Genomic DNA, 57,671 nt, shown 5'->3' with positions numbered 1-57,671 from the left:
CCGTGAATCCGAACGGGTCCATCTCGGCGACCAGTTCGGCTTCCGCCGGTGAGAATAGGACCAGCTTTTTTCTGCCGAGAATCTGCGCCAGATATGAATGCGTGTGATCATGATCATTATGCAACTGCGACAGCGACCCCTTTGCCCCGATGAAGGCGAATGTGTGCTTGTTGAAGAACGCCCGCCTTGTCTCCGGCATCAGCCTGTCCAGCAAATTCCGATCTTGCATGAAATAAGGTTGGTGGAAGTGGTCACCGATGCTGCTGATGTTTTCGAGGTCCCAGGAAACCAGATACTGCGGCCCAGCAGGCGCATCGCCTGCCCCATCATTGTCCGGTTGGCATTCCGTCCCGACATAGGAAAAGTTCTTCGGCACACGACCGCGTAAATCACCGTCTTCAGTGATGTAGTCGATGTAGTCCGACAGACGTCCACGCATACGGATATCGGATTCAAAAGACGCTGACGTGATTACGATCGTTTCGCCATAGGTCTTCTTGAACCAGTCGAATGACCATTGCATGCAGGACCAATCGGCCATGGCGTCCGTGACGATGAATGGCGTCCCGCGACCGCCGATTCCCCCGGACAACAATTCGTCCACATCGTCGTCGGTCAATCCGGAGAGCCGGGAAACAGCCTGGCTATGGGGTAGCCACTGTCCGCTTGTCGCAAGAGCTGATGTGTCCACGTGAAGATCTCCCGATTGGCCCGCCTGTGACAAGCAGAGCGAGATCCGTCGTCGCATGGTTCTTGAAATATGCGGGCGCCTTCGGTTTTTTCCGAATATTGGTCAAACAGTCGATCGCGCGAAATCCCCGAGATTGCAGGAAACCGTCGGCAGATCGACCCGACGCGGCACGCGCCCGGTGAGCAATCCGGCGATCGTGCGGGCGATCGGCATGCCGGTGGCGTGTTCAACCCACCCGAATTGCCCGACCGGATTGTCCTCCAGAAACACGTAGCGGCCATCCGGGGTGACGATCACATCGATCGCGCCGTAATTCATTTGCAGCGCATCCATCAATGCGAGCAGCTTCCCTGCGAACTCCGGTGGCAATCGGTAAGGCTTCCAATGCTGGCTCAGCGTTGCAAAGCCGCGACGGAAATCCGTCTCCGCCATCGGTTCGAGGCCGGAGTCGACTGAGGCTGCGAATATTTCGTACCCAACCACCGTTATGCGCAATTCCATGGACTTCTGGATGCGCTCCTGAAACGTCATCGGACATGTCGATAGCGTATCAATCTTACGAAGATGTTCGGAAGTGACGCGGTTCGTCATGACGACTTTATCGTGGCCACTTTCATCGCGAACACTGAAGGACGATAGCATCTTCACGATCACATCGCCGTTGCAGTCGTCGAAGAAGCTCAGCGCATCCTGTGGACTGTTTGTCGTGAGCGTGCGAGGAATGTCGATTCCGAGTTGCCGCGCCAGCACGAGTTGCAAAGGCCTGTTCCTGGCCCGTGCGATGGCCGCGGGCTGATCCAGATGAAAGCAGGGAAGCGCGCCGATGACGCCCTCCAGGGAAGCGGCGCTTTCACGCTGGATTCCTTGCCGGACATCGTCTGGAATGGCGAGCGACGTCACCGTTGCCGCAGTCCTCCAGCGGCGGTGCCACACAGCCGACACCGAGGCAAGATCGACCATTCGCCCGTCTATGAACAGCTGTGCGTTCTCCCCTGTATTGCCGCAATGGGCAACCATTCGGAGCGACAGCGGAAAATGCTCCGTTACGAGGCGTACAGCGTCCGCACCATCCGCCAAAAGGGACTCGTGGACCGCATTCGCGGTCCACGAGTCTTCGTCACTTGCAACAATCAGTATTGTCATAATCTTAGTCCATCCCGCCATAGGCCGGAACAGAACTGGAAGAAGACTTAATCGTCTTTCTTCTTCGAAGTTTGCGCAAGGAAAGGCGCGGGTTGCAAGCCTTCCTGGCGGTTGACGGCAGTGGCGTCGATCTCGTCATGTTCCAGGAACAGGACAAAGAACGGAGTGTTCAGTTCCATGAGATATCCTCTCGATTAAATGAACAGCTCCACTCAACCACTTTGCAGAATTACAGTCAACGAGAAATTCTCGTTTTAGGAGTCATTTACTTTACTCACACACTTATATGTATTTTGCTTTCGCGCTGGAATCCCACTTCGAAAGCTGCGGCGACGGGTGATGGTCCAAATCATTGGTCCAAGTCATGCCAGGGCCGGACGTCATGACTTTCTGCCCCCCGGCATCAGTCCGCCTTGGCGGTGTCGGTGGCACGGTAACGCTCCAGCCAGTGGGCGTAGGGCGCCGGCAGCACCCAGGACGGCTTGTCCTCGCCCAGTTCCTTGGCGGCGCGGTAGGGGTAATGCGGATCGGCCAGATGGGCGCGGCCGACCATCACCAGATCCAGCTGCCCGTCGGCGACGGTGCGGTCGGCGATTTTCGGCGCATCGATGCCCCAGGCCGCCGCCACCGGCAGGTCCGCCTCGCGCCGCACCCGTCCGGCGATCGGCGCCAGGAACGGCGATCCCCAGGGGATATTGGCGGCGGGGGTGGAGAAGCCGACGCTGACGTTGAGCAGATCCAATCCGCCGACGCGGAAGTTGCGCGCCAGCTCGATCGATTCGGCCAGCGTCTCCTCGTCGCGCCCGTCATACTCGATCACGCCGAAGCGCGCGGTCAGCGGCAGGTTTTCCGGCCAGACCGCGCGCACCGCCGCCAACGTTTCGAGCAGGAAGCGGCTTCGCCCGGCAAGGTCGCCGCCATACTGGTCGGTGCGCGTGTTGGCATGGACCGAGAAAAAGCTCTGGCCCAGATAGCCATGGGCGAAATGCAGTTCCAGCCACTTGAAGCCGGCGTCGCGGGCGCGCACGGCCGCGGCCACGAAATCGGCACGGACGCGGGCGATGTCGTCCGGCGTCATCGCCTTCGGCATTTTCGGCAGAGAGGCGCCGAACGGCACGGCCGACGGCGAGAGGGTCTCCCAGCCGCGCGGGTCGCCGTCGGCGATGTGGTCGTCGCCCTCCCACGGGCGGTTGGCGCTGGCCTTGCGGCCGGCATGGCCGATCTGGATGCCGGGGACGGCGCCGGCCGCGGCGATCGACGCGGCGATGCGCGCCATGCCCTCGGCCTGGGTGTCGTTCCACAGGCCGGTGCAGCCCGGCGTGATGCGGCCTTCCGGCGACACCGCCGTCGCCTCGACGATCACCAAGCCGGCGCCGCCGCGGGCGAGGCCGGGGTAATGGACGAGATGCCAGTCGTTGACGATGCCGTCGACGGCGCTGTACTGGCACATCGGCGGCACCGCGATGCGGTTGCGCAGGGTGACGTCCTTCAGCGTGAAGGGCGTGAACAGGGCGGACATGCGAATTCCCGTCTCGATCTTGTCGGTGGCGGCAGGGTCGAAGGGAGAAGGCGGGGCCGTCGGCCCTGCCCTGCTCCCCTGCCCCGCCGCGGATCCGGGAGATTTAGTCAGCCCCTGCCCTCAGCCAACCCGTCCGGCCGCCAATCGCCCCATGATCGCCGCATGGCTGCGGATACCGTTGCGCAGGCATTTCAGCTCGAACTTCTCGTTCGGCGAGTGGATGCGGTCGTCATCCAGCCCGAAGCCGACCAGGATGGTCTCCAGCCCCAGATGCTCGCGGAACCAGCCGACGATGGGGATCGACCCGCCGCCGCCGATCAGCACGCCGTCGCGTTCCGTCGCTTCCTTCAGCCCGCCGCGCACCGCCTGCATCCACGGCGTGTCGGTCGGCACCTCGATCCCGGGCGAGGCGCTGAAGCGGCGGAAGGACACCGTGCAGTCGGCCGGCAGCCGCTCCTCGAAGAAGCGCCGGACCGACGCCTCGATGGCCGCCGGGTCCTGGCCGGGCACCAGCCGGCAGCTCAGCTTGCAGGACGCCTTGGCCGGGATGACGGTCTTCGATCCCTCGCCGGTGTAGCCGCCCCAGATGCCGTTGATGTCGCAGGTCGGCCGGGTCCAGATGCGCTCCAGCAGCGTCCGCCCCGCCTCGCCATGGCTGCGGGTCAGTCCGAGCGCGCCCAGGAACTGCGCCTCGTCCAGCGGCAGGCCGTGGATCTGCGCCCGCAGCTCGTCCGCCAGTTCGCGCACGCCGTCATAGAAGCCGTCGAAGCGCACCCGCCCGTCGGCATCGTGGATCCGGCCCAGGATACCGGTCAGCACATTGAGCGGGTTGGGCACGGCGCCGCCGAACAGGCCGGAATGCAGATCGTGGCTCGGCCCGGTGACGGTGGCTTCCAGATAGAGCAGGCCGCGCAGCCGGGTGGTGATCGCCGGGGTGTCGACGTCCCAGGCATTGGTGTCGGTGACCAGGCAGAAATCGGCTTGCAGCTCCGCCGCATGCTCCTTCAGGAAGCGCGGCAGCGACGGGCTGCCGGTCTCCTCCTCACCCTCCAGCAGCACGGTGGCGCGGATCGGGATGGAGCCGTGTACGGCATGCCAGGCCTCGAACGCCTCCAGGAAGGTCATGGTTTGGCCCTTGTCGTCGGCGGCCCCGCGGGCGACGACGCGGCGCCCCCGCTCGGCCTCGACGATCACCGGTTCGAAGGGCGGGCTGTTCCACAGCTCGACCGGGTCGGCGGGCTGGACGTCGTAATGGCCGTAATACAGCACATGCGGCGTCTCCGCTCCCTCGGGCCCCGGATGATGGGCGACCAGGATGGGATGACCGGGCGTCTCATGGATGGTGACGGTGAAGCCCAGCGCCGTCAGCCTGTCGGAGCACCATCGGGCGGCGCGGCGCACCTCGCCGGCATAGGCGGGATCGGTGCTGACCGAGGGAATGCGCAGCAACTCGCAGAGCCGGCCGACCGACTCCTCGAAGGACGAGTCCACCTTGCGCAGGACGGCATCGACAGGAAGCATGAGAGGCCCTCTCGTTGATCGTGGGATCCACCGGTCCCCCTCTCCTCCCCGCTCACGCGCAAACTTCGTTTGCGCTGACGCGACAGGCGGACCGAAGGTCCGCCGATAGCGGGGAGAGAGGATATTCTATCCCCCAAGCCCAAGCAGCCTGCCGAGGATCGGCGGCCCGGCAAAGGCACCCAGCGCGAAGCCGGCGGCCAGACCGACGACCAGCCCCAGAAGCCCCGCTCCCTTGCCGCCGCCGCCGGACGACGCGCTCCCGCGCTCGGCCTGCCGTCCGCCATTGCTCCCGCCGCCCGGCTCGTCCCCCTCGTCGAGGGAGGACGCGCGCCGCGTGCTGTAGGAGGTGTCGGTCGCCTCGTGCCAGGAGCGGATGCGCTCCAGCGCCGGCTTCAGCTGCACCTCGTCGGGCGTGCTGCCGCGGCCATGGACGATCTCCCAGGCCAGCGCCGCGAACCGGCTGGTGGTCCGGCCCTCCGGCGTGAAGATCGCCGCCGGCATGCGGCGATAGGTCGCCTTCACCACGTCGACGTCATAGGGGAAGGCGGTGCGGAACATCTGCTCCGGGAACTCGTTGCGCAGCTGGGTCAGCGAATCGCGCCCGACCTCGTCGTTGGTGATCGACAGCATCAGGATGCCGGCCAGCGTCAGGCTGGGGTTCAGCCCGTTCTGGATATGCTCCACCACCTGCAGGGTGCGCCGCAGCCCGTCCAGCGCGTAGCGGCCGGGGAAGACCGGAACGATCAGCCGGTCCGACGCCGCCAGCGCGCCGGCCGCCAGATGGCCCAGCGCCGGCGGGCAGTCGATGACCACGTAGTCCGGCGGGTTGCGCGAGAAATGCAGTGCCTTGCGCAAGCCCCGCTGCGAGCCGCCGCGGCTGTCCAGCGCATGTTCCAGCGAATAGAGCTTGCGGGCGCCGACGATCATCGACAGCCCGTCGAAGGCGGTCGGGGTGATGGCGTCCTCGACGAAGGTCTCCTTGCGCAGCAGGTCGTTGATGCCGACCTTCGCCTTGTCGCGCAGCAGGAAGTTGCTGGTGGCGCTGCTCTGCGGGTCGAAATCGATCAGGACGACGCTCTTGCCCAGCGCCGCCAGCGCGAGCGCGAGGTTCACCGAGGTGGTCGTCTTGCCGACGCCGCCCTTCTGATTGTACACCGCCAGGATGGTCGGCTGACGGGTCTCCGGCGTGTCGAAGACGTCTTCGTGGCTGGTCATGTCCATTCCGCTTCGCCGTTTCTGCGGCAATCCCCCGCCCCGGACCGGGAGTTTCCCGGCCATGGACGCGCGGGCGCACTATAAGCGGTGGGGTCGGAACTCTCCACACACCTTTGAGGACAGGTCCAGCCTGCCCTTCAGGCGCTCCAGGCCGTCTCGCGCCAGGACTGCGCGGGTCCCGTCACCTCCGGCAGGCCCGGCAGCGGACAGGACCGTTCCGCCGGCAGCCCCAGCAGGTTCAGCGCGACCACCCCCGGAAAGCCGTTGTGCCCCTGGCCGGCATGGTTGCCCGGATCGAACAGCGGGACGATGTGCCACCACAGCCGATAGGCGAAGCCCTGCACCAGCGCGATCAGCTCCCCCAACCGGTCCTCCCGGTCATTCTCCAGATAGAGCGCCGGACGGCAGCGGACGATCACGCCGGCCGCCTCCCGCACCGCCGCGATCACGTCGCTCCCGACATCGACCTTCAGCAGGTCCAGCCGCTCGACGCCATCCATCCCGACGACCCCCGACCGATGCACGACGACGGCGCCCATCCCGTTGACGGCGAGGTTGTGGACCAGCAGGCCACGCAGATCCTCCCTTGGCTCGACGGCATGGACCTGCCCGCCCGGGCCGACCCGGCGGGCCAGCGGCACGGTGTGGGCACCGACGCCGGCCCCGGCCTCCGCCACCACCCCGCCCGGTTCCAGCAGCGACGCGCAGAGCCGCTGTGCCGCCTCCAGGAACTCCCCGTAGAGCGCCAGCGATCGCCCGGCACAGGAATCGTCGGGGAGAAAGCGCAGCGGCCCATGCCGGGTGACCGCCTCGGTGGGCAGCGAGGCGCCGGGCGTCCTCTCCGCCCGCGCCGCTGCGTCGATCGTCCGCAGTTCCAGCACCTTTGCCCCGATATGCGGCGACACGGGATCGTCCGGTGCCGGCGGAAAGGGCCGCCCCGCCCCCGGATGGGCGCTGTCATGGACCAGCACGCGGTCCCGGATGCGCGGCCAAACCCATTCCGCCAGGAAGCGCTGGTCCTGCCAGCGGTCGGCCTCGCGGTCGGCGACGGCCGCGACGACCGGGGCCATCGGCGGCAGCAGCCCGGCCCGGCCGCCCCACATGCCGGCCAGGATCACGTCGGTGTGCAGCAGGTGGTCGCGCATGACGTGGAACGGCAGGCCCGACGCGATCCACTCCGCGACCGCAGCCTTCTCCCGCAGGGTCGGCCGGGAATCGCAGTCGCGGCAGAGGAAGCGGGCGACGGTCGGGTCGTCGGCGGCGAGGAAGCGCCAGAACAGCCCCTGCGACGGGCCGCTGCCGGCCGGCATCGCCACCGTCTCCGCCCCCAGCCGGCCCAGCTCCGCGATCAGCGCCGGCGGCACCGACTCGTCGTGATAGAAGCGGCAGATCCAGCCGGGGAACAGCGCCGGCACCGCCCGGGCATTGGCGACGGCGCCCTGGGTATAGACCTCGCGCGTGCCCCACAGGCTGAAGGCGACGATGTCGCGGGCCCGCGCCGCCGCTTCCCGGGGAACGGCCGGAAGCGGCGGCACCTCGCTCTCCGCCCTCGCCTGCTTCAGGGCCAGCGTCTCGGCGGACCAGCGCGCCGCCTCCGCCGCGTCGCACGGCTCCAGCGCCAGGGTCAGGGCGTCGCGCACGCCAATATGGCCGGGATCGAGCCGGGCAACCCGGCGGAACACCGCCAGCGCCACGTCCGCTCCACCGCTCTTGGTCAGGGCGATCCCCAGATTGAACAGCGCGGCGCCCTGTGACGGATCGAGCGCCAGCACCCGGCGATAGGCCTCGACCGCCGCAGCGAAGCGCCCGCAATCGAACAGCACGCCGGCGAGCTGGAGGCACGGCTCCGCCTCCTCCGGCGCCAGCGGCACCGCGCGCCGGAAGTCCGCCACCGCCAAGTCCGGCCGGGACCGCCGCAGATGCTCCACCCCGCGCTGCCGGCGCAGCAGGGCCAGCCGCCCCGCCATCTCCGCCCGTTCCGGCGCCAGCGTGAAACCATGCTCAAGCGCCGCGATGGCGGCATCCAGATCGCCGGCATGACGCTCGGCCAGACCCAGCAGGTCGCAGCCCTCGGCGGCGTCGGGCGCCAGCGCCAGGGCCGGGCGCAGGGCCGCGGCGGCAGCCCCCCACTCCCGGACCGCCAACAGCGCCTTGGCTTGGTCGATGCGGTAGGCGGCGGCGGCAGGATCTTCCGCGACCGCGCGGCGCAGCAGCCCAAGCCCCTGGCCCGGCCGGCCGGTCTGGCAGGCCAGCACCCCGGCCAGATGCAGGGTGGCGGCATTGCGCGGATCGGCCTGCAGGATACGGCCATAGAGGATTTCCGCCTCGGCGAGGCGGCCGCCGGCATGGTGGTCGAGCGCGATGCCCAGAGCCTCTTCGATCGTCGCCATCGCCGTTCCCCGCCCCTCGCAATCGGCGGCAGTGTAGCAAAAGGATGCCTGCTTGCCGCATTCCTGCACAACCGATGCGCAAAGTTTCGGGTCGCCCCAAGGGGCCGCTCAGGTCCACATGGTGACAAACAATCCCGAGGGAGGACAATAGGATGACCACCGAACTTCAGCACCTGATCGGCGGCAAGCTGGTTTCCGGCACGTCGGGCCGGCTCGCCGACGTCTTCTCCCCGATGACCGGCGAGGTGCGCGCCCGCGTGCCGCTGGCCAGCGTGGAGGAGATGCGCGCCGCGGTGGAGAACGCCAAGCAGGCGCAGCGCGGCTGGGCCGCCACCAACCCGCAGCGCCGCGCCCGCGTCCTGATGCGCTTCCTCGACCTCGTCCAGCGCGATTACGACGAGCTGGCGCTGCTGCTGTCACTGGAGCATGGCAAGACCATCGTCGACGCCAAGGGCGACATCCAGCGCGGCCTGGAAGTGGTGGAATTCGCCTGCGGCATCCCGCACCTGCTGAAGGGCGAGTTCACCGACGGCGCCGGCCCCGGCATCGACATCTACTCGATGCGCCAGCCGCTCGGCGTCGTCGCCGGCATCACGCCGTTCAACTTCCCCGCCATGATCCCGATGTGGAAGTTCGCCCCGGCCATCGCCTGCGGCAACGCCTTCATCCTCAAGCCGTCGGAGCGCACCCCTGGCGTCCCGGTCAAGCTGGCCGAGCTGATGCTGGAGGCCGGCCTGCCGCCGGGCATCCTCAACGTCGTCCACGGCGACAAGGTGGCGGTGGACGCCATCCTCGACGATCGCGACATCAAGGCGGTGGGCTTCGTCGGCTCCACCCCGATCGCCGAATACATCTACAACCGCGGCTGCGCGGCGGGCAAGCGCGTGCAGTGCTTCGGCGGCGCCAAGAACCACGCGCTGGTGATGCCGGACGCCGACCTCGACCAGGCCACCGACGCGCTGATCGGCGCCGGCTATGGCGCGGCGGGCGAGCGCTGCATGGCGATCTCCGTCGTCGTGCCGGTCGGCAAGAAGACCGCCGACGCCCTGATGGAGCGGCTGATCCCGCGGGTGGAAGGCCTGAAGGTCGGCCCCTCGACCGACAGCAGCGCCGATTTCGGCCCGCTGGTGACCGCCGAGCATCTGGCGCGGGTGAAGTCCTACGTCGACCTCGGCGTCAAGGAAGGCGCCAAGCTGGCGGTCGACGGCCGCGAGTTCAGCATGCAGGGCTACGAGAACGGCTTCTACATGGGCGGCTGCCTGTTCGACGAGGTGAAGCCGGAGATGCGCATCTACAAGGAGGAGATCTTCGGTCCGGTCCTCTCCGTCGTCCGCGCCGACTCCTATGAGGAGGCGCTGGCCCTGCCGAACGACCATGAGTACGGCAACGGCGTCGCCATCTTCACCCGCGACGGCGACGCCGCCCGCGACTTCGCGTCGCGCGTCGACGTCGGCATGGTCGGCATCAACGTGCCGATCCCGGTTCCGCTCGCCTACTACACCTTCGGCGGCTGGAAGCGTTCGGGCTTCGGCGACCTGAACCAGCACGGCCCCGACGCGGTGCGCTTCTACACCAAGACCAAGACCGTCACCTCGCGCTGGCCCTCGGGCGTCAAGGAAGGCGCCAGCTTCGTCATCCCGACCATGGAGTGATTACGCTACGGCACATATCCCCTCTCCCCCCCGGGGAGAGGGTTAGGGTGAGGGGGTCGCACGGCGAGGATTCTCGGAAAATCCAGCATCTGCATCCCCCTCACCCCGACCCTCTCCCCGGGGGGAGAGGGAGATTTGGAGGGAGGTGACGCATGTCCTTTGAACTGACCGAAGACCAGGTCGCCATCCGCGACATGGCGTTGTCCTTCGCCCGCGACGAGCTGGCGCCGAACGCCGTCGAGTGGGACCAGAAGAAGCATTTCTCCGTCGATACCCTGCGCGCCGCCGGCGAGCTCGGCATGGGCGGCATCTACGTGTCGGAGGACCATGGCGGCTCGGCCTTGAGCCGCTTCGACGCCGTGGTGATCTTCGAGGCGCTGAGCCAGGGCTGCCCGACCATCGCCTCCTACATCTCCATCCACAACATGGTGGCGGGGATGGTGGACAATTTCGGCGACGACGAGCAGAAGGCCCATTGGCTGCCGAAGCTCTGCCGCATGGAATGGCTCGCCAGCTATTGCCTGACCGAGGCCAATGCCGGCTCCGACGCCGCCGCCTTGCGCACCAGGGCGGTGCGCGACGGCGACTCTTACGTCCTCAACGGCGCCAAGCAGTTCATCTCCGGCGCCGGCAGCTCCGATCTCTATCTGGTGATGGCCCGCACCGGCGAGGACGGCCCCGCCGGCATCAGCGCCTTCCTGGTGCCCAGGGACACCCCCGGCCTGTCCTTCGGCGCCAACGAGCACAAGATGGGCTGGAACGCCCAGCCGACCCGCGCCGTCATCCTGGAGGACGCCCGTATTCCGGCCTCCGCCCTGCTGGGGCAGGAGGGGATGGGCTTCAAGTTCGCCATGAAGGGGCTGGACGGCGGCCGCATCAACATCGCCGCCTGCTCCATCGGCGGCGCCCAGGCGGCGCTCGACAAGGCGCTCACCTACATGTCCGAGCGCAAGGCCTTCGGCCAGACGCTCGACCGCTTCCAGGCGCTCCAGTTCCGCATCGCCGACATGGCGACGGAGCTTGAGGCCGCCCGCACCTTCGTCCACCGAGCGGCCTCGGCGCTGGATGCGAAGAGCAAGGACGCCACCCGCCTCTGCGCCATGGCGAAGCGCTTCGCCACCGACACCGGTTTCGAGGTGGCGAACAACGCCCTGCAGCTGTTCGGCGGCTACGGCTATCTCGCCGATTACGGCGTGGAGAAGATCGTCCGCGACCTGCGGGTCCACCAGATCCTGGAAGGCACCAACGAGATCATGCGCCTGATCGTCTCGCGCAGCGAGATCGGGCGGATGGGCTGAGCAACACGACAAGCCATCCCCTCTCCCCCCTGGGGAGAGGGTTAGGGTGAGGGGGTCGCGCGGCGAGGATCTTCAAGAATCGCACACCTCCGCACCCTATTGAGTCCACACCATGCCTCCCCCTCACCCCGACCCTCTCCCCGGGGGGGAGAGGGGGAAGCACCATAAAAACCAAACCAACGGGAGACGCGACGATGGCGGTGATCGGTTTCATCGGATTGGGCAACATGGGCGGCCCGATGGCCGCGAACCTCGTGAAAGCGGGGCATCAGGTGGTGGGCTACGACCTCGTGCCCGCCGCCATCGAGGCGGCCGAAGCGGCCGGCGTCACCATCGGCGCCAGCCCCGCTGCCATCGCCGCGGCGGCGGAGGTGGTCGTCACCATGCTGCCGGGCGGCAAACATGTGCTGGGCGTCTATGACGGCGAAACCGGCATCGTCGCGGTGGCACGGCCGGGCACCCTGCTGATCGACTGCTCGACCATCGACGTGGAGTCCGCCCGCAAGGCGCATGCGCTGGCCGCCGCCAAAGGCGCCGTCTCGCTCGACGCGCCGGTGTCGGGCGGCGTCGGCGGCGCTGCCGCCGGCACCCTGACCTTCATGGCCGGCGGCGAAGCGGACGCCTTCGAGCGCGCCCGTCCGATCCTGGAGGCGATGGGCAAGAAGATCGTCCATTGCGGCGGTGCCGGGGCCGGCCAGGCGGCGAAGATCTGCAACAACATGATCCTCGGCATCTCGATGATCGGCGTCTGCGAGGCCTTCGTGCTGGCGGAAAAGCTCGGCCTGTCGCATCAGGCGCTGTTCGACGTGTCGTCGACCTCGTCGGGCCAATGCTGGTCGCTGACCAGCTATTGCCCGGTCCCCGGCCCGGTGCCGGCGAGCCCGGCCAACCGCGACTACCAGCCGGGCTTCGCCGCGGCGCTGATGCTGAAGGACCTGAAGCTGGCCCAGGAAGCGGCGCAGGGCGCCGGCGCGCCCACCCCGCTGGGGGCGGCGGCGGCGCAGCTCTACGCCATGATGAACGCGCAAGGCGAAGGCGGCACCGACTTCTCCGGCATCATCCGCATGCTGCGCGGCGAGGGGTGAATCAGGTTGCGGAGGGGGGCAGGAACAGCGCCTGCTCCCGCCGCACCAGATCGGCGATGTAGTCGGCGGTCATCGAAATCCGTGCCAGCGACCGCAGATCCTCGTGCACGATCAGCCAGAAGGACCGGGTGATCGTCACCTCCTCCGCCAGCACCGGCACCAGCCCCGGCTCGCCCTGGGCGATGAAGGCCGGCAGCATGCACAGGCCGGCGCCGGCCAGCGTCGCCTTCAGCTGGGCGACCAGGCTGCTGCTCTTGATGCGTGGCGCCACCTCCCCCATCGTCTCGACATAGTCCAGCTCGGGGGCGAAGATCAGGTCGTCGATGTAGCCGATGAAGGAATGGCCGCGCAGGTCAGCGCGGCCGTGGATCGCCGGGCGCGCCTCCAGATAGGCGGCGGTGCCGTACAGCCCCAGCCGGTAGTCGGTCAGCTTGCGCGCGTAGAGCCGTCCTTCCTGCGGACGCGACAGGCTGATGGCGATGTCGGCCTCGCGTTTGGACAGGCTGAAGACGCGCGGCATGGCGACCAGCTGCACCTCCAGCTCCGGATGGCGCTCGCACAGGCATCCGATGCGCGGCGCCAGGAAACAGCTGCCGAAGCCGTCCGGTGCCCCGATCCGCACCGCGCCGGCCAGCGCCAGGTCACCATCGGCCACCATCCCCTGGGCCAGCAGGGCGGCGCTCTCCATCACCTCGGCGGTCTGCTTCAGCCGCTCGCCCTGCGGCGTCAGGGTGAAGCCGCTGGGCCGGCGTTCGAACAGGGTGACGCGCAGCGCCTCCTCCAGCGCGGTGATGCGGCGGCTGACCGTGGTGTGATCGGCCCGCAGGCGCTGGGCCGCCGTGGTCAGCGTGCCGGCCCGGGCCACCGCCAGGAAGAAGCGCAGGTCGTTCCAGTTGAAATCGGCCATGTCGCCGGCGCCGCCGTCCGTTCTCGCTGGTGAAACAGGGGCCGAACTGTCCCATCAACCCGCCCGCCTGACAAGAGCGGCTGCCTGCACGGGCGATAAGGTCGCAAGCCGGGGTGTTGCCGGGAGTCATTTCCGGTAAAGCGGCAGGCCATCGAAAGCGCCCACCCCGAAGGAGTACCGCATCTTCCGGACACCGCCCCCCATTTCGCGCGGACGAAGAGCCTCGGCATTGCGTTTATCTGTGGAGAGACGCGAGCGCGATGACTGAGAGGACGGAGGATGCCGGGCGAAAGCCGGACGGGGACCAGGAGCGGAAGGATGATGGCGGCCGCGATCGCGGCCATGCTTGCCGTGGCCGCCGTGCTGCCGGCCGCCGCGGAACCGCTGCTGTCCGCACCGGAGAGCGGCGCCCCCCTGCCCTCCTCCCTCCCCTCTCCGGAACCGGTGGCGGCACCGCCGCCGCTGCCGGTCGCCGTCCAGGCACCGGCAAAGCCGCAAACCGATGCCTTCGACTGCTGGCTCCTGGATTCGGACCGGCTGGAGCAGGCGTCCGGCCACGGCCTGTGCGGCGATGCCTTCGCCCGTGCCCCGGAAACCGCGTCCCTGCCTGAAGCGCCTCCCCCGCCGGCGGTCACGCCGATGCGCAAGCCGAAAATTCCCGAACGGCGCGTCCGCAGTTCCAGTCGCAGTTCGAGCCACAGCGAGGCGCATGCGATGGCTGCCTCCGGCACACGGAGCCCGAGAAGCGGGGGCGGTGGTGACTTCTTCAGCAATTTCCAACGTGACTTCAACGCGCTGACCGACCTGTTGGGCAGCGGATCGTCTCCCGGTCGCAGCGACGGCAGGAACGGAATCGCTTCCCACATGTCGCACAACCATTGAGACGACCGGGCATTAAGACGATCCGGGATTGACGACCGAGCATCGGGGCGAACGGCGGATCACCCAGGACCGCCGCGAACGGAAACCTTGATCCTGCACAAAGAGGCACGTCATTCCCGCGAAGGCGGGAATCCAGCCTGTTCAGCAACGTTCCGTCAAAGTTTCCTGGATCCCCGCCTTCGCGGGGATGACGGAAGTCCTCTCATGGGATTTGGACTTTCAAATGCGATGACCCTGCGGATCAGGACGCGCCGTCCGAAGCCGGCCCGACATCCTCCGCCTCGACGTCGATGGTGACGCCGGTCCGGCCGGAGCGGCCGTGGTCGTGCTCCGGGTCGATGCCGTGGTCGCGCCGCAACTCGTCGCGGACTTCCGCCATGCGAACGCGCAGCCGGGCATATTCGGCCAGGAGCTGGCGGCGCCGGTCGTTCGGCGTCACGTCCTTGGGCGGACGCAGGGACCGCTTGAAATCGATCAGCTGGCGGCGGGTGACGTTGGGACGGACCAGCCCCTGGGCCTTGGCGCGCTCCAGTTCGTCCGGCGTCATGGTGACGATCTGATAGGCGACGCTTTCCGCCCCAGGCAGCACCTCCAGCGACAGCCGGCCGGTGTCCACCGCCTCGGCCACCGCGCGGAAGCGGAAGGCGGTCTCGACCGAAAACGGCATGTCGCTCTCGATCATCGCCTCGAAATCGCCGTGTGGCAGGATTTCCTTGGCACGGTTCAGGTACCGGCCGATCGACAGGAATTCCTTGCGGCTGCGGTTCCAGTGATAGCGGATTTCCTGCGCGAATTCCTGCCGGGTGTGGCAGGGCACGATGGCGTCGCTGATGTCGGACGCCCGGCGGTCCGCCTTCGACGGCGCCACCGCGGCTCCCGTCCGAACCGGTGTAGACGCAACTATGGGCCGCTCTGCCGGCGGTGGAGCAGCCTTGCCCTGCTCCGCCGCCTTCTTCATGAAGGACTTCACGTTGGCCATGCTCAGATCCCCAGCTCGTGCCGGATGAAGTACCAGGCGCCCAGGCATTCGTCGGCACCGTTCACCGCACCGACGTCGACGATGGAACAGCCGATGTCATCGACCCGGTGCATGTCCTCGATATCCGGCACCTCGTGCGGCACCAGCCGGCCGACGCGGCCCAGCTCCAGCTTCGCCTCGCGCAGGCTGACCGACCGCCGCTTGACCCGGTTCAGCAGGAAGGCGGCGGGGCGTCCATAGTCGCGCAGGAACTCCATCCAGGGAATGACGCTCATCTTGTCGAAGCGCCCCACCCCGGTCGGCACCAGCACCAGGTCGGCGCGGCGCAGCAGGATCTTGGTCGCTTCCGGATAGAGCTCCACCGACGGCGGCGTGTCGATGAAGACGACGTCGTAGCGGCCGGGATCGATCTGAGCGAGGGCGGCGTCGATGTCGTCCAGCGTGCCTTCGTAATGGTCGATGGCCGCCACGTCATGCGGACGGCGCAGCTCGTGCCACTGGCCCAGCGTGCGCTGCGGGTCGAAATCCAGCGTCGCCACCCGCATGCCGTCCTTTGCCGCGGCCACGGCGGTGTTCTTGCAACTGGTGGTCTTGCCGGTGCCGCCCTTGGGCGCGCTGTAAACCACCCAGCGCGCGGGCAACGGCGCAGCTTTGTGTACCGCTTCACCATCCCCTCGCGCCGTTTGCTTGCCGCCCGGCTTACCTGTGGATTTGCCCGCAGACTTCCTCGTGGCGACGGCGGTCGGATCGGCCATCTGTTCCCCCTGCATCGCGTGACGGCCTTCTTATTAGCGGATCGCCCGGCAGCCCGAAAGGGCAAAGACGGCACCTGCGCCATGGAAATAGGCCTTCCCTGTACCGCAGAACCCGTTACCGGTAACGCTTGCCTCGCCGCACTCCGCCAAACCCGTTACCGGTAACGCCTCCCCCTCGTGACGTCGCGCGCAGCCTGTATTGCGGACATGAAACAATCCGTCACCACTTTCAGGATTTCCGTACGGAGGCCGGGTCGCTAAAATGTTTCGTATCCATTGGATTGGGACAGCGTATTGCCTTCCCGCATGACTTCGGGGGCGTTTACGAGGATCGGATCGGTGATGCGGGGATCGGGTGTGTTCGGCGGGGCGGCGGTTCGGCACGGGGGGGCACGGCATCGGACGGCGTTGCGGCACAGCACGGCCTTGGCGGGGGCGGCACGGTTGGGGATCCTCTCCGCGGCTCTCGCCCTGCCGCTCGTTTTGCCCACCGCGGCACTTGCCAACCCCGAAGGCGGCGTGGTCACCGACGGCGCCGCCACCATCCGCTCCACCGCCCCCGGCCGGCTCGACATCATCCAGTCGACGCCCAAGGCGGTGATCGACTGGCAGCGCTTCGGCATCCGGGAGGGCGAGCACACCAACTTCCAGCAACCGGACGCCGCCGCCATCACGCTCAACCGCGTCACCGGCTCCGACCCGTCGGCGATCCTGGGACGCCTGACCGCCAATGGCCAGGTCTGGCTGGTCAACCCCAACGGCATCCTGTTCGGACCGAACGCCCGCGTCGATGTCGGCGGACTGGTCGCCACCACCCATGACATCCGCAACGACGACTTCATGGCCGGCCGTTACAAGTTCGAGGGCCGCTCCGGCTCCACCGCGACGGTGGAGAACGAGGGGACCATCACGGTGGCCGAGGCCGGCCTCGCCGCCCTGGTTGCTCCCGGCGTCACCAACCGCGGCACCATCCAGGCCCGCATGGGCGAGGTGACGCTGGCGTCCGGCCGCCGCTTCGTCGTCGATCTTTTCGGCGACCAAAAGATCAACATCGCGGTGGACGCCAAGACCGACGCGCGGCCCGTCGGCGCCGACGGCAAGCCGGTGGACGCGCTGGTCAGCAACAGCGGCAAGATCTTCGCCGACGGCGGCCGGGTGCAGATGACGGCGTCCGCCGCCAAGGGGCTGGTCGACCGCGTCGTCAACATGTCCGGCACCGTGCAGGCCCGCCGGGTTGAACAGCAGGGCGGCGACATCGTCCTCCTGGGCGACGGCGGCGACGTGGAGGTGTCCGGCACCCTGGACGCCGGCGGCGGCACCGGCCAGACCGGCGGCTCCGTCACCGTGTCGGGCAACCGCACGAGGCTGACCGCCACGGCGCGTGTCGATGCCTCCGGCCCCGCCGGGGGCGGGGAGGCGCTGATCGGCGGCGACGTGCAGGGGGGCAGGGCGTCGGCCGCCAAGCTGGCCGGCTATGGCATCCGCCCGGCGCGCAAGCCGGTGCCGCCCTCCACCGACACGGTGGTGGCGCAGGGGGCGACCATCACCGCCGACGCCATTGAATCCGGCAAGGGTGGCAAGGCGGTGGTCTGGGCCGAGGACGCCACCCGCTTCGACGGAGCGATCTCCGTCCGCGGCGGTGCCAACGGTGGTGACGGCGGTTTCGTCGAGACCTCCGGCAAACTGTCGCTGCATGTGCGCGGCAGCGTGGCTGCTGGAGCAGGGCAGGGCACGGGACAGGGAGCGGGGAAAGCCGGTTCCTGGCTGCTCGACCCGACGAACATCACGGTTGCATCCAGCGGCGGCACCGTCGCCGCCGACATCATCCAGGCTTCGCTGAACGTCGGAACCAGCGTCACGCTGGAAACAGCCACGACCGGGGCCGAGGCCGGCGACATCACCATCGACCAGGAGATCGTGAAGACGGCCGGGGCAGATGCCTCGCTGATCCTGAGGGCCTACCGCAACATCATCGTGACCAAGGGCATCGCCTCCACGGCGGGCGCCCTGAACCTCACCCTGAATGCGGCGACGGGGACCGGCAACGGCATCGTACGGGTAACGGGACAATCCGACACCCTGCCGGTCACCATTTCCACCAACGGCGGCACCTTCATCGTCGGCGGCGGATCGGACCCGGCGGCAAAGCCGGCCACCGGCCTGTCCGGCGGCTATACGCCGAAGGAAAGCCGGACCGGCACGGAGTTCATCTACGCCACCGTCGCGACCGGTGCCGGTTCGATCCTGGTCAACGGCGCGGGCGGCGAGAACAACACCACGGCCAACCACGGCATCGCGCTGTCCGGCAGCCATCTGATCACGACGACCGGTTCCATCACGCTGAATGGAACGGGCGGCAGTGGCATGAATTACGGCAACAATGTCGGCGTGGTGATGTCGGACTCCACGCTGCAGACCTCCGGCGGCGCCGTCTCCGTCACCGGCGTCGAGGGGCGCGGCGAGTCCTCCTTCGGCAATGACGCGGTCCGCATCGACGGCACCTCCACAATCGGTACACTGGGCAACGGGGCGATCACCATCCGGGGCGGCGCTTCCTCCAGCGGCGACATCATGCTGAGCGGTACGGCGGTCCGCAGCGATGCCGCCCCCATAACCTTCGAATCGGGCGGCAGCCTTCTGCTCGACACCGGCTCCTACCTCAATTCCAGCGGAGCCGTGACGCTCAAGGCCATGAAGGACGTGTTTGTGTTGAGCAGCGGCATCGTGACCGGCGGTGCGCCGGTGACGCTCAACAGCGACAGAAGTCTCAATGACGGGGGCATCGCCCTGATGTCCAGCCGCATCGCCACCTCGGGCGGCGCCATCACCCTGGGCGGTGGCAGCGATCCTCTTCAGGAGGCGGCCAAGGGCAATCCGGGCACCATGGCCGGCGTGACGATCGACGGCAGCATGCTGGAGTCCGGCGGTGGCACCATTTCCATTCGCGGGGAGGGGGCCGACTTCGACAGCGAGAGCCACGGCGTCTCGATCACCGGGGCGTCGACTCTCGACGCCGGCATCGGGACGATCGCTGTCCACGGCAAGGCCGTTTCCAATTATGGCTGGAACGCCGGCGTGCTGATCGCCTCCGACGTCACCGGGGCGCCGGTGATCCGCTCCGGCTCTTCCGCCGCGGCTTCCGTCCTGATCGACGGCGACGCAACCGCGGTGGATGCCGACGAGGCCTGGGGTGTCAAGCTCCAGGGCACGGCGACGATCGCCTCGTCCGGCGGCATCGCCATCACCGGCAAGGCCGGTGCATCGGCGGTCACTTATGAGGTTGCCGGCATCGGGTTGAATGCCGGCACGGACGACCATATCCGCATCGCGGCGAGCAGCGGCGACGTGACCCTGCGGGGCACCGCCGGCACCGGCACGAAGGCGATGTCTCTGTACAGCACCGGTGACGTGGCGATCAGCAGCCCGCCGCCACCGCCGCCGCCTCCGCCACCACCTCCACCTCCGCCACCATCACCACCTCCTCTGCCTCTGCCTCCTCCGCCACCTCCTCCGCCGCCGCCGGTGTCTCCGCCGCCACCGCCACCTCCTCCACCGCCGGTGTCTCCGCCGCCGCCGGTGACGGAAACCCCCACCACCCCCACCACCCCTACCGCTCCAACGACCGGCACCGGCGGGGGCGATGGTACCGGCACGTCCGGAACCAACGCGTCAGGCAGCGGGACCGGGGCGGCGGATACCGGAACGACGGACACCACGACCACCCCAACCACAACCACCGCGACATCGGGCAGCCAGTCCGCAGTGGCCGGCAGCGGTGCCGTACAGACGGCGTTGCAGACGGTGGCGCAGATCGCCGCGAACCCGGCGCCCTCGGCGGGCACGACCGGCACCAGCCCGGCTTCGGCGACCATCCCCCCGGCCGGTACGGCCACTCCGCAGACCTTCCTGACGACGCTGGAGCAAGGCACGACGACGCGAGGCGCCGCAGCGCAGGAGACGGGGCAGGGCACCCCCGCACCCGGTGGCAGCTCGTCGTCCACAGATGGTCCGACCTCCCCGCCGCCACCACCCGCTCCGGCGACGGTTGCGCTGCCGTCCGGGCGTTCCGTCACCTTCACGGCGGAAGCGACGGCGGCCTACGCTTCCGGCGCCACCCTGTCGCAGCCGGGGCCGCAGCTTCTCGCCGCCCCCCAGGTCCAGGCGGCGGCCGGCAACCTCATCCAGGCGGCCGGCACCGGCGGCATGGTCCAGGCGGTGACGGTCCTTGCGACCGGCACGCTGTCCCTGCCCGAACAGCGCGCGGTGCTGGCCAGCGTCCCCGTTCCCACCCTGATCGGCGGCCTGACCGCCAGCGGCGATCCGGTGGCGGTGCGCGTCGGCGGCATCCTGCAGAACAGCGCGGCCGGCCAGACCGGCGGCTACGCCCAGGTGCGCGCGGCGGTGACCCAGGCCAACCTGCCGCCGCAGGTCGCGCGCACCTATCTCGCCATGGTCCAGCGGGTGGAACGCGAACAGCGGACCCGGGCCTTCGCCGGCGCGCTCCGCCAACTGGTGGCGAACCCGGCGGCGGCGGACATGTTCGGCCGGCAGGCCGCCTCCTCGGCATTGCCAAGCCTGCGGCAGGCGCAGGGCGGCCGTACGCGCGGCGGCACCATGACCCTGCGCGGCATCGTCGCCGACAGCGCCAATCTGGCGGAGGCGCGGGTGAACGGCCGCTGGGTCTTCATCGACGAGCAGGGCCAATTCCGCACCAGCATCCCGCTGGAGCCGGGGGCGACCGAAGCCACCCTGACCATGACGGACGAGGCGGGCAAGACGACCGAGAAGCGCATCAGCATCGACAGCGCGGCAGCCGCTCCCGACCCGGCCGCCCCGCCCAAGCCGCGCAAGATCGCCCTGATGATCGCGGTCGACAGCTACCGCGACACCGCCATCCCGGCACTCGCCACCCCCGACGCCGACGTCAAGGCGGTCGGCCAGGCGTTGAACGACCATCTCGGCTATGAGACGCGGGTCCTGCGCAACCCGACCAAGGCACAGATCGGCGAGGCTCTGCGCAAGCTCGGCCGCGAGGTCGGCGAACAGGACCAGGTGATGGTCTATTACGCCGGCCACGGCTATGAGCTGGCGGAAACCGGCGCCGGCTACTGGCTGCCGGCCGATGCGGAGACGACCAGCGCCCGCAACTGGGTGTCGAACAACGACATCGGCCGCTTCCTCAGCCGGATGCCGGCCAAGCATGTGATGCTGGTGTCCGACAGCTGCTATTCCGGCGCCTTCACCAAGGAACAGAAGGTCGACGCCAGCCGCCTCGCCAGCGAGCAGGAACTCCGGCAGCGCCGCTCCGTCATGGCCCTGTCGTCGGGCGGCGACGAGCCGGTCGCCGACGGCGAGGTGAACTCCCCCTTCGCGGTGGCGCTCAAGACGCGGGTGCAGGCGCTGCCGAAGGACAGCAGCGGCTATGCCCTCTACCAGGAGGTGCGCCGGGATGTGACCAGCGAGGCGCCGCAGACCCCGCAATATGGCGTGATCCGCACCGCCGGCTATGACGAGGGCGGCGACTTCCTGCTGGACCTGCCCAACCGCCCGATGAACTGAGGCGGGGAGTGGTTGCAGTGGTTGCCCCCTCCCTAACCCTCCCCCGCTATCGCGGGAGAGGGAACTGCCGCCGCTTCGACATTTGCGTCACGTCGACAAGCGTCCTGCCCCCTCTCCCGCGAAGCGGGGGAGGGATGGGGAGGGGGCAATCACCACACCCACTCCCTCACTTTTCCTCTGGCGTGTAGTTTCAAAAGAAACTATATGAGCGACAAATGGTCGCGCCCGGCGCTTGGCACCGGCCGCATCCCCCGGGAAAGGGAGCTGCCCGCATGACGTCCCCCGCCTTCACCTACCAGTCCGGCTTCGGTAACGAGTTCGCGACGGAGGCGTTGCCCGGCGCGCTGCCCCTCGGCCGCAACTCGCCGCAGCGCCCGCCCTACGGCCTCTATGCCGAACAGATCAGCGGCACCGCCTTCACCGCTCCCCGCGCGCACAACCGCCGCTCCTGGCTGTACCGCATCCGCCCGGCGGTGGTGCATGAGCCGTTCCAGCCGACGGACGCCGGCCGGCTGACCAGCCGCTTCGACGAGATGCCGGCCCCGCCGACCCAGCTGCGCTGGAACCCGCCGGCGATGCCCGACGCCCCCACCGACTTCGTCGCCGGCCTGGTCACCATGGGCGGCAATGGCGGGCCGCAGGCGCAGACCGGCTGCGGCATCCACCTCTACACCGCCAACCGGTCGATGGAGGGCCGCTTCTTCTACGATGCCGACGGAGAGTTGCTGATCGTGCCGCAGCAGGGCCGCCTGCGCCTGTTCACCGAGCTTGGCGTGCTGGAGGTCGAACCGCAGGAGATCGCGCTGATCCCCCGCGGCCTGCGCTTCCGCGTCGAACTGCCGGACGGTACAGCGCGCGGCTATGTCTGCGAGAATTTCGGTGCGCCTTTCCGGCTGCCGGATCTCGGCCCCATCGGCTCCAACGGGCTGGCCAACCCGCGCGACTTCCTGACGCCCGACGCCTGGTACGAGGATGTCGACGGCGAGTTCGAGCTGATGGCGAAGTTCGACGGCGCCCTGTGGAGCGCCCGCATCGGCCATTCGCCGCTGGACGTGGTGGCGTGGCACGGCAACCACGCGCCGTGCAAATACGACCTGCGCCGCTTCAACGCCATCGGCTCGATCGGCTTCGACCACCCCGACCCGTCGATCTTCCTGGTCCTGCAGTCTCCCAGCGACACGCCGGGCGTCGACAGCATCGATTTCGTCATCTTCCCGCCGCGCTGGCTGGTCCAGGAGGACACCTTCCGGCCGCCCTGGTTCCACCGCAACGTCGCCAGCGAGTTCATGGGCCTGATCCATGGCGTCTACGACGCCAAGGAGGAAGGCTTCCTGCCCGGCGGTGCGTCCTTGCACAACTGCATGAGCGGCCACGGCCCCGATGCCGACACCTTCGCCAAGGCCACATCCGCCGACACCACGCGGCCGCAGCGGGTCGCCGACACCATGGCCTTCATGGTCGAAACGCGCGCCGTCATCCGCCCGACGCGGCACGCCCTGGAAACCGCCGAGCTTCAGCACGATTACTACCGCTGCTGGCAGGGGCTGGCGAAGCGCTTCGACCCGAACCGCCCCTAGGCGGACAAAGTAAGCCCTTCCGCTCCCGATCCTGCGACGTTTTGTCTCGACGGCGCGGGCGCACCCTTTCACACTGTGCCGCATGCCGGTATAGGGCCGATCGTTCGACCGGTCATTGGACCGATCGCTGGACCGATCGTTGCAATCGCAGGGGAGGGGCCGATGGCGGCCGAAACGGGTGCCGGGGCGGAGAGCCGTTCGCTGCTCGACCGGATGATCGACCGGATGACGGTACAGCGCGACGCGCTGGCCTGGGCCGAGCGCATCGTCGCCGGCCACGACGGCTTGGTGCTGGAGGTGGGGTTGGGCAAGGGCCGCACCTTCGACCATCTGCGCCACCTGTTCCCGCCGCGCGACATCCTGGTCTTCGACATGTGGGTCCGCGTGCCGCCGGAACTGACCCCGGACGAGGACCGCCTGTTCGTCGGCGATTTCCAGGAAACCATGCCGGCGGCGGCGGACCGCTTCGGCCGCTGCGCCCGGCTGGCCCACGCCGATTTCGGCAGCACCGACCGCAATCACGACGCCGCCCAGGCGGCGTGGCTGGCGCCCTTGATCGACGCGCTGATGCTGCCGGGCGGCGTCGTGCTGTCCGACCGGCCGCTCGACCACCCCAACTGGACCCGGCTTCCCCTGCCGCCCGACGAGCGCTGGACCTATCATGCCTGGAGGGTGGACGGGAAAGAAGAAGGCTGATCGGAGCGATGCCGATGGAAAACGGCCCGGCCCACGCCAATCTTCCTTCCTCCGTTTTCCCTCGCGAGGTTTTCCCCGTGGATCTCCCCCGTGGATTTTTCCTCGTGACCAACGCGGCCGGCGACGGGCGCGACCCTGAAGGCGATTGATGAACCGCAACATTTTTCAGTTCATTTGGAAGCACAGCGGACGCCAGCAGATCCTGCTCGCCCTGTTGACGGTCGCGTCCTTCCCGGTGCTCTACGCCTCGCTGGAACTGCCGAAGATCATCATCAACCGGGCCTTGTCGGATCCGCAGCCGGAGCGCGAGATCTTCGGTGTCGCCATGGGGCCGGTGACCTACCTGCTGGTGCTGTGCTTCACCTTCCTGGCGCTGGTGCTCGCCAACGGCGCCTTCAAGATGCGGATCAACACCTTCAAGGGCGTGGTCGGCGAACGGCAGGTGCGGCGCCTGCGCTTCATGCTGCTCGACCGCATGCTGCGCTTCCCGCTGCCGCATTTCTCCAAGGTCAGCCAGGGAGAACTGATCTCCACCGTCGCGGCGGAGACCGAGCCGCTGGCCGGCTTCATCGGCGACTCCTTCGCCCAGCCGCTCTACCAGGGCGGCACGATGCTGACCATCCTGCTGTTCCTGTTCATCCAGCAGCCGACCATCGGGCTGGTGTCGGTCGCCCTGATCCCGGTGCAGGCCTACATCATCCCCAAGCTTCAGCTCAAGGTGAAGCTGCTGGGCAAGGAGCGGGTACGCAAGGTCCGCCAGCTTTCCGAACGCATCGGCGAAAGCGTGGAGAACATCCGGGAGGTCCGCGTCAACGGCACCATCCGCTACGTCCTGGCCGAATTCTCGCAGTATCTCGGCAGCATCTACTGGATCAGACTCGAGATCTACAAGCGCAAGTATTTCGTAAAATTCCTCAATAACTTCATCAACCAGATCACTCCGTTCTTCCTGTTCTCCATCGGCGGCTACCTGGTCCTGCACGGGAACATGACCATCGGCGCGCTGGTGGCGGCGCTGTCCGCCTTCAAGGACCTGACCGCCCCCTGGAAGGAACTGCTCGACTATTACCAGAACATGATCGATGCCCAGATCAAGTACGAGCAGATCGCCGAGCAGTTCTCGCCCCCCTTCCTGTTCGAATGGACCCCGCCGACGCCCGCCACCCCCGCCGACCTCAAGGCCCCCCTGCGGCTGGAGGCGGTGACCTGGGCCAACGAGTACGGCGACCGCATGCTGCAACGGCTGTCGCTGGAGGTGCCGCCGGGCGCCCTGGTCGGCATCGCCAGCACCAACGCCCTGGCGCTCCGCCGCCTTGCCGAGGTGCTGGTCCGCCTGTCGCCGCCGACCTCCGGCCGGATCACCATCGGCGACCAGGCGCTGGAAGCGATTCCGCTCGAACTGCTGGGCCGCCGCATGGCCTATGCCAGCCCGGAACCGCGCATGTTCACCGGCAGCATGATGCAGAACATCACCTACGGTCTGCGCCACCGCCCGCCGGCCGACGATCCGGACACCATGCCTCCCGCCCGCCGGCGCGAGATCGTCGAAGCCGAGGCGTCCGGCAACTCCACCGACAGCATGGACGGGATCTGGACCGACTTCGGCATGATCGGCGCCACCGACTGGACCAGCCTGCGTCCCTGGTTCATGCAGTGCCTGGCCGCCACCGGCGGCGAGAGCGCCGTCTACCAGCGCGGCCTGCGCGAGGTGTTCGATCCCGACGACTATCCCTTCGTCGCCCAGCCGCTGCTGCGCGCCCGCCAGTGGCTGCGCGAGGCCATCACCGAACGCGGGCTGGACGCGCTGCTGGCCCGCTTCGAGCGCGACCATTTCAACCCCTATGCCAGCATCGCCGAGAACATGCTGGCCGGCCTGCCGGACGGCAAGCGGCTGACCGTCGCCCGCATGGTCTGCAACCCCACCGTCCGTGGTTTGATGGAGGAGCACGGGCTGTGGGACTCCGCGGTGCGCATCGGCCGCCGCTTCGCCATGCGGGTGGTCGGCGTCTATCGCGACAGCGACGACGGCGACGTCATGATCATGCGCTACCCGCACATCGACGACGCCCTGTTCGAGGAGCTGGTCGAGGCGGTCACCCGGCTGAAGCGCCGGTCCGAACGGCCGCAGCGCCGCCACCAGGAGGCGGACACCCTGCTGTTCGCCACCATGTTCCTGATGATCGTGCCCAAGCGCGACGGCATGGACTTCATCCCGCAGGCGGAGCGCGAGGCGATCATGGCGATCCGCGCCCGCGTGCTCGACGACATGCCGCACGAGCTGCGCGACAAGGTGGCCATCTTCCACCCCGACCTCTACCACCCGCGCCTGAACGTGATGGACAACCTCCTGTTCGGCCGCATCACCACCGAGGATCCGCGCGCCATCACCCAGCTCCGCGCCCTGGTGGACGAGGCGCTGGAACGGACCGATGCGCGGGCCTTCGTGCTGATCCTGGTGGCGCTGGGCGAGGTCGGCATCGGTGGTTCGCTGCTGCCGATCAGCGTGCGCCAGCGGGTGCAGCTGATCCGCGGCCTGATGAAGAAGCCCGACATCTTCGTGATCTACCAGGCGCTCAACAGCTACGATCCCGACGAGCGGCTGCGCATCTTCCAGCGCATGAAGGAGCTGCTGCCGACGATGACGCTGATCGTGCTGGAGGAACGGATCACCGACGATCCGGCCTTCGACGCGCTCTACGACCTGGAGGACGGCCGGCTGGTCCGCCGCGGCCAGAACGGCGCCGACAATGACGAGGACACCGTGCCGGGAGAGGGGGAGGGGACCGACGAACCGGCCCTGCGCCTGCTGTCGCGTTCTCCCGTGTTCTCCGACCTGCCGGAAACGGTCCTGCGCCGCCTGCTGGGCTCGTCGGACTGGCGCACGGTCGCCGCCGGCGACTTCATCTACCGCAGCGGCGAGCAGTCGGAATTCGCCTTCGTCCTGGCGGAAGGGGAGGTCGAGCAGGTGCGGCTGATGCCGGACGGCCAACCGCCGCTGCACATCGCCTACATCAAGCCGCCGGAGGTGATCGGCGAGCTGGAGCTTCTGGCCGGCGTCCGGCGTTTCTCCAGCTTCCGGGCGCGCACCGACCTGCGGCTGCTGCGGCTGGACGGGGCGACCATGCTGCGCCTGCTGTCGTCGGCGCCGGACCTGCCGATGCGGGTGATCCAGCAGATCGGCAAGCGCCTGACCAGCGAAGCCCCGTCGGGATCGGCGCCTGCGGCGGCGGTCCCGGCACCCAGCACTCACGAAACCAGCAACACCAGTGAATCCGCAACCCAAGCATGATGGAATGACCGCAATGGGGCCGAGGCGCCAGGGATCCCCTCTCCCCCCCGGGGAGAGGGTTAGGGTGAGGGGGATGCATGGCGTGGCTATCCCGAGAATCCTCACAGTGCCTCCCCCTCACCCCGCCCCTCTCCCCGGGGGGGAGAGGGGGATACCCTCCTGGTCGCACCGATACGCGACCAGCCTGGAGACCCAAAGATGCTGAAGGTTGAGGGCCTGACGATCCGCTTCCGCAACGCCCCCCGCCCGGTGGTCGACGGCGTCGGCTTCTCCGTCGGGGCCGGGCAGAGCGTGGCGCTGGTCGGCGAATCCGGCTCGGGCAAGACGCTGACCTGCCGCAGCATCCTCGGCATCCTGCCGCGTGGCGCGTCGGTCACCGCCGGCTCGATCCAGTTCGGCCATGGCGACGAGGCGGTCGACCTGCTGCGGCTGTCATCGTCCGGCCTGCGCGACATCCGCGGCAGCCGCATCTCGATGATCTTCCAGGAACCGATGAGCGCGCTGTCGCCGCTGCACACCATCGGCGACCAGACGATGGAGGTGCTGCGGCTGCACGGCGCCTGCAACCGCAGCAGCGCGCGCGCGCGCTGCCTCGCCATGTTCGAGCGGGTCGGCTTCCCCGATCCGGTGCGCGCCTTCCGCTCCTATCCGTTCCAGCTGTCGGGCGGCCTGCGCCAGCGCGCGATGATCGCCATGGCGATGGTCGCCCGCCCGCAGTTGCTGATCGCCGACGAGCCGACCACCGCGCTCGACGTCACCCTCCAGGCCCAGGTGCTGGCGCTGATCAAGGAGCTGCAGGGCGAGACCGGCATGGCGGTCCTGCTGGTCACCCACGATCTCGGCGTCGTCGCCAACATGGCCGACGCCGTGGTGGTGATGCGGGCCGGCCGGGTGATGGAATCGGGGGCTTGCGCCGACGTGCTCGGCCGGCCGCTGCACGGCTACACCCGCAAGCTGATGGCCGCCGCCCCCTCCATCCCCGAGATGACCGGCGCGCAGGCCCCCGGCGCGGTGCGCGACGCCATCCTGGAATTCCACGGCGTCGCCAAGACCTACGAGCGCGGCAATGTCCGCATCCGCGCGCTCGACGGCGTCGACCTGTCGGTCGGCCGCGGCGAGACGCTGGCCATCGTCGGCGAGTCAGGATCGGGCAAGACGACGCTGGCGCGGCTCGCCATGCTGGCGGAGCGGCCGGATCCCGGTGGCCGCCTGCTGTTCCGCGTCGCCGCCGGGGAACCGCCGCTCGACCTTCTCTCCGCCGCCGGGCCGGAGCTGACCGCCTACCGCCGCCGGGCCCAGATGGTGTTCCAGGACCCCTACGCCTCGCTCAGCCCACGGATGAGCGTCGGCGAGATCATCGCCGAGCCGCTGGCGATCCACGGCGTCTGCGGCCGTGGCGAAGGGCGCGAGCGGGTGCGGGCGCTGATGGCGCAGGTCGGCCTCGACCCCGCCTGGGCCAACCGCTATCCGCACGCCTTCTCCGGCGGCCAGCGCCAGCGCATCGGCATCGCCCGCGCCCTGGCGCTCGACCCCCAGCTGCTGATCTGCGACGAGCCGACCTCGGCGCTCGACGTGTCGGTCCAGGCCCAGGTGCTCGACCTGCTGGAATCGATCAAGCAGCGGCTCGGCCTCAGCCTGATGTTCATCTCGCACGATCTGGCGGTGGTGGCGCGGCTGGCCGACCGCGTCGCGGTGATGCGCGCCGGCCGGGTGATGGAGGAGGCGCCGCCCGCCATCCTGTTCTCCGCCCCGCTGCACCCCTACACCCGCGCGTTGATCGCCGCCTCGCCGGAACCGGACGTCAGCCGTCCCATCGACATCGCCACCGTGGCGCTCGGCGCCGGCCGTCCCGATTTGTGGCCCGAACCCTTCCGCCCCACCCCCGACGGCGCGCCCCCTCCGCTGGTGGAGGCCGCGCCCGGCCATTTCGTGAGGCGAGCGGCATGAGCAGGCACTTTCCAATCTCCGGGGCCTCTCACCCTCTCCCCCCCGGGGAGAGGGAAGGGGTCCACCGCTCTGCGGTGGGAAGGGTGAGGGGGACGCGCGGCGGTCCTTTCACAAAGCTCCTGCAACGCATCCCCCTCACCCTGACCCTCTCCCCGGGGGGGAGAGGGAAATGGGCGGTGATCGCGCAAATCCTCCTCCTGACGCTCGCCCCCCCCGCCGCCGCCGCGTCCTTCAGCCCGCAGGATCCGCCGATGCTGGCGGATCAAGTGCGCTACGGCCTCATCCCCCCCGTCCGCCAGCGCATGCCGGACGAGCCGCTGATCGTCGACCTGGAGGCCAAGGGCCGCGACCTCGGCCGCTCCGGCGGCTGGATCCGCAGCTTCATCACCCAGCGGCGCAACAGCCGCATCGCCGTGCTCTACGGCTATGCCCGGATGGTCGGCTACACCGCCAAGCGGGAGATCGTGCCCGACATCCTCAAGGATCTGACGGTGGTGGACGGCCGCGACTTCACCCTGACCCTGCGGGCCGGCCACCGCTGGTCCGACGGCGCCCCCTTCACCAGCGACGACATCCGCTACTGGTGGGAGGACGTCGCCAACAATCCCATGCTGTCGCCGTCCGGCCCGCCGCGCTTCATGCTGGTGGACGGCAAGCCGCCGGAGGTCAGCTTCCCCGACGCGGTCACCGCCCGCTTCCGCTGGCAGGAGCCGAACCCCTATTTCCTGCCGGCGCTCGCCTCCGCCCGGCCGCCCTTCATCGCCCGCCCGGCCCATTACCTGAAGCGCTTCCACGCCCGCTACACCGGCGAGGCCGAGATGGCGCCGCTGCTCGCCAGGTACAAGGTGCGCAACTGGGCGGCCCTGCACAACGCGCTCGACGACATGTTCCGGATGGAGAACCCGGACGAGCCGACGCTCCAGCCCTGGATGGCGATCTCCAAGGGCACCGGCACCCACCTGCTGTTCCAGCGCAACCCCTACTATCACCGCTTCGACAGCCGCGGCATGCAGTTGCCCTATGCCGACGGGCTGGACGTGACGGTGATGGCCGGCGGGCTGATTCCGGCCCAGGTCGCCACCGGCAAGGCCGACCTCCAGGCCGAGGGGCTGACCTTCTCGCAGGTGCCGGTACTGGTCTCGGGCGAGCGGGCGGGCGACTACCGCACCCTGCTGTGGCCGGAGGGCAAGGCGGCGGAGATCGCCCTCTACCCCAACCTGAACTACAACGACCCGGTCTGGCGCAGCCTGCTGCGCGACGTCCGCTTCCGCCGCGCCCTGTCGATGGGCATCGACCGCCGCATCATCAACCGCTCGCTCTTCTTCGGGCTGGCGCAGGAGAGCGGCGTCGACGTGCTGCCGAGCAGCCCGCTGTTCAAGCCGGAACGCAACGGCATCTGGACCGGCTACGACCCCAAGCGGGCGGCGGCCCTGCTCGACGAGATCGGGCTGAAGCGCAAGCGCGGCGAACTGTACCGCGAACTGCCGGACGGCCGTCCGCTGGAGGTGATCGTCGAGACCGCCGGCGAGAAGCCGGAGATTTCCGACGCCTTGCAGATCATCGCCGAGACCTGGCGCGACGTCGGCGTCCGGCTGCTGATGCGCACGGTGGACCGCGACGTGCTGCGCAACCGGGTCTATGCCGGCCAGACGATGATGGCGGTGTGGGGCGGCTGGGACAACGGCATCCCCGACCCCGACAGCATCCCGGAGGAGCTGGCGCCGATGACCCAGGAGAATTTCAGCTGGCCGAAATGGGGGCAGTATTACCAGACCTCCGGCAGCGCCGGCGAACCGATCGACATGCCAATCCCGCAGGAGCTGATGGACATCGCCCGCCGCTGGCGCCACACCACCGACGAGACCGAGCGGCGCGCCCTGTGGTCGGCGCTGCTCGACATCCACGCCGACCAGATCTTCGCCATCGGCGTGGTTTCGAAGACGCCGCAGCCCATCGCCGTCACCAACCGGCTGCACAACGTCCCGGACAAGGGGCTGTGGCTGTGGGATCCCGGCGCCTATCTCGGCGTCTACCGGCCCGACGAGTTCTTTTTCGTTGACGCCCGCCCGGCCGATCCCGAGCCGGCCGGCATCCATCGCCGGGAGGACTGACCGCCCATGCTGCGCTTCATCCTGCACCGGCTGCTGGTGATGGTGCCGACGCTGCTGGTGGTGTCGATGCTGATCTTCATCGTCATCAACCTGCCGCCCGGCGACTATCTGTCCAACCAGATCGCCGAGCTGCGCGCCACCGGCCAGGAGGCCGGCCTGGCGAAGGCCGAGTTCCTGCGCCACGAATATTCGCTCGACCGCCCGCTGCCCGAGCAATACCTGGTCTGGATCGGGGTCTGGCCGGGGCCGAACGGCTTCCATGGCCTGCTCCAGGGCGAGCTCGGCTGGTCCTTCGAGTTCAACAAGCCGGTGGTGGACGTGGTGGGGGAGACGTTGTGGTTCACCGTCATCCTCAACCTCGCCGCCGTGCTGTTCGTCTATCTGGTGTCCTTCCCGCTGGGGTCGCTGGCGGCGATCCGCGCCAACAGCTGGGTCGACTACCTCGCCGCCGCCGTCGGCTATATCGGGCTGGCGACGCCGAACTTCCTGCTGGCGCTGATCCTGCTCTATTACGGGCAGAAATGGCTGGGCCTGCCGATCGGCGGGCTGGTCGACGCGAAATACGAGGACCAGCCGCTGAGCTGGGCCAAGGCCGGCTCTGTGCTGGAGCATCTGATCGTGCCCACCATCGTCATCGGGCTGTCCGGCACCGCCGCCATGGTGCGGCGCCTGCGCGCCAACCTGCTGGATGAGCTGGGCAAGCCCTATGTCGTCACCGCCAAGGCCAAGGGCGTGCCGCCGCTGCGCCGGCTGACGCGCTATCCGCTGCGCATGGCGCTGAACCCCTTCGTCTCCGACATCGGCTCGCTGCTGCCGTCGCTGGTGTCGGGATCGGTGCTGATCTCCGTCGTGCTGAGCCTGCCGACCATCGGCCCGGCCCTGCTGGAGGCGCTGCGGGCACAGGACATCTTCCTGTCCGGCTTCATCCTGATGTTCATCTCGCTGCTGGTGCTGGTCGGCATGCTGGTCTCCGACATCGCGCTCGCCCTGCTCGACCCCCGCATCCGCCTCGGCAAGGCGAGGAAGGCCCAATCATGAAAGAGGGCATGAAAGAGGGGGGCATGAAGGAAGGAGGACCGAAGGATCCGGCCATGAGCGGCGGCATGAGCGGCGGCAGCTGGGACCATTACGTCGACGACCGGCCCTATCCCGATCCGGCGGCGGCGGACGCGCCGGCCACCCGCTTCGACGCGCACGCCTCCACCGGGCGGCTGATGCTGCGCCGCTTCCTGCGCCATCGGCTGGCGGTGCTGGGGGCGCTGTTCCTCGTGCTGTCCTATCTCAGCCTGCCCTTCGTCGATTTCCTGGTGCCCTACGGCGCCAACGAGCGCGACGTCGAGCATCTCTACGCCCCGCCGCAGGGCATCCACCTGTTCCACGAGGGCAGCTTCGTCGGTCCTTTCGTCTACCCGACCACCGGCCATCCCGACCTGAAGGACTATCGCTGGCGCTACGAGACGGACCTGAGTCGGCCGATGCCGCTGCAGTTCCTCTGCCCCGGCGCGCCCTACCGCTTCCTGGGGCTGGTGGAATCGCGGGTCCGGCTGGTCTGCCCGCCGCCGGGCGCCTCGCTGCATCTGCTGGGCACCGACCGGCTGGGTCGCGACATGCTGTCGCGCCTCGCCATCGGGGCGCAGCTGTCGCTGACCGTCGGGCTGCTCGGCATCGCCGTATCCTTCGCCATCGGCATCACGCTGGGCGGCATGGCGGGCTATTTCGGCGGCTGGATCGACGCCGGGGTTCAGCGCCTGTCGGAGATCCTGAAATCCCTGCCGGAACTGCCGCTGTGGCTGGCGCTGTCCGCCGCGGTGCCGGCGCAATGGAGCCCGGTGACGGTGTTCCTGTGCATCTCCGTCATCCTCGGCCTGCTCGACTGGCCGTCGCTGGCCCGCGCCGTGCGCTCGCGCTTCCTGGCGCTCCGCGAGGAGGATTTCGTCATGGCGGCGGAGCTGATGGGCGCCAGCCCGGCGCGCATCATCCGCCGCCACCTGCTGCCCAACTTCACCAGCCACCTGCTCGCCAGCGCCACCCTGTCGATCCCGGCGATGATCCTGGGCGAAACGGCACTGTCCTTCCTGGGGCTCGGCCTACGCCCGCCGGCGACCAGCTGGGGGGTGATGCTGAACGACGCCCAGAACCTCATGGCCGTGGAAACCTATCCGTGGGTGTCATTGCCGATGCTACCGGTGATTCTGGTAGTCTTGTCCTTCAACTTCTTCGGCGACGGGCTGCGCGACGCCCTGGATCCCTATCATGGCGACTGACCCGTCGCCCTTGGCTGGGGGCAATCGCATATGGCCCTCGTATTCCTTGGAAGGGACTTCCGTCATCCCCGCGAAGGCGGGGATGACGGGGTTTCATTGGAAGGAACATGGTCTTCATGTGCATTCGCAAGTCCCCGGCAGGCGGAGAGCCTTGCAGCATCTTGTTGATCATATATCAGAACACATAAGGTGGTTGCCCTCACCCTGCCGGAAGTCATATTGATGCGCGGCAGGATCCATGTGAGGGGTTTCGTCCAGGCTGGAGCCTTGCCGCCGATGCCTGGACGCATCCGCAACCACCGGCGCCGAACCGGTTCCAAAGACAAGTACAGCGATCTGTTCCACAACGGATTGTCGGTTCCGAAGCATTGCTGAAGCGGAGTGTCCGAGCATGCACCAGCCCCAGCCGTCCCTTCGGTCCATCCATCCCGACCGGACGCCGCCGCGTATCCTGCTCTACAGCCACGACACCTTCGGGCTGGGCCATCTGCGGCGGTCGCGGACGATCGCCCAGGCCCTGGTCTCGGCCTTCCCCGACGCCTCGGCGCTGATCCTCACCGGCTCGCCGGTCGCCGGCCGCTTCGACTTCCCCGAGCGGGTCGACCATGTCCGCCTGCCCGGCGTGGTGAAGCTGCCGGACGGCGGCTATACCGCCCGCAACCTCGGCCTGCCGATCGAGGAAACCACCGCGATCCGGGCGGAGATCATCCGCGCCACCGCCCGCGCCTTCCGCCCGACGCTGGCGATCGTCGACAAGGAGCCGACCGGCCTGCACGGCGAGTTCCTGCCGGCGCTGGAGGAGATGCGGGCGGCCGGCAACACCCGCGTGGTGCTCGGCCTGCGCGACGTGCTGGACGCCCCGGAAGCCCTCCAGCCGGAGTGGGAGCGCAAGGAGGCGGTCGCCGCCATCGAGCGCTATTACGACCAGCTCTGGATCTACGGCCTGCCGGAGGTCTACCACCCGCTCGACGGCCTCGACCTGCCGGACGGGATCGCGGCGCGGCTGCGCTACACCGGCTATCTGCGGCGCGAGCCGACGGAGGGCGGCGGTGCCGTCCAGGCCGCGGACTCGCCGATGGCCGCCCCCTATGTGCTGGTGACGCCCGGCGGCGGCGGCGACGGGGCGGCCCTGGTCGACTGGACCATCGCCGCCTATGAATCCGACCCCGGGCTCGCCCCCGGCGCCCTGATCGTCTACGGCCCCTTCCTGGAGGATGCCCGCCGCCAGGAGTTCGCCGCCCGCATCCGCCGGCTGAAGGGCAGGGTGGAGACCATCAACTTCCATTCCCGCATGGAGGATCTCTATGCCGGGGCCATCGGCGTGGTGGCGATGGGCGGCTACAACACCTTCTGCGAGATCCTGTCCTTCGACAAGCCGTCGGTGCTGGCCCCGCGCACCCGCCCCCGGCTGGAACAGCGCATCCGCGCCGAGGCGGCGGAGGCGCTCGGCCTGCTGCGCACCCTGGACTGCGACCGCGACGGCGCCGACCCGCGGACGATGGCCGGCGCCATCCGCGCCCTGTCCAGCCAGCCGCCGCCTTCGGCCAGCCCGCTGCCCGGCCTGCTCGGCGGGCTGGAGCGCATCGTCGAGCTGACCCGTGAGGTTCTGGGAGCCGACCCGGTGGCCGACCATTCCACCCCCGTCACCCCGATCCGCCGGGCGGCGGAACGGCTGTCCCGCGCAATGGCGGGCAAGCGCGCATGACCGACGGGGGAACGGACGGCCGGACACCGTCCCACCGATATCCAGCCGATATGCAGTCGAAAGCCGTGCCGTTGAAGATCGCCCCCCTGAAGATCGCCGTGGTGGTGAAGGGCTATCCCCGCCTGTCGGAGACCTTCATCGCGCAGGAGCTTCTGGCCCTCCAGCAGCGCGGCATCGATCTGGCGATCTGGTCGCTGCGCCATCCGACCGACAGCCGCCGCCACGCCCTGCACGACCGCATCACCGCCCCGGTGCATTACCTGCCGGAATATCTGCGCGACGAGCCGCGCCGCGTCTTGCAGGCGCTCGGCCGCCTGATCCTCCGCCATCCGGCCGGGCTGGCGCGCACGGCGGCGGCGTGGCTGCGCGACCTGATGCGCGACCGCACCGCCAACCGTGGCCGCCGCTTCGGCCAAGCCCTGGTCCTGGCGGCGGAACTGCCGGCCGACATACCCTTCCTCTATGCCCATTTCCTGCACACCCCGGCCTCGGTCGGGCGCTATGCCGCGTCGATCCGCGGCATCGGCTGGGGCTTCTCCGCCCATGCCAAGGACATCTGGACGACGCCGGAATGGGAGAAGCGCGAGAAGCTGGCAGACGCCCGCTTCGGCGCCACCTGCACCGCCGTCGGCGCGGCGCATCTGCGCGGTCTGGCCGCCGATCCGGCGCGCATCGACCTCGTCTATCACGGCCTCGACCTCTCGCGCTTCCCCGACCCGCCGGACCGGGCAACCGTCCCGCCGCGCGACGGCTCCACCTCCGAGCGCGCGGTGGAGATCCTGTCGGTCGGCCGGCTGGTGGAGAAGAAGGGCTACGACCGGCTGCTCGACGCGCTGGCGATGCTGCCGGACGGGCTGCACTGGCGGCTGGTCCATATCGGCTCCGGCGACCTCAAGCAGGCCCTGCGCGCCCAGGCCGAACGGCTGGGATTGTCGGACCGCATCGAATGGCGCGGCGCCCAGGATCAGGCGGCGGTGATCGCGGCGTTGCGCCATGCCGACCTGTTCGTTCTGACCAGCGTGGTGGCTGGCGACGGCGACCGCGACGGCCTGCCCAACGTGCTGATGGAGGCGGCGAGCCAGCGCCTCGCCATCCTGTCCACCGCGGTGTCGGCCATCCCGGAATTCATCACCGACGGCACCCACGGCCTGCTGACCGACGGCACCCCGCCCGCCATCGCCGCCGCCCTGGAACGGCTCGTCACCGACCCGCCCCTGCGCTCGGCGCTGGGCGAGGCCGCCCATGGCCGGCTGCGCGCCGAGTTCGGCATGACCGCCGGCATCGACCGCCTCGTCCGCCGGCTGGAGGAGGCCGCGGCGTGACCGCAAGCCGGATCGACTTTCCCCACATTGCTTTCTACGCTCCGCTGAAACCGGTCGACCACCCGATCCCCTCCGGCGACCGCCAGATGGCTCGGCTGATCCTGCGCGCGCTGGAAGCGACCGGCCCGGGCCCGGTGGAGGTGGCGAGCGGCCTGCGCGCCTATGACGGCGCCGGCGATCCCGCCGCGCAGGCCCGCCTGACCGCCGCCGCCGTCGCCGAACGTGACCGCCTGCTGTCGCTCTACGCCGCCGAGCCGGCCCGCCGCCCGGCGCTGTGGCTCAGCTACCATGTCTATTACAAGGCCCCCGACCTGATCGGGCCCGCCATCGCCGGCAGCCTCGGCATCCCCTATGTCGTGGTGGAAGCGACCCGCGCCCGCAAGCGCCTGACCGGCCCCTGGTCCGCCTTCGCCGCCGCCGCCGAGACCGCCATCGAAGCGGCGGACCTCGTGCTCTGCGTCAGCGCCCGCGACCGTCAGGCGGTGGAGGCCTATGCCCCGCCCGGCCAGCAGGTGGCGATGCTCCCGCCCTTCCTCGACCTGCCGCCGGCCGTCGAGCGCAGCGGCCCGAGCGCGCCGCCGCGCCTGCTGACCGTCGCCATGATGCGGCCGGGCGACAAGCTGGCCTCCTACCGCTTGCTGGCCGAGGCCCTGCATCTTCTCCCCACCCGGCCTTGGACGCTCGACGTCGTCGGCGACGGCCCGGCGGCGGCGGAGGTATCGGCCCTGTTCGCCCCCTTCGGCCCGCGGGTGACCATCCACGGCGCCTGCGCCCCCGCCGACCTCGCCGCCCATTATCGCGCCGCCGACCTGCTGGTCTGGCCCGGCCTGAACGAAGCCTTCGGCATGGTTTATCTGGAGGCGCAGGGTCATGGGCTTCCCGTGCTCGCCGTCGACAATGCCGGCACCGGCACCGTCATCCGCGATGGCGTGGGCGGCCGCCTGACCGGCCCGGCCCGCCAAGATTTCGCTGCCGCGCTGTCCGCCCTGCTGGCCGACCCGCCGGCCTTGCGCAGGCTCGGCCACAGCGCCCGCGCCCATGTCGAGGCCCATCACGGCCTGCCGGCGGCGGCGGAGCGGCTGCGCGGCTTGCTGACCGGCCTGATGCCATGATCCGCTTGGCTTTCCTGCGCCACGGCGTCACCGGCTGGAACCGCGAGGGCCGCATCCAGGGCCGCACCGACATCCCCCTCGACCCAGAGGGTCGCGACCGCCTCGCCAGCCTGACCCTGCCGGAGCCTTGGCGCGACGCCACGCTGCACGCCAGCCCGCTGTCGCGCGCCGTGGAGACCGCAACCCTCCTCGTTCCCGGCCGCCCGGTCCACACCGATCCCCGCCTGATTGAGATGGATTGGGGCGCCTGGGAGGGACTGCGCGGTCTCGACCTGCGCGCCGCCCCCGCCAGCGGCTACCGCGACCTCGAACACTGGGGCTGGGACTTCCGCCCCCCCGGCGGCGAAAGCCCAGCCGATGTGCGAGAGCGGTTGACGGGGTGGTTGGAGAACCTGCTCCCCCTCTCCCCCCAGACCCAATCCCCTCTCCCCCCTGGGGAGAGGGTTAGGGTGAGGGGGTCGCGCGGCAAGGATTCTCGGGATAGCCACGCAACGCATCCCCCTCACCCCGACCCTCTCCCCGGGGGGGAGAGGGAGACCCACCTCGTCGTCACCCACATCGGCGTGATCCGCGTCGCTCTGGCGCTCGCCTGGGGCTGGGACTTCCGCGGCCCGCCGCCGGTGCCGGTCAAGCGCCACCGCCTCTACGCCATGACGCTGACCGCCGACGGCACGCTCCACCCGGCCGGACGCAAGGAGGGGGAGCGCCTGTCATGAAGCTGCTGATCGCCGTCACCCACCTGCTCGGCACCGGCCATCTCAGCCGCGCGCTGGCCCTGGCCGAGGCCTTCGCCGCCCGCGGCTGGAGCGTCGATCTGGTCAGCGGCGGCCGTCCCGCCCCCCATCTCGGAACCGGGAACGCCACCCTGCACCAGCTGCCGCCGCTGGCAAGCGACGGCGCCGACTTCGCCACCCTGCTGGCCGCCGACGGCGGCCCCGCCGATGCCGGCCTGTTCGACGCGCGCCGGGCGATGCTGACCGGCCTGCTCGACACGCTGCGCCCCGACGTGCTGGTCACCGAACTGTTCCCGTTCGGCCGCCGCGCGCTCGCCCCCGAGTTCGACGCCCTGCTGGAGCGCGCCCGCGCCCTGCCACGGCCGCCGCTGACGCTCGCCTCGGTCCGCGACATCCTGGCGCCGCCCTCCAAGCCGAAGCGGGTGGCCGAGACCGAAGACCGCCTCCTGCACTTCTACGACGGCGTGCTGGTCCATTCCGATCCCGCCGTGGTGCCGCTGGAGGACAGCTGGCCGCTGACCCCGGCGATGAAGCCGCTGCTGCTCTATACCGGCTTCGTCGTTCCGCCGCCGCCCGCACCGGACGGCGGTATGGACGGGCAGGGCGAAATCCTGGTCACCGCCGGCGGCGGCCCGGTCGGTCGCCCGGTCTTCGAAACGGCAGCGCTTTGCGCCGCCTCCGCCGCCCTGCCGCAGCGCTGGCGCCTCTTGGTGGCGAAGGGCGACGCCGCGTTGGCCGACCGGCTGCGCGCCATCGCCCCGGCCGATCGGCTGGTGGTGGAGCCGGTGCGCCCCGACTTCCGCGCCCTGCTGACCCGCGCCGCCGCCACGGTCGGCCGCTGCGGCTACAACACCGCGCTCGACTGCCTGACGGCGGGCGTGCCCAGCGTCTTCTGCCCCTTCGAGGACGGCAAGGAGGTCGAACAGACCATCCGCGCCGCCATCCTGGCCCGCCGCCCCGGCATCGCCACCCTGCGCGAGGCCGACCTCACCCCCGACAGCCTCGCCCGAGCCCTAAGGTCGGTGCTCGGCGCCCGCATTCCGCCGCTCAGCCCCCATTCCCTGGCCGGTGCCGCGCGCAGCGTGGAGATCGTCGAGGCCCTGCTGGCGGAGAAGACATCATGACGAGTTGGACCGCCGTACACGAAGAACTGGCGCGCTGGACCGACCTCGGCCGCTGCTGCGCCCTCTGGCTGCGCGACGATGACGCGGTGGCCGCCGGCCCGCAGCTCGACCGCCTGCTCCAGCGTTGCGCCCAGGCGAACATCCCCCTCGGCCTCGCCGTCATCCCGGCCGACGCCGAGCCGTCGCTCGCCCAGGCGCTGGCCGGCCACGCCTTCGTCACCCCCCTGGTCCACGGCTGGTCGCACGCCGACCACGCCGCCCCCGGCCGAAAGAAGTGCGAGTTCGGCCCCGAACGTCCGCCCGAGGTCCGGCAGGCGGAGGCCGAACGCGGCCTGTCCACCCTGCGCCCCCTGTTCGGCCGCCGCCTGCTGCCGCTGTTCGTCCCGCCCTGGAACCGCATGGCCCCTGACATGCCGGCCCGTCTGGCCGCCGCCGGCTACCGCGCCGTCTCCGCCTTCGGCCCGGCCCCGGCGCCCAGGGACGGCATCGCCTGGGTGAACACCCATCTCGACCTGATCGACTGGCGCGGCAGCCGCTCCGCCGTGCCGCTGGACGCGCTGCTCGATCTGCTGTGCCGCGAGTTGCGCGAGCGCCGCGAGGGCCGGCGGCCCCCCGGCGAACCCATCGGCCTGCTGACCCACCACCGCGTGCATGACGCGGCGATCTGGGATCTGCTGGACCGCCTGCTCGACCGGCTGACCGGCCATCCGGCGCTGGAATGGCCGGCGGTCGACGAGTTGGTGTGACGACATGGCGGGGAACGGGCATGCGGGATAGACGAATGAAGCAGACCCTTCAGGGGAAGACAGCATGTCTGGTGGCTTGCTTCGTCATCGGCTTTTCCAACCTTTCCAGTGCCTCGGCATCTGCTCCGGCTCTCATGGCGCAGGATTGCGGAGACTTTCTTGCCCGGATTTCGAAAAAGCCTCCCGACCTCGTCTATGACGGATGCGTCTATCTGCCCGATCGGCAAGGCAAGCCGCTGCAGGCGACATACCATGTGCAGGGCCGTTTCGCCGCGCGTGTGGAATCCTATTTCATGAAGGCCGTCAGGTTGGATGCCTTGAAATGGACATGCTGCCAATGGAGCTCCAGGACAAGGCAGTTCAGAAGCAAGGCGGGCACTGACTTCTCAATCACGATGTATTCGGGCGAAACGATCTTCAACAGCCGGGCGGAATGGCCGAGCATTCCCAGTTTCGAGATCATCGTGGAAGCGTTTTCAGAAGAGATCTGATGCCGCTGCCCGGGGCGGAGCCCTGTCGGCTCGATGACCGGTTTCGCCGCGCAGGATTCTCTCGATCGTGTCGCAAAAGGGAGCAACCACGATGCAGGACAGCGTTTGGTTCCGCGAGACGCTGGAGTTCGCCAAGACGCTCCACCACGGCCAGGTCGACAAGGCCGGCGCTCCCTATTGGCTGCATCTGGAACGGGTCGCCCGCCGCTTGGCCGAGCGGTTCCCCGACGCCACCAAGGCCCAGCTTCAGGCCGCCCTGCTCCACGACGCGATCGAGGATGCCGGCGCCACCGCGGACGATCTCCGCAGGGCAGGCATCGAGGAGGAGGCCATCGCCGCCATCCGGCTCGTCAGCCGCAACCTCGATCCGGACGGGACCTACCTGGAGTGGATCGGCCGGATCGCCGCCAGCGGCAACGTCACGGCGATCCGCGTCAAGCTGGCCGACAATCTGGACAACAGCGATCCCGCCCGCGCCGCCGCGATCGCCGCGGGGCCCCGGATGGTCGCCGAGAAATACGCGCCGGCTCGGGCGATCCTGGAACGGGCACTGTAGCGGGCCTTGCGATGCCGGTCTTCCGGCGATAGGACGGTCCGTACGGGACCACAGGATCGGGAGCCGCCGCATGACCGCCTACATCGCCCTGTTGCGTGCCGTCAATGTCGGCGGGACGGGCAAGCTGCCGATGAGCGACCTGAAGCATCTGTGCGAGAGGGCAGGCTTCACAGCCGTCCGGACCTACATCGCCAGCGGCAACGTCGTCTTCGACAGCGCGGCGCCGGAGGCCGGGGTCAAGGCGGCCCTCGAGGCGGAACTGCGGGCCTATGCCGGCAAGCCGGTCGGCGTGCTGGTGCGGACGGCGGCCGAGATGGCCGGGGTGCTGGCCGGCAACCCGTTTCCGGACGCGGCTCCCAACCGGACGGTTGCCATCTTCCTCGATACGGTTCCTGCCCCCGGCATCCTGGAGAGCGTGACGGGGCGGGCCGGCGAGGAGCTGCAACTCGGAGCGCGGGAGATCTACGTCCATTACGGCGACGGGATGGCCCGCTCCAAGCTGCGCATTCCCGCCGCGGAGGTGGGAACGGCGCGCAACATGAACACGGTCGCCAAGCTCGCGGTGCTGTCGGCGGAGCGCGGCGAAGCCGGTTGAGTCCGGCACCGGCCGCATCCCCCCCCCAATCGGGATAGGGGCCGGTCCACGCTGACCGGTCCCCTCCCACACCACCCGGCATGCGGGTCCGCACCGGGCGGTTCGAGGGGTTGAGGTTTCCCCATGTCCATGTCGGTCCGTCGCGGGCGGTCGGCTTCGTCGCTGTCCAGCTCGGATGAGGCTGCACCTCGTCCTCTGCTGAACCGCCCCGCTGACGCGGGCATCTGACGCAGTGCCTTCCACATCGACGGGGGCTGGGCATTCCCCCTCGTTCGGCCCTTCGGTCCGGCTTGCGCCTCACCTATCTATGGCCTCGGCTGACTTCTCGCTCCGGTTCGGGCCAGTCCCGACCCTGCCCCGTCGCCCTTTCAGGCATAAGGCGAGATCTCCTACGGTCAAGAACGCGCTCCTTCACTGCACGACCGCCGGATTTACGCCACCGATCCTTGGTCACGAGAGCTTCGCGGATCCTTGCCCGCTCGCCCTGATCGGCACCGCCTCATATCCGATTCTTGTCCATCGGCCCGCAGCTGCGATCCACGCTTCCTCCCCACGGTCGGTCACCCTTCCGCAGTTGCGCTTCACTTCGTTCGCTATGACCAGCTTACGGAGGGACTTACACCCTCAAGAACGCGCCCATGCTGGGCGCACAAGAAAACAGGCGCGGCCCCGAGGGACCGCGCCTGCTTTCATCGTCTCACCCGAACGGGGTTACCAGCGTCCGGCGCGGGCCTGCGACGGCCTGCCCTGGCCACCATCGCGCTGCCCGTCGCGCTGCCACGGCCGACCGCGACCGCCGGCAGGGCGGCCCGCCGGCCGGCCGCTGCCGCCGGAGAAGGACCGCTGCGGCTCGATGCCGGCGATCGTGTGGATCGCCAGCGTCGCGCCGGTGAAGCGTTCGATGCGGGACAGCGTGTCGCGGTCGGACCGCGACGCGAAGGACACCGCGATTCCCGATGCGCCGGCCCGGCCGGTGCGGCCGATGCGGTGGACATAGTCCTCCGCCGAGCGCGGCAGGTCGAAGTTGATGACATGGGTGATGTCGCGCACGTCGATGCCGCGGGCGGCGACGTCGGTCGCCACCAGCAGGCGGACCTGTCCGGTGCGCAGCCGCTGGAGCGTGCGGTTGCGCTTGGACTGGTCCATATCGCCGTGCAGGGCGGCGGCGGCGTGGCCGGCGGCGCTCAGCTCATGGGCCAGCGCGTCGGCGTCGCGCTTGGTCGCGGCGAAGATGATCGCCTTGCCGACTTCGTCCTGTCCGGCGATGTGCATCAGCAGCCGGCGCTTGTGGTCCATGTCGTCGGCATGGTGCAGGCGCTGCTCCACGTTGATCGCGGTGGCCTGGCTTTCGACGGCGACGCGCTCCGGATTGCGCAGCAGCTTGCCGGCGAGCTGGCTCATGCGGCGGTCCAGCGTGGCCGTGAACAGCAAGGTCTGGCGGCTGGCCTTGCAGGCATCGGCGATCCGCTCGACATCGTCGAGGAACCCCATGTCCAGCATGCGGTCCGCTTCGTCGAGGATCAGCACCTCGACGGCGCTGAGGTCGATGCGCTGGCGTTCGATGTGGTCGATCAGGCGACCGGGAGTCGCAACCACGACATCCACCGGGCGCGACAGCATGCGCAGCTGCTCGCCATACGGCATGCCGCCGACCACGTCGATGATGTTCATGCGCAGCGGCCGGGCGTATTTGCGCGCCGCCTGGGTGACCTGGCTGGCCAGCTCACGCGTCGGGGCAAGCACGAGGATGCGCGGCGCGGCGATGCCCGGAGCGGGCAAATCGGCCACGCGGGTCAGGGCCGGCAGCATGAAGGCCGCGGTCTTGCCGGTGCCGGTTTCGGCGGTGGCCAGGATGTCGCGGCCGGCCAGCGCCGACGGGATGGCCGCCGCCTGGACCGGCGTCGGCGTGGTGTAGCCATGTTCGCCCAGAGCCTGGGCGATCTTGGAATGAATGCCGAGTTCGGCGAAAGTCTGCTGCTCGGAAGCGATCTGTTCCGAAACGATCTGTTCAGACAAGGAGTGGGACCTTCCACAAGCATGACGGCACAAAGCGGACCACACCCCCGATTGGGGAATGGTCGAGCGCCGGCGATCGCGCCAGGAGGAGGTCGAAAGAGAAAGTTGCGACTTGCTGAGGAGCGCGGCAAGGCGCCACGCCATAAAACCTACCGCGTCTCTCTCAAGAGACGGTTAAGCCTCCAGCGATCAATGGGCACAGAATAGGGAAATGCGCCGCGATATCAAGTTTATTCGGCGCGCGCGAATAAAACCGGATGCTTGTCAGCCATGCGTCCGGTTTACCGCATGTTCTGTGGAGACTTGAAACGGAACGGCGAAATTTCTCCCGGCAGCCGCTTTTCATCTCCCGCCATCCAATTCGGGGCTGCCCGGCACCCAAGCCTGGCAGCCCCCGGGGCATTATCGATTTCTGGCCTTGCGGGCCGCATAGCGGGCGTCGCGGGCAGCCTTCGCCTCCGCCGCCATGGCCACTTGACGCTCGGCCTGCTCGGCCTGCTCCTGGGCGGCCTGCGCCTCGCGGGCAACCTTCTCGGCCTGTTGCGCCTGCAATGCCTCCAGCTCGGCGGCCTTGCGGGCTTCGCGAGCGGCCTGCCGTTCGGCCTCGCGGGCCTCACGGGCGATGCGCACCGCCCGCCGGGCCTCTTCCCGCTCCGCAAAGGCGGGATCGTTCACACCGGGCTGCGCCTTGAACTTCGCGAGCAGGGCCTTCTTTGCGTCCGCAGCCGTGCTCAGGCGCTCCGAAAGCCCTGCGTTCTTAAAACCGTTCATGTCTGTCCATTTCGTGAATTCGGCCGCGCCCCAAGGCAGGCCGTCTGCAAGCCTTGCATCGGGCATCAGGCTCCGGTGGGCCCGGCAGCATTCCCGGATCTCGATACAAGGATTTAGATACGAAAAAGGGCGGCCGGAGCCGCCCTTCCTTTCCGAACCCGCTGCGATTACAGCGCGCGCAGGTTCTCGGCGGCAACCTTGCCACGGCGCGGGTCGCGGATCGCGTCGAAGGAAAGCTTCTGGCCTTCCCCGAGGTTGCTGATCCCGGCGCGCTCGACGGCGGAGATGTGAACGAACACGTCAGCCGTGCCGTCCTCGGGTTGGATGAAGCCGAAGCCCTTGGTGGCGTTGAAAAACTTGACGGTACCGATAGCCATGGGTCAATTCCCTTCCTGGCGTTGCCCTGCACGATATTGGACAGGGCATCAATTCACTTCGGGAAGAGACCCAGATCCTTGTGCAGGATCAGAATAACAAAGCCCAGAGCAACGTCGACAGGCCGAAAATAAGGCATGCCCAGGCTTCTTACAAGGGAAAAATACAGCCGCATGGCAATGCGTGATTTTATTGTCGGATGACGGCCGCAGCATCAGCTCGGCATTGGTGTTTTTCGCCTGGCACCGCAGCCATACGCCGCACAAGACTGCCGAAAACCATTGCCGCCGCATGCCGAAAGACGCTTCAAGTGCGAAGCCCTTCGCATCGGACTGGAGCATGGGCTTCTCTCGGCCGTCATTCCCGCGAAAGCCGGCCGTCCCCTGCCCCCCGACGCCATTCCGGCCCGTCTCAGGCCGTCGGCGGATCGAGCAGCACCCAGAGCCTGGCGATCTTGCCGTCGGCGACGTCGGCCACGTCTGTGCCGGTCACCGCGACCGGGCCGTCGTCCGGGCCGGCTTGCCATCGCAGCGTCCCCAGGCCGTGATGCCCCACGGCGTCGCCTTCGGGCCGGAACCGGAACGCGGGCCCGAACCGCTCCAGAAGCTTGCCGGCGATCTCGGAGATCGCCGCGCGCCCTGTCACGACGGCCGCCGGTTCATACAGGATCGGATCGGCGACGAAGAGATCGGCGATGGCCGCCGCGCGCTTCCCGGCATCGCGTTCGTTGAAGACCCGCTCCAGGTTCGCGCGCAGAAGGCCGTCGTAGTCCGGCTCCCCGGATGGAGAAACCCTTTGGTCGGTCTTGGACATTGGACTCTTCCTTATCGTGGGGGGCTTTGTCGGCGGCCCGGAAGCCGCGACGGCACCGGTCAGAGTTTCACCAGATTGAGGGCGGGCAGCGGACCGCCGGGGAACTGGGTCAGGCGGCTGCCGACGGCGAGCGAACCGAGGTCGATGCCGAAGAAGCCGAGCCGGTCGATCAGGGCGCCCACCTGCGCCTTGGCGTCGGCATCGTCGCCGGAATAGAACAGCACGCGCTTGCCGCCGTCGCCGGACGGATCGCCGGAGAGCAGAGGCGGCTGGAGATGGTTGAACGCCTTCACCAGCCGCGCGCCGGGGACCAGCCCGGCGACCACCTCCGACGAGGACCGGTCGCCGAGCGGCACGGGCTTGAACAGCGGCGCCTCGATGGGATTGTTGGCGTCGACGACGATGCGCCCCGCCCAGTCGGGCAGGCCGGCGAGCGCGCCCGGCAGCTTCGACCAGTTCACCGCCACGAACACGATGTCCCGGGCCGCCGCCTCGGCCGGCGTCCCCGCCTGTATGGACGGGCCGAGTTCGGCGGCGAGCGCCGCCAGGGTCTCCGGGCCGCGGCTGTTGGCGATGACGGCGGCGATGCCCTTGGCGGCGAGCGCCGCCGCGATGGCGCGGCCGATGTTGCCGGCGCCGATGATGCCGATGCTGGTCATGGATCTTGCTCCTGCTTGGAAGGGGAGGGGATCAGGCGATCTGGCCGCCGTCGACGGTGAGGGTCGCGCCGGTGATGTAGCCGGCGTCCGGACCGGCCAGGAACGCGACCGCGGCGGCAATGTCATCGGGCTGGCCGTAGCGGCCGAGCGAGGTCATGGCGCGCAGGGCGTCGGCGTGCCCCGCGGTTTCCGGGTTCATGTCGGTGTTGATCGCGCCCGGCTGGACCAGATTGACGGTGATGCCGCGCGGGCCGAGATCGCGCGACCAGCCGCGGGTATAGGCGGACACCGCCGCCTTGGTCGCGATGTAGTCGGCGACACCAGGAAAGGCGATGCGGTCGGCGCCGGTCGTACCGATGGAAACGATCCGGCCGCCGTCGCCGAGCAACGGTGCCGCGGCCCGCACGGCCGTCGCGACGCCCTTGATGTTGATGTCGATCTGGCGGTCGAACGCGGCGATGTCCGCCGCCGGATCCCCGACCATCCCGGTGACGAAGACGCCGGCCGAATTGACGAGGATATCCAGGCGGCCGAACGTCCCATGGGCCTGCGTCACCAGGCGCTCGACATCGGCGCTCACCGCCTGGTCGGCACGGACCGCCACCGCGCGGCGGCCGAGGCTCTCGACGGACGCCACCACCGCGTCGGCTTGATCCTTGGCGTGCGAGTAGCTGAACACGACGTCCGCGCCATCCCTGGCGAGACGCTTGACGATGGCGGCGCCGATGCCACGCGAACCACCGGTTACCAGGGCGACCTTGCCGGCCAGGGGAGAAAGGCTGTTCATCGGGGAACACTCCGTCGGGTTTCGATGACGGGAGTGTCACCTTTTCGATTGCCCGTGATTAGCGGGGAATGGCTTGGATCATCTTCAAGCATCCGTTTAAGATGCGGGGATGGAAACCCTCGCCAACCTGGAATCCTTCGTCCGCAGCGCCGAGACCGGCAGCTTCTCCGCCGCGGCGCGCCGTTTGGCCCTGACCCCGGCGGCGGTCAGCCGCAACGTCGCGATGCTGGAGCGCAACCTCGGGGTCCGGCTGTTCCACCGCTCGACGCGCAAGCTGACCCTGACCGAGGCCGGGGAGCGTTTCCTCTCGGCCATCGGCGGCACGCTCGACACCCTGCAGGCCGCCATCGCCGATGTCGCGACCGATGCGGAGCAGCCGGCCGGCGTGCTGAAGGTCAGCCTGCCGCCGACCTTCGGCGTCACCCATGTCCTGCCCCTGCTGCCCGGCTTCCTGGCCCGCCATCCGCTGATCCGGCCGGAATGGCATTTCGAGAACCGCCCGGTGGACCTGATCGCCGAAGGCTACGATGCGGCGATCGGCGGCGGCTTCGAGCTGGCGTCCGGCGTGGTGGCGCGCCCGCTGGCGCCGGCCCACATCGTCGCGGTGGCGTCGCCGGCCTACATGGCCGGACGGACGCCGCCGGTCGATCCGACCGGGCTGGCCGCGCTCCAGGGGATCGTCATGCGCTCGGTCCAGACCGGCCGGGTGCGCCAATGGACCATGCGCGACGTGGCGGGCGCCGAGCTGCCGGCGACGCTGCCGGAGAGCATCGTCGTCAACGATCCGGCCGCCATGCGCGAAGCGGCACTGCTCGGGCTGGGCGTCGCCCTGCTGGCGGTGCCCGACGTGCTGCCGCATCTCGAGCGCGGCAACCTGCTGCGCCTCGTGCCGCGCTGGTATGCGGACGCCGGCGCGATCTCGCTCTATTATGCGAGCCGCGCCCAGCTGCCGGCCAAGACCCGCGTCTTCGTCGACGCCCTGCTCGAGCTGTTCCGCCGCGAGCGTCTCGCCGAACGCTTCGCCGGCAGTCTGGGGTAGACGACCACCACCCGACGCGGCACCGGGATCGCGCCGCCGCTCCAAAGGGAAGACCCGTAATGACCGACCGCCACCCGGCCCGCGCCGCCTTCGCCGAGCTCCACAAGGACGGCTGCTTCGTCCTCCCCAACCCGTGGGACGTCGGCAGCGCCCTGATGCTGGCGCATCTCGGCTTCCGCGCGCTGGCCACCACTTCGGCGGGCTTCGCCTTCTCGCGCGGTCTACCCGACACCGATTGGGCGGTGCCCTGCGCCGACATGCTGTCCCACATCGCCGAGATCGTCGGGGCGACCGTCCTGCCGGTGAACGCCGATTTCGAATCCGGCTACGCCCACGACCTCGACGGACTGGCCCGCAACCTGCGGCTCTGCGCCGACACCGGCGTCGCCGGCCTGTCGGTGGAGGACGCCACCGGCGATCCGGCACGGCCGCTGTATGATTTCAATCAAGCCGTCGAGCGTATCGCCGCGGCGGCCGAGGCTCTGCGCGGCACCGGCGTCCTGCTGACCGCCCGCTGCGAGGCCGTGCTGGTCGACCATCCGGCCGCCGTCGAGGAGGTGCTGCGCCGGCTGCCGGCCTATGCCGCGGCGGGTGCCGACGTTCTCTACGCGCCGGGCCTGCGCACGCCGGAAACCATCCGGGCGGCGGTCGAGGCGGTGGCGCCCAAGCCGCTCAACCTGCTGGTCTCGGCGCCGATCGGCCTGACGGTGGAGGAGATCGCCAAGCTCGGCGTCCGGCGGATCAGCCTGGGCAGCGCGCTCAGCCGCGCCGCCTGGGGCGGCTTCCTGCGGGCGGCGCGGATGCTGGCCGACGAAGGCCGGTTCGACGCGCTGGCCGAGGCCGAGCCCTTCGACGCCCTCAACGGCTTCTTCCGGACGCAAAGCCGGACGTGAGGCCACAGCCGGGAGCCGGGCCGAAAACGCGACGGGGCCGGCCCGCGCCTTGCGACGCGGACCGGCCCCGGTTTGCAGCCCCCCGATCGGGAGAGCGTGTTACGCCGCGTGGTCGGTGATGTAGCCGGTGGCGGTGCCCAGGCTGGCGTTGTCGTGGGTCAGGTGCAGCAGGAAGTTCTCCGTGCCGTCGTTGACGTTGGTGCCGTTGATGTGGACGGAGACCGTCTTGGTGGTCTCGCCGGGCTGGAAGGTCAGGCTGCCATGGGCGGCGGTGTAGTCGCTGCCGGCCTTGGCGGTGCCGTCCGCGGTCGCATAGTCGATGGTGGTGGCGGTGGTGACCGCCTTGGCCAGTTGCACGGTGAAGACCGCCTCGTCGCTGCCCGGCACCGGACCGGAGGTGCCGGAATTGGCGGCGAGGCCCGCCTTGATGATGTTCATCTTGGTCGGATCGACGGTCTTGTAGTCGTTCTGCAGCAGGCCGCCGACGTCACCCGATTCCGGGGTCCAGGCCCAGTAGGTCCAGTTCATGCCCTGCTGGCCGGCGGCGAGATCGCTCTTGCCGTCCAGGTTCCAGTCGCCGTTCATGTACTTGATCAGCGTGCTGGCCCAGGTCTGCTCGGCGCCGCTCGTCATCTGGCCGCCGAACTCGCCGACCAGGATCGGGGCGATGTTGTTCTTGTAGATGTAGCCCCACATGCTGTCGTACTGGGCCGGCAGGTTGTCCGGATAGCTCGGGTCCGACAGCCAGCTGAACTGCCCGACGCTCTGGCCGTAGGCGTGCGGCGAATAGACCAGCTTGTTGGGCACGTCGAACTCGACGGGATGGTCCTTCACGCCGGCCAGCGTGCTGCTCCACTCCGTGCCCTCGACCAGCATCAGCCAGTCCTTGTTCACGGTCTGGATGGCGTTGCCGATGCGCTCGGCCGCCGCGGCCCAGTCGGTGGCCTGGTTGCCGTCACCCCAGGTGGCGCTGACGCTGGGCTCATTGTGCAGGTCGGCGCCGATCACCGCGTCGTTGCCGGCATAATGCTTGGCCAGCATCTTCCAGTCTTCGATGACCTTCGATTCCGGGTTCTTGTCGGTGTACCACAGCCCGTGCTCGTTAGTGCCGGCGCCGCCGTCGTTGCGGTGGTGGTCGAGGATCACCTTGATGCCGCTCTTGCCGGCATAGTCGATGACCTTGTCATAGACTTCCAGCCGGGTCAGGCCCTTCAGGTCCGGGTTCTTCGAATAGTCGATGCCGTTGGTGACCGCGGTGCTGTCGAACATGTCGTCGGCCCAGGTCAGGCGGATGACGTTGAAGCCCAGGTCCTTCATGCTGTCGATGTGGTGCTGGTAGCTGTCGGCCCACAGACCCGACGGCACGTAGTTGTAGCCCTCGCCGCCGAACCAGTTCACGCCGGTCAGCCGGACGTTGTTGCCGCTCTCGTCGACGATCTGGTTGCCGTTGGTGTGCAGGAAGCCGTTGATCGCGCCGCTGCTCTGCACCATGCCCGGATCGGCCACCGTGACGTTGCCGACCTTCAGCGACAGCGAGGTATCGCCCGTGCCGGGATTGGCGGCGGAACCGCCCGTGGAACCGCCCGTGGTGCCGCCCTTGCCGGGATCGGTGGAACCGCCTGCCGAACCCGTGGAAGCGGCGAAGTGGCCGGCGTCCAGCTTGGCGGTCAGCGTGGCGTCCCAATAGAGGTCGGTGGTCGCGCCGAGGTCGGCACCGTCGGCGGTGCGCTGGACCGACATGGCGGCGTCGGTCGCCGCCACGGTCTTGCCGTCGATGCCGACGCTGTGGACGTACAGGTTGCGGTCGGCACCGTCGACGACGGCGTCGTTGTCGTACTTGACCTCGACCGAATGGGCGGTGCCCTGCGCCAGATCGGCGGTGAACTTGAAGTCCTTGGCGTCGGGGCTGGTGGCCGTGCCTTCGCCGATTTCCTTGCCGTCGACCAGCACGGTGAAGTGCGCGCCTTCGCCGCCCGCCGCGTTGCCGGCGGCGTTCACGGTGATGACGTTCTGCGCGGTGCCGGCGGCGGGAGCGGCCGGAGCGGCGGGGGCCGCCGGGGCGGCGGCCTGGGCGCCGGCATAATAGGTCGCGGGGGTGCTGAAGGTCAGCGCGCCATCCCACCACATGGCTTCCTGGCCGGCCTGGGTCGGCGCCGGGGCGGCATCGTCATGGCGTTCATAGATGGCGTCGGTCGGCTTCAGCGTGTGGCCGTTGACCTCGATCGACTGGACGTAAAGGTCGCGATAGGCACTGTTCGCCGTGTCGTTGTCGTAGACGACCTGGATCTTGTGCGCCGTGTTCGCCGCGAGATCGGCGGTGAAGCTGTATGCCGTCGACGAGGCCGCAGCCGCATCGGCCGTTCCGACCTCCTGACCATCCACCAGCAGCTTGAAATTCGGCGCGACGCTGTCCTGGGATTGGCCGTAGGCGTTGACGACGATCTTGCTCGGCGTGGTGGTCGTGCTCATGCCTTTAATCCTATGTCCGTTTCGTTGAAGCCATGCTGGGGCTTCAATGGTTAACGAAACCTTTCCAAATCCGGTTAAGTTTTCTCGAACCTTGTGGCAAATTTGGCCCAGCCTGTCATGAGGTCGGTCAAGGGGGCAGGGTCAGATCAGCAAACTATATCCCATTCTGGTCACAGGATTTACGATCCATCCACCAGTCTTATTTTCCAATCCCCAATATATACTTTGGCACCTAATATCAGTCTGAGATGATCTCAAAAGACATAGAGGCAGCCTTACCCTGACCAACCCATTATCACGCATCATTCTTTCAAAAATACCGCGAGATACTGCCCTATATGTGCCGATTATATTTACGACTTCGGGTACACGATTGGTAGATGTCCGGTGCACGGAGTTACAGCCTAAGGGGTAGCCCAATTTCGAAAGAAGCCTTTTTCGTCCGCAAAAAAGTTAATATTCGTGAGCAAGAGACGGCGAAAAATGGCGGCGTTAAGAAATCTGTTATTTGAATATATTCCTTTAATGCCCGAAGCGATCGAGTGACGATCGTCACTTCCCCGCCGCCAGCCCGGCCTCATGTATGAGGGGATCGAGTGTCGGGTGGGGAGCGACCGGGGCGCGTGCCGGCTTTCTAAAGAGCATCAAGTCGGCCGTCTCACCGACGCCGCGGCGTCCAAGGCGGAGATCGAGCAGATCGGCCGGGCCATCGCCGCCAAATACCGCGGCGGCGTCTCCGCCGCCCCGATCAAGAGCGACGAGCGCGTGTCCGAGAAGGTCGGCACCGACTATGACGGCGACTGGCATTCCATCAAGGATCTGGCGCGCATGACCATCATCGTGCCGACCCTGGCCGCTCGGTCCTGGCCGATCTGAAAACGCCTTCACCGCCTCGCAAAGGGGGCGGCCTGATCCAGCGCGGCGCCGCGGAAAAGCTCTGCTCGGAGCCCTCGTCGAAGCCTTCGTCACGTGACCGACGACCCAACCCCCCGGAACCCAACAAGAACCTTTCCGATTTCATGGCCTTGGCAAGGGCAGATCAAGGAATGGACGGCCCCGCGCCCCGATCCTCAACACGACAGCAGGGGGAATGGACCAAGTTCATCGGCCTTGGCGAGCAACCCTGATGGACAACCAGAAGGAACCACTCTACCGTAGGCTTTCACTCACGGAAAATTCCTTATGTTTTCTGTGGGTGTAGGGCCGCTGTATTGTTTCAGCGTCGAAATCTGCGGCCTACCATTGGATGTATGCCGTTGTCCCCGGCGTTCGGAACGCCGCGGGTCGGTCTGGCGGTATGGCACGGGTTCCGTGGAGCGTTTCTGGACGGCATCGGAGGACGACACCATGCTGGAGGACAGCCCGCTTTCCGAGGAAGCGAAACGGCAAGCCGTGGAACACGCGCTGCGCAAGAGCGAGGAGCGTTTCCGGCTGGTCGTGGAATCGGCGCCCAACGCGATGGTGATGGTGAACAGCCGGGGGATGATCGAAATGATCAATGCCCAGACCGAGCGCGTCTTCGGCTACACGCGCGGCGAATTGCTGGGGCAGCCGGTGGAGATCCTCGTTCCCACCCGCTTCGCCGGGCATCATCCGGGGATGCGGGTCCAGTTCTTCGCCAACCCGCAGTCGCGGCCGATGGGAGCCGGGCGGGATCTCTACGGATTGCGCAAGGACGGCAGCGAGTTTCCGGTGGAGATCGGCCTCAACCCGATCGAAACCGAAGAGGGTACGATGGTCCTGTCGGCGATCGTCGACATCTCCGACCGCAAGCAGAAGGAAGAGAAAATCCAGCAGGCGCTGAAGGAGAAGGACATCCTTCTCGCCGAAATCCATCATCGGGTGAAGAACAACCTTCAGATCATCGGCAGTCTGCTCGACCTGCAATCGTCGCGCATCGTGGACAGGCAGGTTCTCGACATGCTGCGCGACAGCCAATCGCGCATCCGTTCGATGGCCCTGATCCATCAGACCTTGTACCAGTCCAAGGATTTCGCGCGGGTCGATTTCGCCAATTTCCTCGACGCGCTGGCACCCACCCTGATCGCCTCCTATGGGGTGGATCCGGCGCGGATCACCTTGTCTCTCGACACGGTCGGGGTTCAACTGCCCATCAACACGGCCATTCCCTGCGGCCTGATCATGAACGAACTGATTTCGAACGCCCTGAAGCACGGCTTCCCGGACGGCCGCCGGGGCGCGATCACCATCCGGCTGTCCAGGGACAGGCCCTCGGAGGTTTCCCTTCGGGTCAGCGACGACGGCATCGGCCTGCCTCCCGCGCTGGACGCCGCGAAGACCGAAACCCTTGGGCTTCAACTCGTCAATTTGCTGACGCAGCAGCTTGGCGGTGCGCTGACGATCCAGCCCGGCCACCCGACCAGCTTCCTGCTGCGGTTTCCATCGGACGAATGAGTGGAGACGGTCGATGTCGAAGGCCAGAATTCTGGTGGTCGAGGACGAGCGCATCGTCGCGCTTCATTTGCAGCAGCGTCTGAAGCTGCTGGGCTATGACGTGACCACCCCGGCGGCGTCCGGCGCGCAGGCGCTGGTCTCCGTCCGCGACGAGCGGCCCGACCTCGTCCTCATGGACATCCACATCGAAGGGCCGATGGACGGCATCGACACCGCCCGGGAAATCTCCAGGACGTCCGACACGCCGGTCATCTACCTGACCGCCTATTCCGAACAGGCGACGCTGGAGCGCGCCCGCGCCACCAGACCCTATGGCTATCTCATCAAACCCTTCAGCGAACGGGAGCTGCACGCAACCATCCAGATGGCGCTGGAACGCCGCGACGCCGACCTGGTCGTCCGGCAAAGCGAGGAGCGGCTGCTGCTGGCCCTGGAGGCCGCCGATATGGCGTCTTGGGAACTGGACGCGACCACGAAATCCGTTCTGCACGTCGGCAACTCCCATCGCTTCTTCGGCCATCCGCAGGAGGTTCTGGCCGGGGCGTGGGACGGTTTCCTGGCGCGGGTACACGACGAGGACCGGCATCAGGTCGATCGGGTGTTCAGCCACACCTCCGATCACGGCGGCCTGTGTTCGACCGAATTCCGCAGCGTCCATCCCGACGGGACGCTTCACTGGCTGAAGATCCAGGGGAAACTCTTCACCGGCAACGTCGACAGGAAAAGCCGCATCATCGGCGTCATTCAGGATATCACGGAAAGGCGAAGGACCGAGGTCCAGCTTCAGCAGGCGGCCATGGTCTTCGAATCGGCCCAGGAAGGCATCCTGATCCTGGACAGGGCGTTCGACGTCATCAATTTCAACCGTGGATACTGCACGATCAGCGGTTGTCAGGACGACGAGATCATCGGAAAGTTCCCTCACATCCTGGACACGTCGCTTGGTACGCCCGTCGACCGGCGCAGCATGATGACGACCCTGGCCGCGGCCGGGCGGTGGCACGGCGAGATTCTCGGCCGCCGCCGGGATGATTCCCTGCTGCCGGTGCTGGTGAACATCGCGTCGGTCTGCGATGCCAAAGGCGACGTCACCCACTATGTCGCGCTGTTTTCGGACATGACGGCCATCCGGCAGGCCCAGGAACAATTCCAGCATTTGGCACATTACGACCCGCTCACCGACCTGCCCAACCGCCTGCTGGCGATGGACCGCCTGCAACAGGCCATGAACGCCGCCCAGCGCCGCAACGGGACGGTGGCGCTTCTCTTCATCGATCTCGACCATTTCAAGCGGATCAACGACACGTTGGGACACAGCGTCGGCGACGAGCTGCTGCGGACCGTGGCCAAGCGCATGCGTCTGGCCGTCCGCCAGGAGGACACCGTCGCGCGATTGGGCGGCGACGAATTCATGGTGATCGTCGACCGGGTCGAGCAGCCGGTCTGCGTGGCCGAACTCTCCAACCGCATCATCGCGCGGATTTGCGAGCCTATCGCCTTGGCCGGGATCGAGTTCACGGTGTCCGCCAGCGTCGGAATCAGCCTGTTTCCCGACGATGGCCTGACGCAGGACGACCTGATCCGCGCCGCCGACACCGCCATGTACGTGGCCAAGGATGACGGGCGCAACCGCTTCGCCTTCTACACCAAGGAGATGACCCGGAAAGCCACCCTCTACATGGAGCGCGACCGCGACCTGAGGCGCGGTTTCGACATGGGGGAGCTGGTCCTGCATTACCAGCCGCAGATCGAGATGGCGAGCGGCGCGGTCCTGGGCGTCGAGGCGCTGATCCGCTGGCAGCACCCGACCGCCGGCCTGTTGGGACCCGACGCAGTGATTCCCATCGCGGAGAAGAGCGGCCTCATCGTTCCCATCGGCGAATGGGTCCTGCGCGAGGCCTGCGCGCAGGCCTGCGCGTGGCGGCGGGCCGGACTTCCCCCGTTGCAGATGGCGGTCAACGTCTCGGCGCGGCAGATGAACCCGGACCGTCTGCCGCAGTTCCTGAAGACTCTTCTCGATGAAACCGGTCTGCCCGCCGAGCGGCTGGAGATCGAAATCACGGAAAGCACCTTGCAGAACGAGGACGATTGCCTCGCCACTTTGCTCCAGCTCAAGCGGCTCGGTCTGATGGTGGCCATCGACGATTTCGGAACCGGCTACTCCTGCATGGGGTCGCTGAAGAGCCTGCCGATCGACCGGCTGAAGATCGACCGCAGCTTCATTCGCGACATTCCCGAGGACCGCGACAGCGAAGCGATCACCGAGGCGATCATCGCCATGGCACACCGCCTGAACCGCACGGTGATAGCAGAAGGGGTGGAAACGCTGGCGCAGCAGGACTTCCTGCGGTCCCGCGGCTGCCGGGAAGGGCAGGGGTATCTCTATGCCCGGCCCATGGCCGCCACCGCCGTCGCCGCCTTGCTGGCGGAGCGGTTCGGCCTCGCGCCCGACCTGTCCTGACGGCGGCCGCGCCAGCGGGGCAGCCGGCTGTTGCGCCGACGGCTGGGGGTGGAGCACTTCGCATCGTCGATCAAAGTCGTCAGGTTCACCAGGGTCGGCCAGGGCAGGGCAGGTCTCAGTGATGCCGGCGATCTACTCTGACAAGCTTCGTCACTGATCCCCAACCACCCCCGCGGCCGCCTGGAGCCTGCGCAAGGCTGAAAAAGGGAAAAGCGGGGAGCGCCGTTCAGCGAGCCTCCACCATGCCGATGAACTGCGCCAGTTCCGGCGTCGCCGGCCGGTCGAACAGCTCGGCCGGCGGTCCCTGTTCGGCGATGCGGCCGCCATGCATGAAGACCAGCCGGTCGCAGACCTCGCGGGCGAAGCGCATCTCGTGCGTCACCAGGATCAGCGTCATGCCCTCTTCCGCCAGCCGGCGGACCACCCCCAGCACCTCGGCGACCAGCTCGGGGTCGAGGGCGGAGGTGATCTCGTCGCACAGCAGAACCTTGGGCGCCATCGCCAGCGACCGCGCGATGGCGACGCGCTGCTGCTGGCCGCCCGACAGCTGCGACGGGTAGGCGTCGAACTTGTGGCCCAGCCCGACCTTGGCCAGCGCCGCTTCCGCCGCGGCCCGGGTGGCCGCCTTGTCCTGCTTCTTCACCACCTTCAGCGCCAGCATGACGTTCTCGCCGGCGCTCAGATGGGGGAACAGGTTGAACTGCTGGAACACCATGCCGACCTTCTGGCGCAGCGCCCGCAGGTCGATCTGGCCGGGATCGACGCATTCGCCGTCCACCTCGATGACGCCGCCGTCGATGCGCTCCAGCCCGTTGATGCTGCGCAGCAGCGTGCTCTTGCCCGAGCCGCTGCGGCCGATCATGGCGACGACCTGCCCCTCCTCCACCGCCATGTCGACGCCCTTCAGCACTTCCACCGGCCCGAAGGATTTGCGGATGCCGGACAGCTTCACCAGGGGTCTGCCGGTGGCGATCCTGCCGGCGGCGGACGTGTTAACGGGCGACATTGAGCTTCCTTTCCAGCGCCTTGGCCGATAGCGACAGCGGGTAGCACAGGGCGAAATAGATCAGCCCGACCAGCCCGTAGACCAGGAAGGGCTGGAAGGTGG

At 68.4% G+C, this 57,671-nt stretch carries 45 protein-coding genes (2 of these 45 cut by a window edge); 26 read left to right on the top strand and 19 right to left on the bottom strand.

All coding sequences use genetic code 11. From position 1 onward, the window contains the following. From JHL17_RS15925 to JHL17_RS15900, 7 genes are all read right to left on the bottom strand, one after another. A protein-coding gene (locus JHL17_RS15925) for a cupin-like domain-containing protein (RefSeq protein ID WP_200194517.1) crosses the window boundary here: on the bottom strand, positions 1–619 show its 5' portion. It extends 356 nt beyond the left edge of the window; the window shows 619 of its 975 coding nt (coding positions 1–619); the start codon lies at positions 617–619; its stop codon lies off the left edge, out of view. Positions 620–793: 174 nt separating this feature from the next. Continuing rightward, positions 794–1,834: an MvdC/MvdD family ATP grasp protein gene (locus JHL17_RS15920; protein ID WP_200194516.1), complete on the bottom strand. Its 1,041-nt coding sequence runs from the start codon at positions 1,832–1,834 to the stop codon at positions 794–796. A 47-nt stretch (positions 1,835–1,881) separates the two neighbouring features. After that, positions 1,882–2,013, bottom strand: coding sequence for a hypothetical protein (locus tag JHL17_RS37630; protein ID WP_282189318.1), 132 nt, complete (start codon positions 2,011–2,013; stop codon positions 1,882–1,884). Positions 2,014–2,237: 224 nt separating this feature from the next. Next, on the bottom strand, positions 2,238–3,353 hold the full coding sequence (locus tag JHL17_RS15915) for an NADH:flavin oxidoreductase/NADH oxidase (RefSeq protein ID WP_200194515.1): 1,116 nt from the start codon (positions 3,351–3,353) through the stop codon (positions 2,238–2,240). A 120-nt stretch (positions 3,354–3,473) separates the two neighbouring features. Continuing rightward, a complete protein-coding gene (locus JHL17_RS15910) occupies positions 3,474–4,874 on the bottom strand; it encodes a M20/M25/M40 family metallo-hydrolase (RefSeq protein WP_200194514.1) in 1,401 nt (466 codons plus the stop codon). A gap of 126 nt (positions 4,875–5,000) precedes the next feature. Further along, entirely contained in the window at positions 5,001–6,089 is a 1,089-nt protein-coding gene (locus JHL17_RS15905) for a ParA family protein (RefSeq protein ID WP_282189317.1), read from the bottom strand. A gap of 137 nt (positions 6,090–6,226) precedes the next feature. After that, positions 6,227–8,479 (bottom strand): protein arginine N-methyltransferase, encoded by a 2,253-nt coding sequence (locus JHL17_RS15900; protein ID WP_200194512.1) that lies wholly within the window; start codon positions 8,477–8,479, stop codon positions 6,227–6,229. 152 nt (positions 8,480–8,631) lie between these two features. On the opposite strand from JHL17_RS15900, the gene JHL17_RS15895 reads away from it, so the two are divergent. The 3 genes from JHL17_RS15895 to mmsB all read left to right on the top strand — a co-directional run bounded on the left by JHL17_RS15895 (position 8,632) and on the right by mmsB (position 12,514). Then, positions 8,632–10,131 carry a CoA-acylating methylmalonate-semialdehyde dehydrogenase gene (locus tag JHL17_RS15895; RefSeq protein ID WP_200194510.1) on the top strand — a complete coding sequence of 500 codons (1,500 nt, stop codon included), beginning with the start codon at positions 8,632–8,634 and terminating at the stop codon, positions 10,129–10,131. A 152-nt stretch (positions 10,132–10,283) separates the two neighbouring features. Beyond that, complete coding sequence (locus JHL17_RS15890) at positions 10,284–11,429, top strand: isobutyryl-CoA dehydrogenase (RefSeq protein WP_200194509.1); 1,146 nt, start codon at positions 10,284–10,286, stop codon at positions 11,427–11,429. Between the two features lie 194 nt (positions 11,430–11,623). Next, positions 11,624–12,514, top strand: coding sequence for a 3-hydroxyisobutyrate dehydrogenase (gene mmsB, locus JHL17_RS15885; protein WP_200194508.1), 891 nt, complete (start codon positions 11,624–11,626; stop codon positions 12,512–12,514). Between the two features lies 1 nt (position 12,515). On the opposite strand, the gene JHL17_RS15880 is transcribed toward mmsB, so the two are convergent. Next, a complete protein-coding gene (locus tag JHL17_RS15880; RefSeq protein WP_200194507.1) occupies positions 12,516–13,421 on the bottom strand; it encodes a LysR family transcriptional regulator in 906 nt (301 codons plus the stop codon). Positions 13,422–13,739: 318 nt separating this feature from the next. Here JHL17_RS15880 and JHL17_RS15875 point away from each other — a divergent pair, with 318 nt between their 5' ends. Further along, a complete protein-coding gene (locus JHL17_RS15875; protein ID WP_247893577.1) occupies positions 13,740–14,303 on the top strand; it encodes a hypothetical protein in 564 nt (187 codons plus the stop codon). Positions 14,304–14,544: 241 nt separating this feature from the next. Here JHL17_RS15875 and JHL17_RS15870 read toward each other — a convergent pair whose 3' ends face one another. Continuing rightward, positions 14,545–15,282 (bottom strand): DUF3102 domain-containing protein, encoded by a 738-nt coding sequence (locus JHL17_RS15870; RefSeq protein WP_200194505.1) that lies wholly within the window; start codon positions 15,280–15,282, stop codon positions 14,545–14,547. A gap of 2 nt (positions 15,283–15,284) precedes the next feature. Continuing rightward, on the bottom strand, positions 15,285–15,923 hold the full coding sequence (locus JHL17_RS15865) for a ParA family protein (protein WP_247893576.1): 639 nt from the start codon (positions 15,921–15,923) through the stop codon (positions 15,285–15,287). Positions 15,924–16,379: 456 nt separating this feature from the next. On the opposite strand from JHL17_RS15865, the gene JHL17_RS37625 reads away from it, so the two are divergent. From JHL17_RS37625 to JHL17_RS15780, 17 genes are all read left to right on the top strand, one after another. After that, a complete protein-coding gene (locus JHL17_RS37625) occupies positions 16,380–21,596 on the top strand; it encodes a two-partner secretion domain-containing protein (protein WP_200194503.1) in 5,217 nt (1,738 codons plus the stop codon). Between the two features lie 272 nt (positions 21,597–21,868). Next, complete coding sequence (gene hmgA / locus JHL17_RS15855) at positions 21,869–23,173, top strand: homogentisate 1,2-dioxygenase (RefSeq protein ID WP_200194502.1); 1,305 nt, start codon at positions 21,869–21,871, stop codon at positions 23,171–23,173. Between the two features lie 162 nt (positions 23,174–23,335). After that, positions 23,336–23,869 carry a class I SAM-dependent methyltransferase gene (locus tag JHL17_RS15850; RefSeq protein ID WP_200194501.1) on the top strand — a complete coding sequence of 178 codons (534 nt, stop codon included), beginning with the start codon at positions 23,336–23,338 and terminating at the stop codon, positions 23,867–23,869. A 148-nt stretch (positions 23,870–24,017) separates the two neighbouring features. Further along, complete coding sequence (locus JHL17_RS15845) at positions 24,018–27,158, top strand: ABC transporter transmembrane domain-containing protein (protein ID WP_200194500.1); 3,141 nt, start codon at positions 24,018–24,020, stop codon at positions 27,156–27,158. Between the two features lie 198 nt (positions 27,159–27,356). After that, on the top strand, positions 27,357–29,105 hold the full coding sequence (locus JHL17_RS15840) for an ABC transporter ATP-binding protein (protein WP_200194499.1): 1,749 nt from the start codon (positions 27,357–27,359) through the stop codon (positions 29,103–29,105). 176 nt (positions 29,106–29,281) lie between these two features. Then, complete coding sequence (locus JHL17_RS15835) at positions 29,282–31,216, top strand: ABC transporter substrate-binding protein (RefSeq protein ID WP_345773824.1); 1,935 nt, start codon at positions 29,282–29,284, stop codon at positions 31,214–31,216. Between the two features lie 6 nt (positions 31,217–31,222). Continuing rightward, on the top strand, positions 31,223–32,254 hold the full coding sequence (locus tag JHL17_RS15830) for an ABC transporter permease (RefSeq protein WP_200194498.1): 1,032 nt from the start codon (positions 31,223–31,225) through the stop codon (positions 32,252–32,254). Between the two features lie 23 nt (positions 32,255–32,277). Next, positions 32,278–33,480 carry an ABC transporter permease gene (locus JHL17_RS15825; protein ID WP_247893575.1) on the top strand — a complete coding sequence of 401 codons (1,203 nt, stop codon included), beginning with the start codon at positions 32,278–32,280 and terminating at the stop codon, positions 33,478–33,480. A gap of 391 nt (positions 33,481–33,871) precedes the next feature. Then, positions 33,872–35,185 (top strand): glycosyltransferase family protein, encoded by a 1,314-nt coding sequence (locus tag JHL17_RS15820; RefSeq protein WP_200194495.1) that lies wholly within the window; start codon positions 33,872–33,874, stop codon positions 35,183–35,185. A 50-nt stretch (positions 35,186–35,235) separates the two neighbouring features. Further along, positions 35,236–36,507, top strand: coding sequence for a glycosyltransferase family 4 protein (locus JHL17_RS15815; RefSeq protein ID WP_247893574.1), 1,272 nt, complete (start codon positions 35,236–35,238; stop codon positions 36,505–36,507). Beyond that, positions 36,504–37,619, top strand: coding sequence for a glycosyltransferase family 4 protein (locus JHL17_RS15810; RefSeq protein ID WP_345773823.1), 1,116 nt, complete (start codon positions 36,504–36,506; stop codon positions 37,617–37,619). Before JHL17_RS15815 ends, JHL17_RS15810 begins: the two co-directional genes overlap by 4 nt. Next, complete coding sequence (locus JHL17_RS15805; RefSeq protein WP_200194493.1) at positions 37,616–38,335, top strand: histidine phosphatase family protein; 720 nt, start codon at positions 37,616–37,618, stop codon at positions 38,333–38,335. The genes JHL17_RS15810 and JHL17_RS15805 overlap by 4 nt, the downstream gene beginning before the upstream one ends. Then, complete coding sequence (locus JHL17_RS15800; protein ID WP_200194492.1) at positions 38,332–39,477, top strand: glycosyltransferase family protein; 1,146 nt, start codon at positions 38,332–38,334, stop codon at positions 39,475–39,477. Before JHL17_RS15805 ends, JHL17_RS15800 begins: the two co-directional genes overlap by 4 nt. Beyond that, on the top strand, positions 39,474–40,223 hold the full coding sequence (locus JHL17_RS15795) for a polysaccharide deacetylase family protein (protein ID WP_200194491.1): 750 nt from the start codon (positions 39,474–39,476) through the stop codon (positions 40,221–40,223). Before JHL17_RS15800 ends, JHL17_RS15795 begins: the two co-directional genes overlap by 4 nt. A gap of 35 nt (positions 40,224–40,258) precedes the next feature. Then, complete coding sequence (locus JHL17_RS15790; protein ID WP_200194490.1) at positions 40,259–40,714, top strand: DUF4952 domain-containing protein; 456 nt, start codon at positions 40,259–40,261, stop codon at positions 40,712–40,714. 91 nt (positions 40,715–40,805) lie between these two features. Continuing rightward, a complete protein-coding gene (locus JHL17_RS15785) occupies positions 40,806–41,270 on the top strand; it encodes an HD domain-containing protein (protein ID WP_200194488.1) in 465 nt (154 codons plus the stop codon). Positions 41,271–41,340: 70 nt separating this feature from the next. Then, positions 41,341–41,865, top strand: coding sequence for a DUF1697 domain-containing protein (locus JHL17_RS15780; protein ID WP_200194487.1), 525 nt, complete (start codon positions 41,341–41,343; stop codon positions 41,863–41,865). A gap of 711 nt (positions 41,866–42,576) precedes the next feature. Here JHL17_RS15780 and JHL17_RS15775 read toward each other — a convergent pair. From JHL17_RS15775 to JHL17_RS15750, 6 genes are all read right to left on the bottom strand, one after another. Beyond that, positions 42,577–43,881 (bottom strand): DEAD/DEAH box helicase, encoded by a 1,305-nt coding sequence (locus JHL17_RS15775; RefSeq protein WP_211113433.1) that lies wholly within the window; start codon positions 43,879–43,881, stop codon positions 42,577–42,579. A 402-nt stretch (positions 43,882–44,283) separates the two neighbouring features. Then, positions 44,284–44,718: a DUF6481 family protein gene (locus JHL17_RS15770; protein ID WP_247893573.1), complete on the bottom strand. Its 435-nt coding sequence runs from the start codon at positions 44,716–44,718 to the stop codon at positions 44,284–44,286. A gap of 101 nt (positions 44,719–44,819) precedes the next feature. Then, a complete protein-coding gene (locus tag JHL17_RS15765; protein WP_200194486.1) occupies positions 44,820–45,029 on the bottom strand; it encodes a cold-shock protein in 210 nt (69 codons plus the stop codon). A gap of 409 nt (positions 45,030–45,438) precedes the next feature. After that, positions 45,439–45,840 (bottom strand): nuclear transport factor 2 family protein, encoded by a 402-nt coding sequence (locus tag JHL17_RS15760; RefSeq protein WP_200194485.1) that lies wholly within the window; start codon positions 45,838–45,840, stop codon positions 45,439–45,441. A 59-nt stretch (positions 45,841–45,899) separates the two neighbouring features. Next, entirely contained in the window at positions 45,900–46,499 is a 600-nt protein-coding gene (locus JHL17_RS15755; protein WP_200194484.1) for an NADPH-dependent F420 reductase, read from the bottom strand. 31 nt (positions 46,500–46,530) lie between these two features. Continuing rightward, the gene (locus tag JHL17_RS15750; RefSeq protein WP_200194482.1) at positions 46,531–47,286 is read right to left on the bottom strand and encodes an SDR family oxidoreductase; all 756 of its coding nucleotides are present in this window, start codon (positions 47,284–47,286) and stop codon (positions 46,531–46,533) included. Positions 47,287–47,395: 109 nt separating this feature from the next. Between JHL17_RS15750 and JHL17_RS15745 the strand changes: the two genes are divergently transcribed. Beyond that, positions 47,396–48,325, top strand: coding sequence for a LysR family transcriptional regulator (locus JHL17_RS15745; RefSeq protein WP_200194481.1), 930 nt, complete (start codon positions 47,396–47,398; stop codon positions 48,323–48,325). Positions 48,326–48,384: 59 nt separating this feature from the next. Continuing rightward, positions 48,385–49,218 (top strand): isocitrate lyase/PEP mutase family protein, encoded by an 834-nt coding sequence (locus tag JHL17_RS15740; RefSeq protein WP_200194480.1) that lies wholly within the window; start codon positions 48,385–48,387, stop codon positions 49,216–49,218. A 99-nt stretch (positions 49,219–49,317) separates the two neighbouring features. Here the strand turns inward: JHL17_RS15740 and JHL17_RS15735 are convergent, their stop codons facing one another. Continuing rightward, positions 49,318–51,687, bottom strand: coding sequence for a cellulase family glycosylhydrolase (locus JHL17_RS15735; RefSeq protein ID WP_200194479.1), 2,370 nt, complete (start codon positions 51,685–51,687; stop codon positions 49,318–49,320). A gap of 603 nt (positions 51,688–52,290) precedes the next feature. Here JHL17_RS15735 and JHL17_RS15730 point away from each other — a divergent pair. From JHL17_RS15730 to JHL17_RS15720, 3 genes are all read left to right on the top strand, one after another. Further along, a complete protein-coding gene (locus JHL17_RS15730) occupies positions 52,291–52,563 on the top strand; it encodes a hypothetical protein (protein WP_200194478.1) in 273 nt (90 codons plus the stop codon). A 435-nt stretch (positions 52,564–52,998) separates the two neighbouring features. Beyond that, positions 52,999–54,102 carry a sensor histidine kinase gene (locus tag JHL17_RS15725; protein ID WP_345773822.1) on the top strand — a complete coding sequence of 368 codons (1,104 nt, stop codon included), beginning with the start codon at positions 52,999–53,001 and terminating at the stop codon, positions 54,100–54,102. Positions 54,103–54,115: 13 nt separating this feature from the next. Then, positions 54,116–56,563, top strand: coding sequence for a two-component system response regulator (locus tag JHL17_RS15720; RefSeq protein ID WP_200194476.1), 2,448 nt, complete (start codon positions 54,116–54,118; stop codon positions 56,561–56,563). Between the two features lie 226 nt (positions 56,564–56,789). Here the strand turns inward: JHL17_RS15720 and JHL17_RS15715 are convergent, their stop codons facing one another. Both JHL17_RS15715 and JHL17_RS15710 read right to left on the bottom strand, forming a co-directional pair. Continuing rightward, the gene (locus tag JHL17_RS15715; RefSeq protein WP_282189316.1) at positions 56,790–57,569 is read right to left on the bottom strand and encodes an amino acid ABC transporter ATP-binding protein; all 780 of its coding nucleotides are present in this window, start codon (positions 57,567–57,569) and stop codon (positions 56,790–56,792) included. After that, positions 57,556–57,671, bottom strand: the end of a protein-coding gene (locus JHL17_RS15710; protein WP_200194475.1) for an ABC transporter permease subunit. It continues 535 nt past the right edge of the window; only the last 116 of its 651 coding nucleotides appear in the window; the start codon falls outside the window, past its right edge; it ends in the stop codon at positions 57,556–57,558. The genes JHL17_RS15715 and JHL17_RS15710 overlap by 14 nt, the downstream gene beginning before the upstream one ends.

The organism is Azospirillum endophyticum (genome assembly GCF_016595245.1).
Taxonomy (GTDB): Bacteria; Pseudomonadota; Alphaproteobacteria; order Azospirillales; family Azospirillaceae; genus Azospirillum; species Azospirillum endophyticum.
This window is presented reverse-complemented; position numbering and strand designations above follow the sequence as displayed.

Bases quoted from the DNA above. Each gene is read 5' to 3' on its own strand.
- JHL17_RS15805 (WP_200194493.1), top strand. From the start codon at position 37,616: ATGATCCGCTTGGCTTTCCTGCGCCACGGCGTCACCGGCTGGAACCGC.
- JHL17_RS15715 (WP_282189316.1), bottom strand. From the start codon at position 57,569: ATGTCGCCCGTTAACACGTCCGCCGCCGGCAGGATCGCCACCGGCAGA.
- JHL17_RS15910 (WP_200194514.1), bottom strand. From the start codon at position 4,874: ATGCTTCCTGTCGATGCCGTCCTGCGCAAGGTGGACTCGTCCTTCGAG.
- JHL17_RS15795 (WP_200194491.1), top strand. From the start codon at position 39,474: ATGACGAGTTGGACCGCCGTACACGAAGAACTGGCGCGCTGGACCGAC.
- hmgA (WP_200194502.1), top strand. From the start codon at position 21,869: ATGACGTCCCCCGCCTTCACCTACCAGTCCGGCTTCGGTAACGAGTTC.
- JHL17_RS15895 (WP_200194510.1), top strand. From the start codon at position 8,632: ATGACCACCGAACTTCAGCACCTGATCGGCGGCAAGCTGGTTTCCGGC.
- JHL17_RS15870 (WP_200194505.1), bottom strand. From the start codon at position 15,282: ATGGCCAACGTGAAGTCCTTCATGAAGAAGGCGGCGGAGCAGGGCAAG.
- JHL17_RS15830 (WP_200194498.1), top strand. From the start codon at position 31,223: ATGCTGCGCTTCATCCTGCACCGGCTGCTGGTGATGGTGCCGACGCTG.
- JHL17_RS15880 (WP_200194507.1), bottom strand. From the start codon at position 13,421: ATGGCCGATTTCAACTGGAACGACCTGCGCTTCTTCCTGGCGGTGGCC.
- JHL17_RS15900 (WP_200194512.1), bottom strand. From the start codon at position 8,479: ATGGCGACGATCGAAGAGGCTCTGGGCATCGCGCTCGACCACCATGCC.
- JHL17_RS15785 (WP_200194488.1), top strand. From the start codon at position 40,806: ATGCAGGACAGCGTTTGGTTCCGCGAGACGCTGGAGTTCGCCAAGACG.
- JHL17_RS15735 (WP_200194479.1), bottom strand. From the start codon at position 51,687: ATGAGCACGACCACCACGCCGAGCAAGATCGTCGTCAACGCCTACGGC.
- JHL17_RS15920 (WP_200194516.1), bottom strand. From the start codon at position 1,834: ATGACAATACTGATTGTTGCAAGTGACGAAGACTCGTGGACCGCGAAT.
- JHL17_RS15780 (WP_200194487.1), top strand. From the start codon at position 41,341: ATGACCGCCTACATCGCCCTGTTGCGTGCCGTCAATGTCGGCGGGACG.
- JHL17_RS15765 (WP_200194486.1), bottom strand. From the start codon at position 45,029: ATGGCTATCGGTACCGTCAAGTTTTTCAACGCCACCAAGGGCTTCGGC.
- JHL17_RS15840 (WP_200194499.1), top strand. From the start codon at position 27,357: ATGCTGAAGGTTGAGGGCCTGACGATCCGCTTCCGCAACGCCCCCCGC.
- JHL17_RS15770 (WP_247893573.1), bottom strand. From the start codon at position 44,718: ATGCCCGATGCAAGGCTTGCAGACGGCCTGCCTTGGGGCGCGGCCGAA.
- JHL17_RS15875 (WP_247893577.1), top strand. From the start codon at position 13,740: ATGATGGCGGCCGCGATCGCGGCCATGCTTGCCGTGGCCGCCGTGCTG.
- JHL17_RS15815 (WP_247893574.1), top strand. From the start codon at position 35,236: ATGCAGTCGAAAGCCGTGCCGTTGAAGATCGCCCCCCTGAAGATCGCC.
- mmsB (WP_200194508.1), top strand. From the start codon at position 11,624: ATGGCGGTGATCGGTTTCATCGGATTGGGCAACATGGGCGGCCCGATG.
- JHL17_RS15790 (WP_200194490.1), top strand. From the start codon at position 40,259: ATGAAGCAGACCCTTCAGGGGAAGACAGCATGTCTGGTGGCTTGCTTC.
- JHL17_RS15915 (WP_200194515.1), bottom strand. From the start codon at position 3,353: ATGTCCGCCCTGTTCACGCCCTTCACGCTGAAGGACGTCACCCTGCGC.
- JHL17_RS37630 (WP_282189318.1), bottom strand. From the start codon at position 2,013: ATGGAACTGAACACTCCGTTCTTTGTCCTGTTCCTGGAACATGACGAG.
- JHL17_RS15845 (WP_200194500.1), top strand. From the start codon at position 24,018: ATGAACCGCAACATTTTTCAGTTCATTTGGAAGCACAGCGGACGCCAG.
- JHL17_RS15905 (WP_282189317.1), bottom strand. From the start codon at position 6,089: ATGACCAGCCACGAAGACGTCTTCGACACGCCGGAGACCCGTCAGCCG.
- JHL17_RS15750 (WP_200194482.1), bottom strand. From the start codon at position 47,286: ATGAACAGCCTTTCTCCCCTGGCCGGCAAGGTCGCCCTGGTAACCGGT.
- JHL17_RS15825 (WP_247893575.1), top strand. From the start codon at position 32,278: ATGAAGGAAGGAGGACCGAAGGATCCGGCCATGAGCGGCGGCATGAGC.
- JHL17_RS15755 (WP_200194484.1), bottom strand. From the start codon at position 46,499: ATGACCAGCATCGGCATCATCGGCGCCGGCAACATCGGCCGCGCCATC.
- JHL17_RS37625 (WP_200194503.1), top strand. From the start codon at position 16,380: ATGCGGGGATCGGGTGTGTTCGGCGGGGCGGCGGTTCGGCACGGGGGG.
- JHL17_RS15720 (WP_200194476.1), top strand. From the start codon at position 54,116: ATGTCGAAGGCCAGAATTCTGGTGGTCGAGGACGAGCGCATCGTCGCG.
- JHL17_RS15745 (WP_200194481.1), top strand. From the start codon at position 47,396: ATGGAAACCCTCGCCAACCTGGAATCCTTCGTCCGCAGCGCCGAGACC.
- JHL17_RS15850 (WP_200194501.1), top strand. From the start codon at position 23,336: ATGGCGGCCGAAACGGGTGCCGGGGCGGAGAGCCGTTCGCTGCTCGAC.
- JHL17_RS15760 (WP_200194485.1), bottom strand. From the start codon at position 45,840: ATGTCCAAGACCGACCAAAGGGTTTCTCCATCCGGGGAGCCGGACTAC.
- JHL17_RS15820 (WP_200194495.1), top strand. From the start codon at position 33,872: ATGCACCAGCCCCAGCCGTCCCTTCGGTCCATCCATCCCGACCGGACG.
- JHL17_RS15740 (WP_200194480.1), top strand. From the start codon at position 48,385: ATGACCGACCGCCACCCGGCCCGCGCCGCCTTCGCCGAGCTCCACAAG.
- JHL17_RS15800 (WP_200194492.1), top strand. From the start codon at position 38,332: ATGAAGCTGCTGATCGCCGTCACCCACCTGCTCGGCACCGGCCATCTC.
- JHL17_RS15890 (WP_200194509.1), top strand. From the start codon at position 10,284: ATGTCCTTTGAACTGACCGAAGACCAGGTCGCCATCCGCGACATGGCG.